This is a genomic window from Streptomyces hydrogenans (assembly GCF_014656075.1).
GTDB lineage: Bacteria > Actinomycetota > Actinomycetes > Streptomycetales > Streptomycetaceae > Streptomyces > Streptomyces hydrogenans.
The window spans coordinates 1-57,671 of sequence record NZ_BNBS01000047.1 but is presented as its reverse complement, the minus strand read 5'-3'; the positions used below and the strand labels follow the sequence as shown (position 1 = coordinate 57,671).

General features: G+C 73.9%; 44 protein-coding genes (1 of these 44 running past the window's edge). 25 read left to right on the top strand and 19 right to left on the bottom strand.

Annotated features, from left to right (window positions below; translation table 11 throughout):
• Together IE321_RS20820 and IE321_RS20815 are read right to left on the bottom strand one after the other, a co-directional pair.
• On the bottom strand, nucleotides 1-1,648 hold the beginning of the coding sequence (locus tag IE321_RS20820; RefSeq protein ID WP_190224074.1) for an ATP-binding protein. The gene continues 1,835 nt to the left of window position 1, outside the view; 1,648 of the gene's 3,483 nt are visible here — the first part of the coding sequence; the start codon lies at nucleotides 1,646-1,648; the stop codon falls past the left edge of the window.
• 53 nt (nucleotides 1,649-1,701) lie between these two features.
• Entirely contained in the window at nucleotides 1,702-2,175 is a 474-nt protein-coding gene (locus tag IE321_RS20815; RefSeq protein ID WP_190224073.1) for a PH domain-containing protein, read from the bottom strand.
• Nucleotides 2,176-2,354: 179 nt separating this feature from the next.
• On the opposite strand from IE321_RS20815, the gene IE321_RS20810 reads away from it, so the two are divergent.
• Nucleotides 2,355-3,272: a pirin family protein gene (locus IE321_RS20810; protein WP_190224072.1), complete on the top strand. Its 918-nt coding sequence runs from the start codon at nucleotides 2,355-2,357 to the stop codon at nucleotides 3,270-3,272.
• Nucleotides 3,273-3,364: 92 nt separating this feature from the next.
• Here IE321_RS20810 and IE321_RS20805 read toward each other — a convergent pair whose 3' ends face one another.
• Complete coding sequence (locus IE321_RS20805; protein WP_190224071.1) at nucleotides 3,365-6,799, bottom strand: S8 family peptidase; 3,435 nt, start codon at nucleotides 6,797-6,799, stop codon at nucleotides 3,365-3,367.
• 468 nt (nucleotides 6,800-7,267) lie between these two features.
• On the opposite strand from IE321_RS20805, the gene IE321_RS20800 reads away from it, so the two are divergent.
• Nucleotides 7,268-9,508, top strand: a complete 2,241-nt coding sequence (locus IE321_RS20800; protein WP_190224070.1) for a glycoside hydrolase family 9 protein — start codon at nucleotides 7,268-7,270, stop codon at nucleotides 9,506-9,508.
• Nucleotides 9,509-9,527: 19 nt separating this feature from the next.
• Here the strand turns inward: IE321_RS20800 and IE321_RS20795 are convergent, their stop codons facing one another.
• Nucleotides 9,528-10,520 (bottom strand): helix-turn-helix domain-containing protein, encoded by a 993-nt coding sequence (locus IE321_RS20795; RefSeq protein ID WP_043227921.1) that lies wholly within the window; start codon nucleotides 10,518-10,520, stop codon nucleotides 9,528-9,530.
• Between the two features lie 71 nt (nucleotides 10,521-10,591).
• Here IE321_RS20795 and IE321_RS20790 point away from each other — a divergent pair, with 71 nt between their 5' ends.
• Together IE321_RS20790 and IE321_RS20785 are read left to right on the top strand one after the other, a co-directional pair.
• Nucleotides 10,592-11,935 carry an MFS transporter gene (locus IE321_RS20790; protein WP_190224069.1) on the top strand — a complete coding sequence of 448 codons (1,344 nt, stop codon included), beginning with the start codon at nucleotides 10,592-10,594 and terminating at the stop codon, nucleotides 11,933-11,935.
• Between the two features lie 63 nt (nucleotides 11,936-11,998).
• The gene (locus IE321_RS20785; RefSeq protein ID WP_190224068.1) at nucleotides 11,999-12,346 is read left to right on the top strand and encodes a GNAT family N-acetyltransferase; all 348 of its coding nucleotides are present in this window, start codon (nucleotides 11,999-12,001) and stop codon (nucleotides 12,344-12,346) included.
• Here the strand turns inward: IE321_RS20785 and IE321_RS20780 are convergent.
• The 4 genes from IE321_RS20780 to IE321_RS20765 all read right to left on the bottom strand — a co-directional run bounded on the left by IE321_RS20780 (nucleotide 12,343) and on the right by IE321_RS20765 (nucleotide 16,309).
• Complete coding sequence (locus IE321_RS20780; protein WP_190224067.1) at nucleotides 12,343-13,254, bottom strand: M56 family metallopeptidase; 912 nt, start codon at nucleotides 13,252-13,254, stop codon at nucleotides 12,343-12,345. The genes IE321_RS20785 and IE321_RS20780 overlap by 4 nt on opposite strands.
• Nucleotides 13,251-13,619: a BlaI/MecI/CopY family transcriptional regulator gene (locus tag IE321_RS20775; protein WP_043227924.1), complete on the bottom strand. Its 369-nt coding sequence runs from the start codon at nucleotides 13,617-13,619 to the stop codon at nucleotides 13,251-13,253. The genes IE321_RS20780 and IE321_RS20775 overlap by 4 nt, the downstream gene beginning before the upstream one ends.
• Before the next feature lie 188 nt (nucleotides 13,620-13,807).
• A complete protein-coding gene (locus IE321_RS20770; protein ID WP_190224066.1) occupies nucleotides 13,808-14,686 on the bottom strand; it encodes a poly(ethylene terephthalate) hydrolase family protein in 879 nt (292 codons plus the stop codon).
• 144 nt (nucleotides 14,687-14,830) lie between these two features.
• Nucleotides 14,831-16,309 carry a cytosine permease gene (locus IE321_RS20765; protein WP_190224065.1) on the bottom strand — a complete coding sequence of 493 codons (1,479 nt, stop codon included), beginning with the start codon at nucleotides 16,307-16,309 and terminating at the stop codon, nucleotides 14,831-14,833.
• A 539-nt stretch (nucleotides 16,310-16,848) separates the two neighbouring features.
• Here IE321_RS20765 and IE321_RS20760 point away from each other — a divergent pair.
• The 7 genes from IE321_RS20760 (at nucleotide 16,849) to IE321_RS20730 (ending at nucleotide 23,808) form a co-directional block, all read left to right on the top strand.
• A complete protein-coding gene (locus IE321_RS20760; RefSeq protein WP_043227927.1) occupies nucleotides 16,849-18,258 on the top strand; it encodes a family 2B encapsulin nanocompartment shell protein in 1,410 nt (469 codons plus the stop codon).
• A gap of 55 nt (nucleotides 18,259-18,313) precedes the next feature.
• Entirely contained in the window at nucleotides 18,314-19,552 is a 1,239-nt protein-coding gene (locus IE321_RS20755) for a family 2 encapsulin nanocompartment cargo protein terpene cyclase (RefSeq protein ID WP_043227928.1), read from the top strand.
• A gap of 26 nt (nucleotides 19,553-19,578) precedes the next feature.
• Nucleotides 19,579-20,457, top strand: a complete 879-nt coding sequence (locus IE321_RS20750; RefSeq protein WP_043227929.1) for a geranyl diphosphate 2-C-methyltransferase — start codon at nucleotides 19,579-19,581, stop codon at nucleotides 20,455-20,457.
• A gap of 192 nt (nucleotides 20,458-20,649) precedes the next feature.
• On the top strand, nucleotides 20,650-21,378 hold the full coding sequence (locus IE321_RS20745) for an IclR family transcriptional regulator (RefSeq protein WP_190224064.1): 729 nt from the start codon (nucleotides 20,650-20,652) through the stop codon (nucleotides 21,376-21,378).
• A gap of 147 nt (nucleotides 21,379-21,525) precedes the next feature.
• On the top strand, nucleotides 21,526-21,996 hold the full coding sequence (locus IE321_RS20740; protein WP_043227932.1) for a hypothetical protein: 471 nt from the start codon (nucleotides 21,526-21,528) through the stop codon (nucleotides 21,994-21,996).
• A gap of 106 nt (nucleotides 21,997-22,102) precedes the next feature.
• The gene (locus IE321_RS20735) at nucleotides 22,103-22,756 is read left to right on the top strand and encodes an RNA polymerase sigma factor (RefSeq protein ID WP_190224063.1); all 654 of its coding nucleotides are present in this window, start codon (nucleotides 22,103-22,105) and stop codon (nucleotides 22,754-22,756) included.
• On the top strand, nucleotides 22,753-23,808 hold the full coding sequence (locus IE321_RS20730) for a CU044_5270 family protein (protein ID WP_190224062.1): 1,056 nt from the start codon (nucleotides 22,753-22,755) through the stop codon (nucleotides 23,806-23,808). Before IE321_RS20735 ends, IE321_RS20730 begins: the two co-directional genes overlap by 4 nt.
• A 61-nt stretch (nucleotides 23,809-23,869) precedes the next feature.
• Here IE321_RS20730 and IE321_RS20725 read toward each other — a convergent pair whose 3' ends face one another.
• The 4 genes from IE321_RS20725 to IE321_RS20710 all read right to left on the bottom strand — a co-directional run bounded on the left by IE321_RS20725 (nucleotide 23,870) and on the right by IE321_RS20710 (nucleotide 28,777).
• Nucleotides 23,870-25,312, bottom strand: a complete 1,443-nt coding sequence (locus IE321_RS20725; RefSeq protein ID WP_043227933.1) for a GH1 family beta-glucosidase — start codon at nucleotides 25,310-25,312, stop codon at nucleotides 23,870-23,872.
• 107 nt (nucleotides 25,313-25,419) lie between these two features.
• Complete coding sequence (locus IE321_RS20720; protein WP_190224061.1) at nucleotides 25,420-26,334, bottom strand: carbohydrate ABC transporter permease; 915 nt, start codon at nucleotides 26,332-26,334, stop codon at nucleotides 25,420-25,422.
• Between the two features lie 3 nt (nucleotides 26,335-26,337).
• Complete coding sequence (locus tag IE321_RS20715) at nucleotides 26,338-27,348, bottom strand: carbohydrate ABC transporter permease (protein ID WP_043227936.1); 1,011 nt, start codon at nucleotides 27,346-27,348, stop codon at nucleotides 26,338-26,340.
• A 91-nt stretch (nucleotides 27,349-27,439) separates the two neighbouring features.
• Nucleotides 27,440-28,777, bottom strand: coding sequence for an ABC transporter substrate-binding protein (locus tag IE321_RS20710; RefSeq protein ID WP_190224060.1), 1,338 nt, complete (start codon nucleotides 28,775-28,777; stop codon nucleotides 27,440-27,442).
• Nucleotides 28,778-29,198: 421 nt separating this feature from the next.
• Between IE321_RS20710 and IE321_RS20705 the strand changes: the two genes are divergently transcribed.
• Nucleotides 29,199-30,221 (top strand): LacI family DNA-binding transcriptional regulator, encoded by a 1,023-nt coding sequence (locus IE321_RS20705; RefSeq protein ID WP_190224076.1) that lies wholly within the window; start codon nucleotides 29,199-29,201, stop codon nucleotides 30,219-30,221.
• A 129-nt stretch (nucleotides 30,222-30,350) separates the two neighbouring features.
• On the opposite strand, the gene IE321_RS20700 is transcribed toward IE321_RS20705, so the two are convergent.
• Nucleotides 30,351-32,105 (bottom strand): glycoside hydrolase family 6 protein, encoded by a 1,755-nt coding sequence (locus IE321_RS20700; RefSeq protein ID WP_190224059.1) that lies wholly within the window; start codon nucleotides 32,103-32,105, stop codon nucleotides 30,351-30,353.
• Nucleotides 32,106-32,155: 50 nt separating this feature from the next.
• Complete coding sequence (locus IE321_RS20695; RefSeq protein WP_190224058.1) at nucleotides 32,156-33,721, bottom strand: cellulase family glycosylhydrolase; 1,566 nt, start codon at nucleotides 33,719-33,721, stop codon at nucleotides 32,156-32,158.
• A 313-nt stretch (nucleotides 33,722-34,034) separates the two neighbouring features.
• On the opposite strand from IE321_RS20695, the gene IE321_RS20690 reads away from it, so the two are divergent.
• Nucleotides 34,035-36,950 carry a glycoside hydrolase family 48 protein gene (locus IE321_RS20690; protein WP_190224057.1) on the top strand — a complete coding sequence of 972 codons (2,916 nt, stop codon included), beginning with the start codon at nucleotides 34,035-34,037 and terminating at the stop codon, nucleotides 36,948-36,950.
• 281 nt (nucleotides 36,951-37,231) lie between these two features.
• Here IE321_RS20690 and IE321_RS20685 read toward each other — a convergent pair whose 3' ends face one another.
• Nucleotides 37,232-38,038, bottom strand: a complete 807-nt coding sequence (locus IE321_RS20685) for an MBL fold metallo-hydrolase (RefSeq protein ID WP_190224056.1) — start codon at nucleotides 38,036-38,038, stop codon at nucleotides 37,232-37,234.
• A 178-nt stretch (nucleotides 38,039-38,216) separates the two neighbouring features.
• Here IE321_RS20685 and arfA point away from each other — a divergent pair, with 178 nt between their 5' ends.
• The 7 genes from arfA to IE321_RS20650 all read left to right on the top strand — a co-directional run bounded on the left by arfA (nucleotide 38,217) and on the right by IE321_RS20650 (nucleotide 47,702).
• A complete protein-coding gene (gene arfA, locus IE321_RS20680; RefSeq protein ID WP_190224055.1) occupies nucleotides 38,217-39,740 on the top strand; it encodes an arabinosylfuranosidase ArfA in 1,524 nt (507 codons plus the stop codon).
• Nucleotides 39,741-39,900: 160 nt separating this feature from the next.
• Nucleotides 39,901-41,184 carry an ABC transporter substrate-binding protein gene (locus tag IE321_RS20675; RefSeq protein WP_190224054.1) on the top strand — a complete coding sequence of 428 codons (1,284 nt, stop codon included), beginning with the start codon at nucleotides 39,901-39,903 and terminating at the stop codon, nucleotides 41,182-41,184.
• Complete coding sequence (locus IE321_RS20670; RefSeq protein ID WP_190224053.1) at nucleotides 41,184-42,209, top strand: carbohydrate ABC transporter permease; 1,026 nt, start codon at nucleotides 41,184-41,186, stop codon at nucleotides 42,207-42,209. Before IE321_RS20675 ends, IE321_RS20670 begins: the two co-directional genes overlap by 1 nt.
• The gene (locus tag IE321_RS20665; protein ID WP_226652732.1) at nucleotides 42,206-43,063 is read left to right on the top strand and encodes a carbohydrate ABC transporter permease; all 858 of its coding nucleotides are present in this window, start codon (nucleotides 42,206-42,208) and stop codon (nucleotides 43,061-43,063) included. The genes IE321_RS20670 and IE321_RS20665 overlap by 4 nt, the downstream gene beginning before the upstream one ends.
• A complete protein-coding gene (locus tag IE321_RS20660; RefSeq protein WP_190224052.1) occupies nucleotides 43,060-43,644 on the top strand; it encodes a hypothetical protein in 585 nt (194 codons plus the stop codon). The genes IE321_RS20665 and IE321_RS20660 overlap by 4 nt, the downstream gene beginning before the upstream one ends.
• 243 nt (nucleotides 43,645-43,887) lie before the next feature.
• The gene (locus tag IE321_RS20655; RefSeq protein WP_190224051.1) at nucleotides 43,888-46,620 is read left to right on the top strand and encodes an exo-rhamnogalacturonan lyase family protein; all 2,733 of its coding nucleotides are present in this window, start codon (nucleotides 43,888-43,890) and stop codon (nucleotides 46,618-46,620) included.
• 35 nt (nucleotides 46,621-46,655) lie between these two features.
• Nucleotides 46,656-47,702: a rhamnogalacturonan acetylesterase gene (locus IE321_RS20650; protein ID WP_190224050.1), complete on the top strand. Its 1,047-nt coding sequence runs from the start codon at nucleotides 46,656-46,658 to the stop codon at nucleotides 47,700-47,702.
• A 7-nt stretch (nucleotides 47,703-47,709) separates the two neighbouring features.
• Here the strand turns inward: IE321_RS20650 and IE321_RS20645 are convergent, their stop codons facing one another.
• Nucleotides 47,710-48,582 carry an ABC transporter permease gene (locus tag IE321_RS20645; protein WP_190224049.1) on the bottom strand — a complete coding sequence of 291 codons (873 nt, stop codon included), beginning with the start codon at nucleotides 48,580-48,582 and terminating at the stop codon, nucleotides 47,710-47,712.
• Nucleotides 48,579-49,556 (bottom strand): ATP-binding cassette domain-containing protein, encoded by a 978-nt coding sequence (locus IE321_RS20640; protein WP_190224048.1) that lies wholly within the window; start codon nucleotides 49,554-49,556, stop codon nucleotides 48,579-48,581. Before IE321_RS20640 ends, IE321_RS20645 begins: the two co-directional genes overlap by 4 nt.
• A 132-nt stretch (nucleotides 49,557-49,688) precedes the next feature.
• On the opposite strand from IE321_RS20640, the gene IE321_RS20635 reads away from it, so the two are divergent.
• Together IE321_RS20635 and IE321_RS20630 are read left to right on the top strand one after the other, a co-directional pair.
• On the top strand, nucleotides 49,689-50,882 hold the full coding sequence (locus IE321_RS20635; RefSeq protein ID WP_190224047.1) for a sensor histidine kinase: 1,194 nt from the start codon (nucleotides 49,689-49,691) through the stop codon (nucleotides 50,880-50,882).
• A complete protein-coding gene (locus IE321_RS20630; RefSeq protein ID WP_190224046.1) occupies nucleotides 50,879-51,550 on the top strand; it encodes a response regulator in 672 nt (223 codons plus the stop codon). The genes IE321_RS20635 and IE321_RS20630 overlap by 4 nt, the downstream gene beginning before the upstream one ends.
• Nucleotides 51,551-51,590: 40 nt before the next feature.
• Here IE321_RS20630 and IE321_RS20625 read toward each other — a convergent pair whose 3' ends face one another.
• The gene (locus IE321_RS20625) at nucleotides 51,591-54,476 is read right to left on the bottom strand and encodes a glycoside hydrolase family 2 TIM barrel-domain containing protein (RefSeq protein ID WP_190224045.1); all 2,886 of its coding nucleotides are present in this window, start codon (nucleotides 54,474-54,476) and stop codon (nucleotides 51,591-51,593) included.
• A 330-nt stretch (nucleotides 54,477-54,806) separates the two neighbouring features.
• Between IE321_RS20625 and IE321_RS20620 the strand changes: the two genes are divergently transcribed.
• The 3 genes from IE321_RS20620 to IE321_RS20610 are packed head-to-tail and all read left to right on the top strand — an operon-like array spanning nucleotide 54,807 to nucleotide 57,017.
• Nucleotides 54,807-55,841: a LacI family DNA-binding transcriptional regulator gene (locus tag IE321_RS20620; protein WP_190224044.1), complete on the top strand. Its 1,035-nt coding sequence runs from the start codon at nucleotides 54,807-54,809 to the stop codon at nucleotides 55,839-55,841.
• Complete coding sequence (locus IE321_RS20615) at nucleotides 55,828-56,370, top strand: SigE family RNA polymerase sigma factor (RefSeq protein ID WP_190224043.1); 543 nt, start codon at nucleotides 55,828-55,830, stop codon at nucleotides 56,368-56,370. Before IE321_RS20620 ends, IE321_RS20615 begins: the two co-directional genes overlap by 14 nt.
• Nucleotides 56,370-57,017, top strand: a complete 648-nt coding sequence (locus tag IE321_RS20610) for a hypothetical protein (protein WP_190224042.1) — start codon at nucleotides 56,370-56,372, stop codon at nucleotides 57,015-57,017. Before IE321_RS20615 ends, IE321_RS20610 begins: the two co-directional genes overlap by 1 nt.
• 167 nt (nucleotides 57,018-57,184) lie before the next feature.
• Here IE321_RS20610 and IE321_RS20605 read toward each other — a convergent pair.
• The coding region (locus tag IE321_RS20605) for a YsnF/AvaK domain-containing protein (protein WP_190224041.1) at nucleotides 57,185-57,671 on the bottom strand (487 nt) is incomplete at its 5' end.

The following is a 57,671-nucleotide window of genomic DNA, read 5'->3' as shown; positions in this document are numbered from 1 at the left end:
GCGGGTTGCCGAGCGACAGGCTCCACACGGCCTCCAGCCGCTCCGCCCCGGCGGGGCGGCGGCCGAGACCGGCCAGCGTGGCGCGGACCAGGGCGTCGGAGTCCTCCCGGGCCAGGCGGGGCACCGCGATCCGGCGGGCCAGACCGGCGTCCACCAGGTCGTCGAGCCGTGTGGCGTGGTCCCCGGGGAAGGGCTCGTCGTCGCGGCAGGTCACCAGGAAGCGCCAGGGCGGCCGGTCGGACCCGGCGGCCCGTCGGGCGAGCCGCGCCAGCAGGTGGAAGGTCCCCGGGTCGGCGGCGTGCAGGTCGTCCAGGACGATCACCACGCCACCGGCGCCGTCGTCCCGCCCGAGCGCGCCCAGCAGCCGCTCCACGCCCTGGAAGAGCCGCAGCCGCTCGGCGTACGCGCCCTCGGCGCCGAGCGCCCCGAGCGGTCCCGCCGGTCGCGCGGCGGGCGGCGGCGCGACGGACGGCAGGCGCAACGCCGAGAGCAGCGGCGCCAGTTCGGGGCAGGTGGCCGCCCAGTGTGCCCGCTCGACGGCCGGCCGGCCGGAGAGCCAGTCGTCCAGCGCCTCCACGAACGGTCCGTACGGCGTCGGCCCCTCCGCGTCGTGCGTGGCCCCCCAGAGCACGACCGCGCCCCGCTCGGCCAGCCGCCGGGCCGCGTGCCCCACGAGCCGCGTCTTGCCGAGCCCGGCCTCGCCGCCGACCAGGACCACCGGGTGCTCCCCCTCGCCGGTCAGCTCCGTGAGCAACGCGTCCCGCCCGTACAGGGGTTCGCGGGCGGCGGCGAGCGCGGCCGCCGGCAGGAGGGGGGCCGCCGCCCGCGCCCGGGCGGCCTCAGGGCCTGGCGGTCCGACCGCGAGCCCCCGGAGCCGTTCGGTCTCCGCCGAGGGCGCGATGCCGAGCTCCTCGGCGAGGGCGTCCCTGCACAGCTCGTACTGCCGCACCACCTGCGCGCGCAGCCCCTGTCCCAGGCACGCCGACATCAGCAGCTGGTGGGCCCGCTCCTCCGCCGGCGAGACGGCGAGCGCCAGCCGCGCGGTGTCGGCCGCCGTGCCGTACTCCTCGCGTCCCAGGCGCAGTCCGGCCAGGTCGAGCAGGAGCCGCAGCCGCAGTCCCGCGAGCCGGTCCCGCCGTGGCGCCGCCCATTCGGTGTACCGGTCCTCGGGGAGGAACTCGCCCGCGTGTGAGGTGAGCGCGGCCTCCAGGGCCTCCTCGGACCCGTCCGCCAGCGCCGCCAGCGACCGTGCCTCGGTCTCGTCGGCGTCCACCGCCACCCGCTCGGGATGGAGGGCGAGCAGCGCCCCCTCGGACAGCAGGTACGAGGAGGCGGCGCGCGGCGCGAGCTCCGGCTCCAGCGCGCGCCGGGCCGCGTGCAGCGCCACCCGCAGGTTGTTGGTGGCGGCGCCGGGGGCCGCGTCGGGCCAGCAGACCTCCTGGATCTGCTCCCGGTGCAGCCGGTGCCCGGGGGCGACGGCGAGCAGTCTCACCAGGATCTGCGCGCCCGGCCGCGACCAGCGGCGGGGCAGCGGCGGCCCGCCGTCCCGCTCGGCCCGGAAGCCCCCGAACAGGCGCAGCCGGACCAGCGGTGCCGTGGTCCGGCCCCCGCCGGGGACATCGTTGTCTTCTGGTGCCGCGCTGCTCATCGGGGCGCCACTCTAGCCGGAGCCCCGCCGGGCGCCGTCGCCGGTGGCGCGCGTCAGCGACCGCGCGTGCCGTGCCGTCCGGTGCCCTCGCGTCCGGTCGCCTCCCGCCGGGTCTCCTCGATCCCCGCGACCTCGCGCCGGAAGGCGTCCACGTAGGGCGCGGAGGCGCGGTGGGGCAGGCTGGGGAAGGGGACCCAGCGGGGGCGGCCGGTGGCACGGTGGAGCCGGACGCGGTGGGCGGACTGCGAGCGGGCGTACTTCACCTCGGTCGTGACTTCGGTGATGTCGGCCCAGCGGTAGTACCGGCGGCCCAGGGGTCGCCAGGAGCGGATGCCGTCCTCGTCGATCACGGTGCGGGCGAACGCCTCGTTGAGGAGGAAGGGTGCGATCGCCAGCCAGGCGATGCCGAGCGCGTCGGGGAAGCCGGCGTAGTGACCGGTGAGGGTGCGGACGAGCGAGACGGCGCCCCAGCAGGTGACCGCGGCGGTGAAGACGAGCGTCTTCCGCAGCTCTTCGTTCCGGTACACCCGTGACGCCCGCACTTCTCCACTCCTGTCCCTTTGTGTCGTGAATAGCCGATTCTAGAAGGGGTGGCGCGGGAGGCTCCGGCCGGGGTGGCGGCGGTCCGGTGGATCATGGACTTGCGGCGGCGCGGGGCGTCGCCCACAATGGTTGAATCTGAAACTAAAACGAGGAGGGGTCGGAGATGGGCGACACGAAGGTCGAGATCCTCACGCCCCGGGACGTGCCCCTGGGCGGCCCGCGCGCCATGACCGTACGCCGCACGCTGCCGCAGCGGGCCCGCACCCTGATCGGCGCCTGGTGCTTCGCCGACCACTACGGCCCCGACCCGGTCGCCGCGTCCGGCGGCATGGACGTCGCCCCCCACCCGCACATCGGGCTCCAGACCGTGAGCTGGCTCTTCAGCGGGGAGATCGAGCACCGCGACAGCCTCGGCAGCCACGCCGCCGTCCGCCCCGGCGAGATCAACCTCATGACCGGCGGCCACGGCATCGCCCACTCCGAGGTCTCCACCCCCGACACCGCCGTGCTGCACGGCGTCCAGCTCTGGGTCGCCCTCCCCGACGCCCACCGCGACACCCCGCGCGCCTTCGCCCACCACGCGCCCCGCCCGGTCCGCGTCGACGGCGCCGAACTCCGCGTCTTCCTCGGCACCCTGGCCGGCGACACCTCCCCGGTGGAGACCTTCACGCCCCTCCTCGGCGCCGAACTCCTCCTCGACCCCGGCGCCACCGTGACCCTCGCCGTCGACCCGGAGTTCGAGCACGGCCTCCTCGTCGACGAGGGCGACCTCACCCTCGACGGCACCGCGCTCCGGCCCGCCGAACTCGGCTACACCGCCCCGGGCCGCGCCGCCCTCACCCTCGTCAACACCTCCTCCGCCCGCGCCCGCGCCGTCCTCCTCGGCGGCCCGCCCTTCGGGGAGGAGATCGTCATGTGGTGGAACTTCATCGCCCGCACCGACGCCGAGATCCGGCAGGCGCGGGAGGACTGGGCGCGCGGCTCCGACCGCTTCGGCGAGGTCACGGGCTACCCCGGCGACCGCCTCCCGGCCCCCGAACTCCCCACCACCCCGCTCCGGCCCCGCCGGAACGCGCGCTGAGCACGCCCCCTCGCCCGCCGGACGCGCCGAACCGGCGCCACCACCCCACATGGTGACGCCGGCTCGGGCGACGCGCGTTCAGCGGGAGGGCGTCACCTCCCGGTCCAGGCGTTGCGGATCGACAGCGTCGACGCGTTGCCCTGGCGGTCCGTGACCTCGGCGGCGAGCGAGATCCCGGCGCCCTTCGCCGGGTTCCGCACGGTCACCCGGCCGCCGACGACCGGCACGGCCTGCCAGCTCTTGCCCTCGTCGTAACTGACCTTGACCGTCAGCGACTTGAGATTACGGCCGGCCGCCGCCCCCTGCACCGTCACCGGCACCGAGACCCACGCGCGCTCCGGGGTGCTCGTGGCCAGGTCGACCGGCGCCGCGAAGCGGACCGTGGACACCGGCAGCGCCGTGGTGGCCGCGACCTCCTTCGAGCGGAACGTGAAGGAGGTGTCGATCCGGGTGGACGCCCCGGCGACGGCCGCGGGCCGCTCCGCCGAGGTCACCAGGCGGTACTCGGCGTCGCCGCCGCTCACCGCGAAGGGCTGCGAACCGCTCAGCGGGTCGTCGTTCGCCGCGACCCGCACGCCGTCGCGGTACAGCGTCGTCGTCGCCGAGGAGTACAGCGAGGTGCCCACGTGGCCCGCGCCGTCGGCGAGCAGCGGCACGGCGCCGACGAGCTGCTGCTCGCCCGTCGCCGGGTCCGGCGCGGTGCGGAAGACGCCCATGCCCTCGCCCAGGAGCGGGCCGAACACGCCGGCGTTGAACCGCTCGCCGTACGTCCGTCCCGCCTCGTACCGCTTCGGCCGGAGCATCTCCAGGCTGCCCTCGAAGGCCGGGTAGCCCCACTCGTCGAGCGCGCCGAGCTGGTTGAAGCGGGTCAGCCACGAGACGCCGTCGGCCGTCGACACGTGGAAGGTGCGGGTGCCCGGCGTGGCCTGCGGCGCCGAGAAGCCGTTGCCCTCCGGGGCCCCCGGCAGGTGCGCGTAGGGGGAGGCGAGCGCGGTCTTGCCGGCGGCGGAGGCGCCGAGGCCGACCTTCAGGGTGGCCAGCTCGTCGGCCTCCACGTGCCGGGTGTAGCCGGTCGCGACCCGGTCCACCGGCCCGCCGAAGGCCACCGAGTACTGGCTGTTCGCGGCGTCGTCGAGGAAGTGGGCGTCCCACGTCTGCAGCATCGAGCCGTCGGTCACGGCCGGTCCCTGGTGGGCGGTGCGGAAGCCGGTGAGGCCCCGCAGCACCCAGCCGTTGCCGACCCGCCCGATCTCGGTGTCGACCTCGTAGTACGTGCCCGCGTAGTCCGCCCGGTCGATCCCCGGCACGGTCAGCTCCACGGGCCGCGTGGTGCGCGCGTCGACGGTGACGGTCGTGTCGGCGGAGACGTCCAGCTTCGGCTGGGCGATCCAGTCGGTGCCCTTCGTGTAGTCCGAGGGGTCCTCGTAGACGGCCGTGTTGAGCGTGTACGAGCCCTTGGGCACCCGGAGCGTGTGGCTGCCCGGCTCGTTGTCGACGCGCGCCTGGTGGCCGGCGGCCGGTCCGGCCACGCCGGTCAGCGTGTTGGCGAAGTTGACGGCGTCGTTCCCGTCGCGGCCCAGGGTCCTGACCGTGAGGTCGTACGACTCCGCCTCCCGCACGGCCACGGCGGCGGCGCGGACCGCGCCGCCCGCGCCGGTGGCGGTGACGTAGCCGGAGTAGGTGCCGTCGGCCTCGCCGATCCTGGTGTCGGCGACGAGGTCGACCGAGGCCGTCCCGCCCGCGGGCACCGTCACGCGCGGGGTGCCGAGCGCGAAGAAGCCCGCCGGGGCCGGCTTGCCCGCCGGGTCGAGACCCGCCACCGACAGGTCGAGGGTGACGTCGGCCGTGCCGAGGTTGCGGTAGACGAGCTGCCGCGTGACCGGCTCGTCGTCGGCGTGCGGCCAGAGCGCCGTGCCGAAGTTCAGCGACCCGGACTCGGCGACGACGGTCTGCTCCAGCGCCCGGTCGACCTGGATCCGGCCCGTGCCCTGCTGGAAGGCGGTGAGGCCGTCGCCGCCCTTCGTCGACCCGGTCAGCGCGCCCTTGAGTTCGGCCGCCTTCCACAGCGGGTGCCGCTGCTTGAGGATCGCGGCCGCGCCCGCCACGTGCGGGGTGGCCATGGAGGTGCCGTCCAGCTGGAGGTAGCCGGGTGCCGGGTGCGGGGTGCCGGGGCGGGTGTCGATCGCGCTGCCGGCGGCGGCCGCCGCCGTGACGGCGACACCGGGGGCGGTCACGTCCGGCTTGACGCCTCCGTCGCCGACCCGCGGGCCGGTGCTGGAGAAGGGCGCGAGCCGGTCCTCGTGGTCGACGGCGCCGACGGTGAGCGCGGCGTCCGCGCTGCCGGGCGAGCCGACCGTGGAGGGGCCCGCCTCGCCCTCGTTGCCCGCGGCGACGGCGAAGAGGACCCCCTTCTCGGCGGAGATCCGGTCGATCGCCGCCTCCAGCGGGTCGACGCCGGGGCTGTCGGCGCTGCCCAGGCTGAGGTTGACGACGTCGGCGCCCTCGGCGGCCGCCCACTCCATGCCCGCGAGGACGGCGGAGTCGTCTCCGTAGCCGTCGTCGTCGAGGACCTTCCCGCTGATCACCTTGGCGCCGGGCGCGACCCCCTTGTACCGGCCGCCCGACCGGGCGCCGGTGCCGGCGGCGATGGACGCGACGTGGGTGCCGTGGCCGACGCGGTCCACCGCGTCGGGGGAGGAGGAGAAGTTCTTCTCCCCGACGACCTGGGTCCTGAGGTCCTCGTGGGTCGCGTCGACGCCGGTGTCGAGGACGGCGATCTTCACGCCCGTGCCGTCGTAGCCGGCCTGCCACGCCTTGTCGGCGCCGATCTGCGGGACGCCGCGGTCCAGGCGCGCCGCGCGCACCCCGTCCAGCCACACCTTCCCGATGCCGGTGGCGGCGGTCCGCGCGCCGTCCCGCCGCCGGTCGGTGAGCGCCTCCCAGACCCGGGCCAGGTCGTCCGGGGAGGCGAGGAGCGCGTCGGCGCCGAGTACGGGGAAGCTCCGCAGCACCTCGGTGTCGCCGGCCGTCCGGACCCGGGTCCGCGCGGCGGCGGCCCCGCCCTCGTACTGCACGATCAGCCGGAGCCCGGCGCGGTGGGCGGCTCGCAGCCTCGGGTCGGTGAGGACGCCGAGGTCGAAGAGCCGCTGGTCCAGGCGGCCTTCGGTGATCAGGCGCTGGGCGTCGCCGGGGACGACCAGGGTGCTGTCGCCGGTGCGGCGCACCTCGACGGGTATGTGCTCGCGGCCCGCGGCGGCCTCGAAGCGGACCATGCGGCCCGCGCCGTCCACCACCACGTGGTCGCCGGTGACGAGCGGGATCCGCGCGTCGCCGCCGGTGCGCCGGATGCCGGGCCCGGTCGCCTTCGGGTTCTTCGAACTCCGCTGGTTCTTCGCTTCGTCGTGGTTCTTCGCCGGGTCGGCGGCGTGCGGGACGTCCGCCGTGATCGCCGTGGCCGGGCCGGTCATGCCCGCCACCAGGGCCACCGATGTGGCCGCCGCGATCGTCAGGGCGCGTGCTCTCTGCACGTGTGCGCGCAAGTCTCCCCCAGGAGCTTGGGATGAGGTCGAGTGGTCGAATCCGGCCAGCGGCGCGAGAGGCGCCCGCTGTCGGTCAGCGCAGTATGTGAGGTCACCGGGGTGTGATCAACGGCGGTCCGGCGGCGCGGGGCGTGAGCGCATGGTTTCCGGCCATGCCGCGCGGCGCGAGTGCGATGGGGTGACGACGGGGATGTGACGGGTCCGTGACACCCGTGCGATGCCTGTGCGACAGCGGCGTCCGGTGGGGCGGCGGAAGCCCAGGCGGCGCACGCCTTTCGCCGGCCGGCCGCCCCGCGACCGGAGCCGCTCTCTCCGATTGGCTGTAACCGGGCCTCGAAGGTCCGGTCCTGTCCGCGCCGTTGACGGCCCCGCGCCCCGCCCACAAGGATGTCCACCGCCCGCCTTGGGAGCGCTCCCATCGCGATGTGTCCCACCGACCCCCTGAGGAGCCCGGACGTGAACCGACGCAGAACCACCCTGCTGTCCCTGACCGCCCTGCTGGCGGCGGGGCTGACCGCGGTGCCCGCCGGGCCGGCCGGCGCGGACGAGGTGGAACAGGTGCGGAACGGCGGCTTCGACGCCGGTACCGAGTCCTGGTGGACGAGCGGCGTCACCGCCGGGACCGACGGCGGCGGGCTCTGCGCCGACGTGCCCGGAGGCACCGCGAACCGCTGGGACGCCGCGATCGGCCAGAACGACCTGACGCTGGCCCAGGGCGAGTCGTACCGCGTCTCCTTCCGCGCCACCGGCACCCCCGCGGGCCACTCCGTCCGCGCCGTCGTCGGCCTCCAGGTCGCGCCGTACGACGCGTACCACGAGGTCGTGCCGCAGCTCAGCGTCTCCGGCGACACCTACACGTACACCTTCGCCTCCCCGGTCGACACCACCCAGGGCCAGGTCGCCTTCCAGCTCGGCGGCGCCGCCGACCCCTGGCGGTTCTGCCTCGACGACGTGTCCCTGCTGGGCGGAGTCGAGCCGGAGAAGTACGAACCCGACACCGGGCCCCGCGTCCGCGTCAACCAGGTCGCCTACCTGCCCCGCGGCCCCAAGAACGCCACCCTCGTCACCGAGGCCGTCACCCCGCTGCCCTGGCAGCTCAAGGACGCGGCCGGCACCGTCGTCGCCCGCGGCCGGACCGTCCCGCGCGGCGTCGACCCCTCCTCCGGGCAGAACGTCCACACGATCGACTTCGGCGCGCACCGCAGGCCCGGCACCGGCCTCACCCTCGTCGCCGACGGCCAGACCAGCCGTCCCTTCGACATCGGCACCGCCGCGTACGAGCGACTGCGCCTGGACGCGGCGAAGTTCTACTACACCCAGCGCAGCGGCACCCCCATCCGCGACGACCTCCGCCCCGGCTACGGCCGCGCCGCCGGCCACGTCGGCGTCGCCCCCAACCAGGGCGACACCCGGGTGCCGTGCCAACCGGGCGTCTGCGACTACGCCCTGGACGTCTCCGGCGGCTGGTACGACGCCGGCGACCACGGCAAGTACGTCGTCAACGGCGGCATCTCCGTCTGGCAGCTCCTCAGCACCTACGAACGCGCCCGGCACGCCCGCACCGGTCGCCCCGAGGCCCTCGGCGACGGCACCCTGGCCCTCCCGGAGAGCGGCAACGGCGTCCCCGACATCCTCGACGAGGCCCGCTGGGAGCTGGACTTCCTCCTCAGGATGCAGGTCCCGGACGGCGAACCCCTCGCCGGCATGGCCCACCACAAGATCCACGACGAGCAGTGGACCGGCCTGCCCCTGCTGCCCGCCGACGACCCCCAGAAGCGCGAACTCCACCCGCCGACCACCGCCGCCACCCTCAACCTCGCCGCGACCGCCGCCCAGGCGGCCCGCCTCTACGAGGAGTACGACCCCGCCTTCGCCGCCACCGCGCTCACCGCCGCCCGCAAGGCGTGGGCCGCCGCCCTCGCCCACCCCGACGTCCTCGCCTCGGAGAGCGACGGCGTCGGCGGCGGCACCTACGCCGACCGGAACGTCGCCGACGAGTTCTACTGGGCCGCCGCCGAGCTCTACCTCACCACCGGCGCGCAGGAGTTCGAGGAATTCGTCCTCACCTCGCCGCTGCACACCGCCGACCCCTTCGGAGCCATCGGCTTCGACTGGGCGAGCACGGCCGTCCCCGCCCGCCTCGACCTCGCCACCGTCCCCAGCCGCCTCCCCGGCCGCGACCGGGTCCGCCGCTCGGTCCGCGCCGGCGCCGACCGCTACCTCGCCACCCTGAAGGCCCACCCCTACGGCATCCCGTACGCCCCCGAGGGCCAGAAGTACGACTGGGGCTCCACCCACCAGATCCTCAACAACGCCGTCGTCCTGGCGACCGCGTACGACCTCACCGGCAGCGCCGCGTACCGCGACGGAGCCCTCCAGACCATGGACTACGTCCTCGGCCGCAACGCCCTGAACCTCTCCTACGTCACCGGCTACGGCGAGGTCGCCGCCCACAACCAGCACAGCCGCTGGTACGCCCGCCAGCTCGACCCCCGGCTGCCCGCGCCGCCCGCCGGCTCGCTCTCCGGCGGCCCCAACTCCAGCATCCAGGACCCGCTCGCCCAGGCCAGACTCCAGGGCTGCACCGGCCAGTTCTGCTACATCGACGACATCCAGTCCTGGTCCACCAACGAACTCACCGTCAACTGGAACGCCGCTCTGACCTGGATGGCGTCCTTCGTCGCCGACCAGCGCTGAGCCCGGCCCCGCCGGCCCCCTACCCGGCCGCCCGCCGCGCGCGGAAGGCGCGCCGGTAGGCGGCCGGCGTGGTCCGCAGGGCCTCGTGGAAGCGGCGCCGGAGGTTGACCGCCGAGGAGAGGCCGACGCGGTGGGCGATGGTCTCCACCGGCAGGTCCGTCTCCTCCAGCAGGGCCCGGGTCGCCGCGATCCGCCGATCGAGCAGCCAGCGCCCCGGACTGATGCCCAGCTGCTCGGTGAACCGCCGGGTCAGCGTCCGCGCCGACACCCCCGAGCGGGCCGCCATGTCGCCGACGCCGACCGGCTCGTGGAGCCGCTCGCCCAGCCACTCCAGGAGAGGCGCCAGCGAATCGGTGACCGGCGCGGCCGCGGGCAGCTCGGCGTACTGGAGCTGGCAGCCCTCCCGGTGCGGCGGCATCACCATCCGCCGGGCGATCCGCGTCGCGTACGCGGAGCCCTGGTCGGCGCTCACCAGGTGCAGACAGAGGTCCACCCCGGCCGCCGCGCCCGCGCTGGTCGCCACGTCGCCGTGGTCCACGTACAGCACCGCCGGATCGACCCGGACCCGGGGGAAACGGGACGCCAGCTCGGCGGAGCGCGCCCAGTGCGTGGCGGCCCGCCGGCCGTCGAGGAGTCCCGCCGCGGCGAGCACGAAGGCGCCCGCGCAGAGGCCCACGACCCGCGCCCCCCGGGCGTGCGCCCGGCGCACCGCCTCGACCACGTCCGGCGGCACCTCGGCCCCGGGCGGCCCCGTCCAGCCGGGCACCAGCACGGTGTCCGCGCGCTCCAGCGCGTCGAGGCCCGGGCCGACGAGCATGTCGTAGCCGGCGTCGGTGCGGACCGGCCCGGGTTCCTCGGCGCAGACCTCGAAGGCGTACCGGACCGGGACCGCCGGACCGTGGTCCCCGAACACCTCGCTCGCGCAGGCCAGCGTGAAGACCGGCTGCGGCGGCCGCACGAGGGCCACGACCCGGTGCGGCGCGGGGGAGTGCGGCGGCGGACGGAGCGTCATGGCGCGAAAGTACCCCATCGTGTCGGTCCGGACACTGGGGCGGCCGAAAGGTCCGGTCCAGCATCGGTGGGGTGAACACCGACCCGTCGCCCACGCGACCGACGACCGATCCCTCCCGCCCGCCGGCGGACGGGCGCGAGCGGTCCGAGCGCGCCCCCGCCGTCCCCCGGAAGGGCCCGTCCCCGCTGTGGGACCGCCGCTTCGCCCTCTACTTCACCGCCCGTTCGGTGTCGCTGTTCGGCGACGCGATGATGCCCGTGGCCGCCGCGCTCGCCGTCGGCGCGCTGTACGGGGTCTCCGGGGTCGGGCTCGTCCTCGGCGTCTGGACCGGGACGTTCGTCCTCCTGGTCCTCTTCGGCGGCGTCCTCGCCGACCGCTTCGGCGCCCGCCGGATGATGGTCGGCGCGGACCTCGTGCGGGTGGCCACCCAGGGCGTGCTGGCGGTGGCGTTCTTCGCCGGACGGCCCCCGTTCTGGCTCCTCGTGACGATGGCGGCGCTGGCCGGCGCGGCGGTCGCGATGTTCCTCCCCGGCGTGAACGGCATGGTCCCGCTCGTCGCCCGCGACCCGCAGCGGGCCAACGCCACCCTCAAGGTCGCCGACGCGCTCGCCCACCTCCTCGGCCCCGCGGTGGCCGGCCTGCTCATCGTGGTGGCGAACGCCGGCACGGTCTACGCCCTCGACGCCGCCACCTTCCTCCTGAGCGCCCTCTGCCTCGCCCTCCTCCGCCTGCCCCGCCGGGCGCCCGACCCGGCGCCGCGCACCGCCGGATCGCTCCGCCGCGATCTGCGCCAGGGCTGGCGGGAGTTCCGTGCCCGGACCTGGATGTGGTCGGTGATCCTCATCTGGATCGGGTACGGCGTCCTGGTCTTCGGCCCCCTCGTCCCCCTCGCCTCGGCGCTGATCGGCGCCCGCCTCGGCCCCGACGCCTACGGCCTCGCCGTCTCCGCGCTCGGCGCGGGCACGGTCCTCGGCGGCCTCGTCGCCCTCCGGCTCCGCCCCGCCCGCCCCCTGGCCGCCGGCGCCACGGCGCTCACCCTCTACACCGCCCTGCCGCTGAGCGTGGCCCTCGACGCCGATCTGCCGGTCCTCCTCGCGGCCCACGCCACGGCCGGCGGCGCCCTCGCCTTCTGGTCCGTCATGTGGGCCACCACCGTCCAGACCCACACACCGCCCGGCGTCCTCAACCGCGTCACCGCCTACGAACTGGCGGGCTCGGTCTCCGGCATCGCCCTGGGGCAGGTCCTGGCCGGCCCCGCGACCGCGCTGACCGCCCCCGGCCACTTCCTCCTCCTCTCCGCCCTGACCTGCCTCGTCGCCACGGCGGCGCTCCTCGCCGTCCCCGCGATCCGCACCCTTCCCCGCACGGCCCCGGCACCCGAAACCCCCCTCCCACCTGCGGATACCGCCGAGTAGGGTGGGGCGGGCCGGACGCCCACAGTCCGGCGAGCCGTGCCCGAGCGAGCGTGAGAGGCCCCCATGAGCGAGCAGACCGCCGTCCCCGTCCCCGTCGTCCGCCGCGTCGACGAGCGGCACCGGTACGAGATCCTCGTCGACGGAGCGCGGGCCGGGCTGACCGCCTACCGCGACCGCGACGACCGGCGGGTGTTCTTCCACACCGAGATCGACGACGCCTACGCGGGCCAGGGCCTCGCCGGCGTCCTCGTGGAGCACGCCCTGACGGACGTCCGGGCCTCGGGGATGCGGATCGTGCCCGTCTGCCCCTACGTCGCCAAGTTCCTCAAGAAGCACGAGGAGTTCGCGGACATCACCGACCCGGTGACCCCCGAGGTCCTCCAGTGGCTGGACGCCGCCCTCGGTCGCTAGACCCCCGGCGGGCAGGCCACGAGCAGCGGGAGGAAGGGCGCGGAGGCGGCCGCCGAGGCGAGGGCCGAGCGCAGCGCGGGGTGCGGGGCCCGGCGGGGGCCGAGGATGCGCTTCATCCGGAGCACCGCCGGGGACGGCCCGGCCGCGCCGAAGGCGCCCCGCGGCGTCCGGCCCCCGGCCAGCTCGTACATGGCGGTGGCGAGCACCGCGTCCGGGTGGCGGCGCAGCGCCCGGTCGTCGGCGCTCATCTCCAGGAGCAGGGCGACCTGGTCGCGGACGTGCCGGGCGAGCGGCAGCCGGCGGAACAGCGCGCCGAAGCCCTCGGCCGCGGCGAGCGGCAGGTGGTGGCGGCCGGCGACGTGGGCCCGCTCGTGCTCGACGACCGCGTCGAGCTGACGGGCGCTCAGCAGCCGGACGGCGGCGTCGCTGACGACGATCCGGGCGCGCAGCCCCGGCAGGCAGTACGCGCCGGGCGTGGCGTGCGGGAGGACGGTGACCCGCAGCCGGGGGCAGCGGACGCCCACCTTGTCGAGCCGGTCGCGGTGGCGGGCGCGCCGCAGCCCGGCCCGGAGCAGCCGGTGGGCGACGGCCCCCGCCCAGGCGCCGAGCACGACGGCCGGCAGGGCGACGGCCGGGGCGTCGGTGGTGCCGGGGTCCGGGACGGCCGGACCGGAGCCGACCCCGCAGGAGTGCAGCAGGCCCACGAGCCCCGCGTGCAGGTGCTCGGCGGGGGAGGCGAGCTGTGCGGCGGCGAGCGCCACCGCCAGGACGAAGGTGACGGTGAGGGCGAGCCAGACGGTCACCCCGAGCGCGGGCGCCCGGTGCGGCCAGGCGCTGCGCAGCAGGACCCGCGGGGCGGTGACGCCCACCAGGGCCGCGTAACCGAGCAGCGCGGGGGCGGCGTTCACCCGTCGGTCCGGCGCTCGGCCTCGTGGAGCGCGGTGCGCAGCGCGTCGAGTTCGTCGGCGTCGAGGTTCTCCACGAAGCGGGCGAGCGCGGCCGTGCGGTCCTCGCTGGCGCCGAGGCCGTCCTCCATGAGCGCGGCGGCGTACGCCTCGCGGGTGGCGGCGGCGCGGTAGAGCCAGATCCGTCCCTCGCGGGTGCGGGTCAGGTGCCCCTTGTGGAAGAGGATGCCGGTGACCGTGGTCACCGTGGTGTAGGCGACGGAGCGGTGGCGGTTGATGTCGTCGACGACCTCGCGGACGGTGGCGGGGCGTCCCCACCGCCAGAAGCGGTCCATGATCTCCGCTTCCAGCTCCCCGAGCCGACGCATGCGTCCCCGTCCTCTCCGCCGATCCCGGTCCCGCGCGGGGTCCGGGCCCTGATCCCGCGACCGGCCTCATCGTAGTCGGGCCGGTCGCGGCGGCCGGGCCACCCCGTGGGGGCGGCCCGGCGTCAGGCGCGGCCGAGGTGGTCGCAGCCGGTGTCCTCGACGGTCTCCGCGACCGTCGGGATCCCGGCTCAGACCCCGCCGGGTCCCGGGATCGCCAGCGCGCGGGCGTTCCGCTCCCACCCGGACCACAGGTCGCCGTCCCCGCAGTAGACGCAGTCGGGGCCGAAGAAGAAGCCGCGCGCGTTCTCGTCGCCCATGAGCCAGAACCGCAGCCACGCCGTGGTCGGGGCGCGGAAGTCCCCGCCGTCCCCGATGGACGACAGGTGGCCGGCGCCCCGCACCTCGCCGTACACGGCGGGCAGGTGGCTCGAATCGCGGTACAGCGCCTTCACCAGCGCCGGCCACACCGTCAGGTCGCGCTGTCCGGCCAGGTAGAACATCGGCACGTCGGTGAGGTCGGGGTCGGTCAGCGGGCCCGGCTGGATCGGCACGGCCGTGTCCACGCGCGCGTCGATCGCCGCGTTCACCGCCGCCGCCCCGCCCTGCGAGTGCCCGGCCGAGCCGATGTGCTCCAGGTCGACCCTGCCGAAGTACTCGCTGCCCGGATCGGCGTTCCGCCGCTCCAGCACGTCGATGCCCGCGCGCATGCTGATCGCGAAGTTCGACGTGGGCGTGTTGGCCGCGGCGACGATGATGCCGTGGCTCGCCCAGTGCCGCAGCAGCGAGCTGTAGATCCCGGGCACGGCCCCCGTGCCGTTCCCCCAGATCACCACCGGGTGCCGCTCGCCCGACGCCCCCATCGAGCGCGGGTGGTAGAAGGTGTGCACCGCCTCGATGTCGACGTCCACCTCGTACGGTCCGGGCGCGCCCCACGCGGTGCCCACCGACGGGATGCCGCCGGTCGTCGCCGTCGCGGCGGGGTCCGCCGTCGCGGCCGGTGCCGTGGCGAACGCCAGCAGCGCGGCGAGCAGCAGACCGACCGACAGGCGGCTCTTTCTCCCTGGCATGGGAACTCCTCCGTGAGTCCGGACGGTCGCGCGTCCTCGCGACCGTGGCCAGGGACATGGTGGAGCGGCCCGGCCCGCGTGTCTGTGCCCGAGGGCCCAGTCCTGCGCGGGCCGGTCTGTGCAACTGCCCAGTCCGGCGCCGGATCAGTCACCCTCCGGGGCGGCGGCCCGCGCCCGCAGGGTCAGCACCGTGTACAGCCCGCCCGCCGCCACCAGCCCCACCAGCCACCCGAAGTCGTCGAGCGCCGAGAGGAAGGGGAGCGCCGGGCCGTTCGCCCCCAGGCCGCTGTTCTCCCCGGACGAGCCGCCCACCGCCAGCACCCCGCCCACCAGGAAGGACACGACGGCCCGCCAGTTCCAGCCGCCCGCGTACCAGTACGGCCCGCCGCGCCGGTACAGGTCCGCCGGCCGCAGCCGGGTCCGGCGGACGATCCAGTACTCCGCGACGAGGATCCCGGACACCGTGCCGAAGAAGCCCTCGGCCAGGTCCGCCCAGACCAGCGCCTGGTAGTCACTGCTGCTCCGCGACCACCACACCACCGCCGAACCCGCCAGGGCGGCGATCACCGCGGCGCCCCGGAAGCCGATCCGGGACGGCGCGGTGCTCGACAGGTCGTACGCGGCCGACACCAGGTTCATGCCGAGGTTGCCGCACAGCGTGGCGACGATCAGCATCACGGCGGCGACCAGGGCGCCGCCGGGCATCCCGTCCAGGGCGTGCTGGGTGAGCGAACCGGCGTACCCGTCCGCCGAGTACCCGGACCCGGACATCAGCGCCATCGTGTACAGCGACATCCCCGTCATCACCACCGGGAGCAGCACCCCGACGCCCAGCCGGACCCCCGACCGCCGCCCCTCCTCCCCGCCCCGGCCGGACCCGCCCAGGTGCACCAGGTCGGGCACGGTCAGACCGACGGCCGCGAACAGGGCCGTCGCGGAGGCCAGCGCCGGGGCGGCCTCCAGCCAGAAGTCCGCTCCCCAGCCGACCGGCCGGGCCGGCTCGGGCAGCATCGGCCCCCGGGCGTGCGTGAACACCCAGAGGAACGCCACCACCAGGCCCGCGATCAGCACCGGCGCGGCCAGGTCGGCGAACCGGCGCAGCCCGCGCGGCCCCTTGGTGATGATCCACAGCTGGAGTCCCAGGAACACCAGGTACGCGGGGCTGAGGAAGTCGGAGCCGCCGAGCGTCCCCAGCTCCAGGTCCCCGGTCAGCAGCGTGATCCCCTGGACCCCGAGATCGGCCTGGAAGCCGAACCACACGCACGCCGACGCGAACCGCAGCAGGGCGGGCAGCGCCGCCCCCCGGATGCCGAAGGCGCTGCGCGCGAAGACCGCGAACGGCACTCCGTACCGGTCCCCGGCGTGCTCGACCAGGAACGACGGCAGCAGGACGAGGACCTGCGCGACACCGCAGACCAACAGCGTCTGCGGCCAGCTGAACCGGTCCGCCCCCGGCATGCCGGAGAGCATCAGGGCGGCCAGCGTCCAGGACACGCACACCCAGACGGCCGCGAAGTCCCACCAGCGCCAGCGGAACTCACCCGTCTCGGCGGGCAGCAGGTCCGCGTTCGCGTACCTCCGGTCCGGCGCCCCGTCCGCGTACGGATCCGAGACCGCGCTCACCGCGCCCCCCGCTCCCGGGCATGCCGCTTCCCCACGAGTCCCCCGTTCCCCCGCCTCCCCGACGGGCCCCCTTGCGGCCATCGTCCCATGAACTCCCGCATGAAGAACGGAAGTTGCGTGGAGCGAGGCAGGTGACGGGGAGTGTCCGGGAGGCCGGGGGACCGGGTTGACGCCCCGCGTTGACTTGTGTGACGACAGGGGCGGGTTGTCAAGGCGGGGCCACCGTGGTCGACGTGACCGGAATGCGTGCCGTCCGATCGTGGCCCCGGACCGACCCGAGGCCCCCACCGGCCCGCATGCCGTCACCCCTCCGCGGCGCGTGGCGGAAAGCCACCGGGAGCGCGGGTAAACCAGGCCCGAAACAAGATCACTGCATCGAGGGAATGCCCCTCGGCTCTCCGGGCGGGGTGTGCTGACGGACCGTTACTGTTCCCCGGGTCTGGACGGATGGCCAGACCACCTCCCTCCATTCCTCCTCTTCGACCGGTCCGGCATGCCGCCGTGCCCGGTCACCCCCTCGCTAAGGAGCACCCGGTCCGATGACCGTCGACACCAGCCCGGAAGCCCAGGCGGCGCCCCCGCAGCAGTCCCTCAGCACCCACGCCGCGCGGAACCTCGCCTCGACCACCAAGTCCGCCCCGCAGATGCAGGAGATCACCTCCCGCTGGCTGCTGCGGACGCTCCCCTGGGTCGAGACCAAGGGCGGCGCCTACCGGGTCAACCGCCGGCTCAGCTACACCGTCGGCGACGGACGGGTGGAGTTCGTCCAGGACGGCGCCACCGTCCGCGTGATCCCCCGCGAGCTCGGCGAACTCGCCCTGCTGCGCGGCTTCGACGACGTCGACGTGCTCACCGCCCTCGCCGACCGCTGCGTCCAGCGCGACTTCTCCGCCGGCGACATCATCGTCACCCGGGGCAACGCGGCCGGCGAGATCCACCTCCTCGCCCACGGCCGGATCAGCCAGACCTCCGAGGGCCCCTACGGCGACGACGTCGCCGTCGCCGTGCTCGGAGACGGCGACCGCTTCGGCGAGAACGCGCTGCTCGACGCCGACGCCACCTGGGACTACACGGCCACCGCCGAGACGGCGGGCACCCTGCTCACCCTCTCCCGCGCCGACTTCGCCTCCGTCATGGCGAACTCGCCGGCCCTCCAGGCCCACATCGAGGAGTTCTCCAGCCTCCCCGACCAGGCGCAGAACAAGCACGGCGAGGCCGAGATCGCCATGTCCGCCGGGCACGTCGGCGAGGCCGTCCTCCCCGGCGCCTTCGTGGACTACGAGCTCAAGCCGCGCGAGTACGAACTCTCCGTCGCGCAGACCGTCCTCAAGGTCCACACCCGCGTCGCCGACCTCTACAACGGCCCGCACAACCAGACGGAGGAGCAGCTCCGCCTGACCATCGAGGCCCTGCGCGAGCGCCAGGAGCACGAGCTCATCAACAACCGCGAGTTCGGCCTCCTGCACAACGCCGACTTCAAGCAGCGCATCCAGACCCACTCGGGCCCGCCCACCCCGGACGACATGGACGAGCTGCTCTGCCGCCGCCGGGGCACCAAGCTCTTCCTCGCCCACCCGCGCACCATCGCCGCCATCGGGCGCGAGTTCAACGCCCGCGGCCTCTACCCGGACCACGTCGACCTCGGCGGCCAGTCCGTGCCGGCCTGGCGCGGCGTCCCGATCCTGCCCTGCAACAAGATCCCGATCACCAAGGAGCAGACCAGCTCCATCATCGCCATGCGCACCGGCGAGGAGAACCAGGGCGTCATCGGCCTCCGCCAGACCGGCCTCCCGGAGGAGTACGAGCCCGGCCTGTCCGTCCGCTTCATGGGCATCAGCGAGCAGGCGATCATGTCCTACCTCGTCACCACCTACTACTCCGCCGCCGTCCTCGTCCCCGACGCCCTCGGCGTGATGGAGAACGTGCAGATCGCCCGCCGCCGCGACTGACACCCCCGTCCGTCCCGGCCCCGGGACCGACACCCCACCCAGCAAGGAGCAACGGATGCCCGACCCCGGGCTCTCCCCCCTGCCGGCACACCTGCCCGCGGCGGCGGCCCGCCTCGGGGCCGACGTCCTCGCCCAGGTCCTCACCGGCCCCGCCGCCGAGGCTCCCGCGCCACCGGCCGCCCCCCGCTGGATCCCCGGCGGGCCCAGCGGCCTCGGCACGGCGAGCGTGTCCCTCGCCCGTCCGGCACCCCTCCCGGTGCCGGACACGGTGCCGGACCCCGCCGAGGCGGCGCCCGCCGCCCCCTCGGCGGCGGAGGGCCGGCCCATCCCCGGCCTCTACTTCCACCCCGTCCCGGACCCCGACCCGGTCCGGGTGGACGAGGTGAGCCGCCGGATCAAGGACTGGGCCGTCGACGAGGTCCAGCTCTTCCCGGACGAGTGGGAGGGACAGTTCGACGGCTTCTCCGTCGGGCGCTACATGGTGGCCTGCCACCCCGACGCCCCGACCGTCGACCACCTCATGCTCGCCACCCGGCTCATGGTCGCGGAGAACGCCGTCGACGACTGCTACTGCGAGGACCACGGCGGCTCGCCGATCGGCCTCGGCGGCCGCCTCCTCATGGCGCACACCGCGCTCGACCCCGTCCACACCACCCCGGAGTACGCCCCGGCGTGGGCGGACTCGCTCGGTTCGGACGCCCCGCGCCGCGCCTACCGCTCCGCCATGGACTACTTCGTCCGCGCGGCCTCGCCCTCCCAGGCCGACCGCTTCCGCCACGACATGGCCCGGCTCCACATGGGCTACCTCGCCGAGGCGGCCTGGGCCGAGACCGACCACGTGCCCGAGGTGTGGGAGTACCTGGCCATGCGCCAGTTCAACAACTTCCGCCCCTGCCCCACCATCACCGACTCCGTCGGCGGCTACGAACTGCCGGCGGACCTGCACGCCCGGCCGGAGATGCAGCGGGTCATCGCCCTCGCGGGCAACGCGACGACCATCGTCAACGACCTGTACTCCTACACCAAGGAGCTTTCCAGCCCCGGCGTCCACCTCAACCTGCCGGTGGTGCTCGCGGAGCGCGAGAAGCTCTCCGAGCGCGACGCCTACCTCAAGGCGATCGAGGTCCACAACGACCTCATGCGCGCCTTCGAGGCCGCCGCCGCCGACGTGGCCGCCACCTTCGCCGTCCCGACCGTGCTGCGCTTCCTCAAGGGAGTCGCCACCTGGGTCGACGGCAACCACTACTGGCACCAGACCAACACGTTCCGCTACAGCCTGCCCGACTTCTGGTAGGCCCGACTTCCGAAATGGATCTCTCTGTGACCACCGAGCTGACCTCCACCGAAGCCTCCGCGATCATCCCCGGCCCGGCCACGCCGTACCAGGGCGACATCGCCCGCTACTGGAACGCCGAGGCCCGGCCCGTGAACCTGCGCCTCGGTGATGTGGACGGCCTCTACCACCACCACTACGGCATCGGCGCCGTCGACCACGCCTCCCTCGGCACCCCCGAGGACAGCGAGTACGAGAAGAAGCTGATCGCCGAGCTGCACCGGCTGGAGTCCGCCCAGGCCGAGGTCCTCCTCGACCACCTCGGCACCGTCACCCCCGCCGACACCCTCGTCGACGCCGGCTGCGGCCGCGGCGGATCCAGCGTCATGGCCCACCAGCGCTTCGGCTGCCACGTCCGCGGCGTCACCCTCTCCTCCACCCAGGCCGAGTTCGGCAACCGCCGCGCCCGCGAGCTGGGCATCGCCGACCACGTCAGCGCCCAGGTCTGCAACATGCTCGACACCCCGTTCGAGAAGGGCAGCGTCACCGCCTCCTGGAACAACGAGTCCAGCATGTACGTCGACCTCGACGACCTGATGGCCGAGCACTCCCGCTTCCTCAAGGTCGGCGGCCGCTACGTCACCATCACCGGCTGCTGGAACCCGAAGTACGGCCAGCCCTCCAAGTGGGTCTCCCAGATCAACGCCCACTTCGAGTGCAACATCCACTCCCGCCGCGAGTACCTCAAGGCGATGGCCGACAACCGCCTGGTGCCCCAGGCCGTGATCGACCTGACCCCGGACACGCTGCCCTACTGGGAGCTGCGCGCCACCTCGTCGCTGGTCACCGGCATCGAGGAGGCGTTCATCGAGTCGTACAAGGACGGCTCCTTCCAGTACGTCCTGATCGCCGCCGACCGCGTCTGACCCCCGCGCCACCGGCCACCGGGCCGGGTCCGTCCACCGTGACGGACCCGGCCCCGTGCCGTTCCCTGCCACGACGCACCGGCGCCGAACCCTTCGGCGACACGTCCGGGTCTGCGGCATCGTGGACGGGAGCCCGGAGCCGAGCCGTCGGGGGACGGCGGCCGTCCGGAGCAGACAGGGGGAACACGACTCATGGACCACGGGACGAGTCCGAGACCCGGCACCGCGCGCGCGACCGCGGAACAGGACCGGCCGGGGCGCGGCCGGGGCGTGCTCGAAGGGGCCTTCGCCCTGCTCGACGCGCTGCACCGGTGCGGCGACGAGGCCGGCGTCACCGAACTGGCCCTCGCCTGCGGGGTGCCGAAGGGCAGCGCCCACCGGCTGCTCGACCAGCTGGTGGCCGTCGGCGCGGTCGAGCGGCGCGGCTCGCGCTACCGCGTCGGCCCGCAGCTCTACCGGCTCGGCCAGGCCTGGGAGCCGCACCCGGGACTGCGGCTCGCCGCCCGGCTGCCGGTGCAGCGGCTGCGGGCCGCGACCGGCGCCAGCGTCGTCCTCGCCGTCCTGAGCGAGGACCGGGCCATCGTCGTCTCCTCGGCGCCGGGCGAGCTGGAACCCCTGGTGCCGGTACGGAACGGCACCGCCTTCCGGCTCGACACCGCCGCCGGACACGCGCTGCGCGGACCCCTCAGGGGCGGGCCCGTCCTCGACCGCGAGGACGTGATGGACGGGGTGTGCTGCGCCGCCTTCCCCGTCCGCGGCCGAGACGGCCGGACCGTCGCCGCGCTCGCCGCCATGGTGCCGGCCGGACGGCGGCTCGACGCCCTCGCCGAGGCCGCCGCCGACGCGGGAGCCGCGCTCGGCCGCGCCCTGGCCCGGGGCGTACCGCACCGCGCCGTCCCGCCGGCCGCGCTCGCCCCCTGACCCCCTCGCCGCACTCCTCACGGGACCGGTTCCGTTGAGCGGAACGCGCGTAGAACGGGCCGGGGGAGGGGCGGCACAGTAAGGGACGTGCCGGGGGAACGGCACACCAGAGAAGAGCAGAACGAGAACCTTCGGGGGAGACACACCATGCGCAAGAACCGGGTCGCACGCATCGCCGCCACCGCCCTCCTCGGGCTCGGCACCCTCGGCGCCTTCGCCGGCACCGCCCACGCCGAGCCGATCGACTACGTGCGGATCGAACTCGTCGAGCTGCACTGCCAGAAGAACAGCGAGGGCGACCACGACGAGGCGTACCTCAAGATCACCGACGCCAACGGCAACGCCGTCAAGGTCTGGCCGGGCAACGGCATCAAGTACCAGACCATGGGCACCGGTTACGTCCGCTCCATGGCCGACGGCAACGGCAACGCCGCCCTCATCCTCGGCAAGGAGCAGGCCCGCACCCTGACCCTGTGGGACTACGACTCCACCAGCGGCGACGACAAGCTCGGCGCCACCCTCGTCACCGGCAGCGAGGTCGGCGCCGAGACCCAGTGGCGCAGCGTCGAGGGCTCCGGCGGCGTCTACGTCATCGGCTACCGGGTCATCGACATCTGATCCGTCGGGGAGAATCACCGAGGGCCGTGCCGGGCGACCGGCACGGCCCTCTTCGACGTGACCGGGGTCACGGGAACCCGCTCGCGGGGCCGGACAGACGAGAGACGTGAACAACGACCTGCGCGCCCGCATCCGGGACGGAGACCCTCCGGCCTTCGCCGCACTCTTCGACTCGTACGCCCGGAGCGTCTACAACCACGCCTTCCGGCTCACCGGCGACTGGTCCGTCGCCGAGGACGTCATGGCGGCCACCTTCATGGAGGCCTGGCGGCTCCGGGCGAAGGTGGACCCCGAAGGGGGCTCCCTACGGCCCTGGCTCCTCGGCATCGCCACCAACGTGGCCCGCAACCACTGCCGGAGCAACCGCCGCTACCGGGCCGCCGCCGCGGCCTACGCCGAAGCCGGCCCCGCCGAGGCGTCGGTGCCCGACCACGCCTCCGAGGTCGCGGGCCGGATCGACGACCGCCGCCGCATCGCGGCCACCCTGCGCGCGCTCGGCGCCCTGCGCCGCACCGAACGCGAGGTCCTCGTGCTCTGCCTCTGGGAGGGCCTCGCCTACACCGAGGCCGCCCAGGCGCTCGGCCTCCCCGTCGGCACCGTCCGCTCCCGGCTCTCCCGCGCCCGCGCCAAGCTGCGCACCGCGGCCGAGGGAGAACTCGCCCGGGAAATCCGGGAGATCCGGGAACCCGCTCCCCGCTCCCGACAGACAACAGGTGACCGCGTGAACGCGGTCCGGCCCGCACAGGAGGGAATCCGATGAACCCCGACCCGGACGAGACCCGAACGGCGAACCGGCGGGAGACCGGAGACCTCCCGGCGATCGAGGAGCACGACCTTCCTCCGGGCCGCCACCAGTTCCACAAGGAGCGCCTGATGAACCGGATCAGCGACGACCGCGTCGCCGCGGCCCGCCCCGCACACAACCCCTTCCTGCGGAAGGCGGTCCTCCTCCCGGCCGCGACCGCCCTCGCCGGCGCGCTCGCCGTCGGCGTCCTGCTCCTCACGCCCGGCGGCGGCGACCGCCCCGACGGCCGTGCCACCGGACCCGTCCTCACCACCCGGCTCGGCACCGTGGACGCGCAGGGCGCGCCCCGGTTCCTGGAGCGGATCTCGCTCGCCGCCGCCGAGGCGGACGCCCCGCACGGCCGGGCCGGCCAGTACGTCTACATCGAGACGCGCTCCGCGGGCGTGCACGTCAAGACCGTGAGCGGCGTGAGCGGCGTCGTGGGCGTGCCCCTGCACACCCGGCAGACCTGGAAGTCCCCCGACGGCCTCGACGGCTGGTTGATCGAGCCCGGGAACACCGGCCCCGAGGGCATCACCCTGGCGGGCCCCGACGAGACCGGAAACCCGCCGAAGCCGCACCTCGGCGCGCCCTCGTACGACTACCTCGCGGGTCTTCCCACCGACCCCGGCGCGCTGCTGCGGAAGATCTACGAGGAGACCGAGGGGCAGGGCAACGACAGGGACCAGCAGGCCTTCACCACCATCGGCGACCTGCTCGGCGAGAGCTGGCCGTCCCCGAAGCTGACGGCCGCGCTCTACCGGGCCGCGGCGCGGATCCCCGGCGTCGTCCTGGTCGACAGCGCCACCGACGCCGCCGGCCGCACGGGCGTCGCGGTCGCGAGGCTCGACGAGGCCGGCGGCACGCGCACCGAGTGGATCTTCGATCGGAAGACGTCCGCCTTCCTGGGGTCGCGCACGGTCCAGGTGGGCGCCGACCCGGAGGGCCTGATGGAGCCCGGCACCGTCCTCGGCACCCACGCCGTCATGGCCCGGGCCTTCGTGGACGGGATCAGGCAGACCCCGTAGCCGGAGGACCGGACCGGACGCGGCGGGGGCCGCGGGGCCGAAGCCCCGCGGCCCCCGCCGGTCAGACCGCGTCGGGCGCGTGCAGTTCGCCCGACCGGGCCACCCGGGAGTACCAGCGGGCGCTGGTCTTCGGGGTGCGCTCCAGGGTGTCGTAGTCCACCCGGACCATCCCGAACCGCTTCGCGTAGCCGTACGCCCACTCGAAGTTGTCCAGCAGCGACCACAGGAAGTAGCCCTGGACGTCGACGCCGTCGGCCATCGCCCGGTGCACCGCCTCCAGGTGCGCGTGGACGAAGGCGGTGCGCTCGGGGTCGTGCACCCCGCCGTCCTCGCCGACCACGTCCTCGTACGCGGCGCCGTTCTCGCTGATCACCAGCGGCAGGTCCGGGTACGCGTCGGCGGTCCGGCGCAGCAGGTCGTACATGCCGCTGGGGTCGACCGGCCAGCCCATCGCGGTCCGCTCGCCCGGCGCCCGGTGGAAGGCGACCGAGTCGGCGCCCGGCCACGGGGAGTGGGCGCTGTCGCCGTGCCCGTCGTCCTGCGGCTTCTCCTCGCCCGCGGCGACGTGCGCCACCAGGGTGGGGGCGTAGTAGTTGATGGCGAGGAAGTCGAGCGGCTGGTTCGCCGTCGCCGTGTCGCCCTCGTGGACGAAGGACCAGTCGGTGAGGTGCCGGGTGTCGGCGATCAGGTCCTCGGGGTAGGCGCCCTCCAGCATCGGGCCGAGCCAGACCCGGTTGCCGACGGCGTCGATGCGGCGGGCCGCCTCCACGTCCTCGGCGGAGGTGCTGCGCGGGCGCACCTCGTGCAGGTTCAGCGAGACCGAGATCTGCCGGTCCGCCGGCAGCGCGGCGCGCAGCGCCTGGACGGCGAGCCCGTGGCCGAGGTTCAGGTGGTGGGCGGCGCGCAGCGAGGCGACCGGGTCGGTGCGGCCGGGAGCGTGCACACCGGAGCCGTAGCCGAGGAAGGCGCTGCACCAGGGCTCGTTGAGCGTGGTCCACCGCTTGACGCGGTCGCCGACCGCGTCGGCGACGATCCCGGCGTACTCGGCGAAGCGCTCGGCCGTGGCGCGCTCGGGCCAGCCGCCCGCGTCCTCCAGCTCCTGCGGGAGGTCCCAGTGGTAGAGGGTGAGGGCCGGCTCGATGCCGGCGGCCAGCAGCTCGTCCACGAGCGACCGGTAGAAGTCCAGGCCCTTCTGGACGGCGGGACCCCGGCCGGTGGGCTGCACCCGGGACCAGGAGACGGAGAACCGGTAGGCGTTCAGGCCCAGTTCGGACATGAGCGCGACGTCCTCGCGGAACCGGTGGTAGTGGTCGACGGCCACGTCGCCGGTGTGGCCCTCGAAGACCTTGCCGGGGGTGTGCGAGAAGGTGTCCCAGATGGACGGGGTGCGACCGTCCTCACGGGCCGCTCCCTCGATCTGGTAGGCGGCGGTGGCCGCGCCCCAGAGGAAGTCGGAGGGGAACTGGCGGACGGCGGTGAGCGGCCGGGTCTCGGACGCGGTCATAGGAGGGAGCTCCCAACGCGGGGTACGGGGCGGTCCGTTCGGGTCCGGCGACTGCGGCGGACCCGTACGGCCGACGGGAATTGCGGTACGGAGAGGGGTGGGGCGGGTCAGCTCTTGACCGCGCCGGCGGTGATGCCGCCCACGATGTGCTTGCCCAGGAAGGCGAAGACCAGCAGCAGCGGCACGGTCGATATCAGCGCGCCGGTCAGGACGATCGCGTGGTCGACGGTGTGGTTGCCCGCGCCGAGTCCGGCGAGGGCGACCTGGAGGGTCGGGTTGCCGTCCGGGGTGAGCGCGATGAAGGGCCAGAAGAAGTCGTTCCACGCCTGTACGAAGACGAGCATGCCGAGCACGGCCATGGCCGGGCGGGCCACCGGGAAGACCACGTGCCAGATGATCCGCAGGCTGTGCGCGCCGTCCATCCGGGCCGCCTCGACGAGCTCGACGGGCAGCGCCTCGACGAGGAACTGGCGCATGAAGAAGACGCCGAAGGCCGCGACGAGCGAGGGCAGGACGACCGACTGGAGCTGGTCGAACCAGTTGAGGTCGGTGATGATCTGGTAGAGCGGGATGACGCTGAGCTGCGGCGGGATCGTCATGGTGGCGACGACCAGGGAGAGCAGCATGCCACGGCCCTTGAAGGGCAGTTTGGCGAAGGCGAAGCCGGCCAGCGTGGAGAAGAGGACGGTGGAGGCGGCCACCAGGCTCGCCACGACCGTGGTGTTGATCAGGGCCTCGCCCATGTCGACCTGTTCCCAGGCGAAGCTGAGGTTGTCGAGCAGGCGGGAGCCGGGCAGCAGCGGGGCCGGTGCCTGGACGACGCGGTCGCCGGTGTGCGAGGCGGCGACCACGTTCCAGTACAGCGGGAAGAGCGAGATCACCGTCGCGACGATCAGCAGGACGTAGGTGAGCGGTCCGGCGTGGTGCTGCCGGCCCGCCGTCTGGCGGAAGCGGCGGCGGCCCGGGCGGGCGCCCGGCGTCTTGGGCTCGACGGACGGGGAGGTGTCGAGGGTGCGGGCCATGGGTCAGTCCCCCAGCTTCTTGCGGTTGCGGCGGGAGACGAGCGCCTGGATGCCGCCGATGAGCAGCAGGAGCGCCAGCATGACCCAGGCGATCGCGGAGGCGGAGCCCAGCGCGCCGGTGATCCAGCCCTTTTCGTACATGAGCAGGCTCAGGGTCTGGAACTGGTGGCCGCTGCCGCCGCTGATGCCGACGCTGCCGCCGAAGAGCATCGGCTCGCCGAAGAGCTGGGTGGCGCCGATGGTGGAGACGATGATCGTGAAGAAGATCGTCGGCCGGATGGAGGGGATGGTGACGCTGATGAACTGGCGCCAGCGGGACGCGCCGTCCAGCGAGGCGGCCTCGTAGAGGTCCTGCGGCACGGCCTGCATGGCGGCCAGGTAGATCAGCGCGTTGTAGCCGGTCCAGCGCCAGGTGACGATGACGGAGATCGCGATCTGCGCCGGCCACTTGGAGTTCTTCCAGTCGATCGGCCCGATCCCGACCCAGTCCAGGACGCCGTTGATCATCCCGTAGTCGGTGTTGAAGAGCTGGGCGAAGACCAGGGTCGCCGCCGCGATCGAGGTGGCGTACGGGGCGAGGATGGCGACCCGGAAGAAGCCGCGGCCGCGGAGCTTGTAGTTCAGCAGGTGGGCGAGGCCGAGGGCCATCAGCAGCTGCGGGACGGTGGAGATGACACCGATGGTGAAGGTGTTGAGCAGCGCGTTCCAGAAGAACTCGCTGGTGGCGAGGTCGGTGTAGTTCTCCAGTCCCTTCCACTCGGGGGTGCCGCCGAGCTCGACCCGGTTGAGCGACAGCCAGCCCGTGTAGATCAGCGGGAAGAGGCCGAAGGCGGCGAAGGTGAGGAAGAAGGGCGTGATGAAGACGTACGGGATCGCCTTGACGTCCCAGCGGTAGAGGGTGCTGCGCCAGCCGCCCGGGCCGGAGCGGCGGCGCCGGCCGCGCGAGGCGGGCGGGGAGGGCGGGGCGGGGGGCGGCGGGGTGCCGCCCCGCTCCGCCCGTACGGAGGTGGCCACGGGTGGCGTCCTTCCAGGTCGATGCGTGCGGTGATGCGGACGGCGCCGGCCCGCCGCCGGCAGGTGGCGGCGGGCCGGCGCGCGGTCCCCGCTACTGCTGGATCTTGTCGTCGACCAGCTTCTTGACGTTCTCCCAGGCCTTGCCCGGGTCGGTGCCGCGCTGCTCGATGTCGAGGATGCCGTTGTCGGTGAGGAAGGTCTTCACCTGGCCGTCGTAGCGGCTGATGACGGCGGGGGTGATGCCGGCCGCCGCCGAGGAGAAGATCTTGCCGACCGGGGTGTCGCCGAAGTACGGCAGCTTGGCGTCCTGCACCGCCGAGGAGAGCAGGGTGTCCTTGGAGGACGGGATGTTGCCGTTCACCGCGAAGACCTTGGCGTGCTGCTCGGGGGCGGTCAGCCAGGCCGCGAGCTCGGCGGCCTCCTTGGTGTGCTTGCCCGCCTTGGGCACGGCGAGGAAGGCGCCGCCCCAGTTGCCGGCGACCGGCGGTGCGGCGATGTCCCACTTGCCCTGGTTGGCGGGACCGGCCTGGTCCTTGATGATGCCGGTCATCCAGCTCGGGCAGGCGACGGTGGCGAACTTGGAGTTCTTGAAGGCGGCGTTCCAGGTGCCCGCCTCGTCGAACTGGCGCAGCTTGGCGGTGAGTCCGCCCTGGGCGGCCTTGACGCCGAGCTCCCAGGCCTTCTTCACGCCGGGGCTGTTCTCCCAGTCGAGCTTGCCGCTGGAGTCGGCGTACTGGACGGGGTCGCTGGAGAGGACGGCGTTGAAGAGGCCGCTGGCGGAGTCGTGGAAGGAGGTGCCGGCGGGGGCGTTCTTCTTGTACGTCTCGCCGACGGTGAGGAACTTCGCCCAGTCGCCGTTCCACAGCTTGCCGACCTCGTCGCGGTCGGTGGGCAGCTTGGCCTTGGCGAAGAGGTCCTTGTTGTAGCAGACGGCCATCGGGCCGATGTCGGTGCCGAGGCCGATGACCTTGCCGTCGGCGGTGGTGGCCTGCTTCACCTTCCAGTCGAGGAACTTGGAGGTGTCGGCGCCGCCCTCCTTGACGACGTCCAGCCACTTGGCGGCCATGGTGGGGCCGGTGGCCTCGGCGATGTAGCCGACCTCGATCGCCTGGATGTCGGCGGTGCCGCTGTTCTGGGAGAGGCGCAGCTTCAGCGTGTCCCAGTACTTCTGACCGTCGGAGACGTTCGACTCCTCGATCTTGATGTTCGGGTGGAGCCGCTCGTACTCGGCGTACAGCTTCGCGCCGGTCTTGTTGTCGTAGCCGAAGGACCCGAAGGTGCCGACGCGCAGGGTGATCTTCCCGCCGTCCTTCCCGGCCTCGTCGTCCTTGTCGCTTCCGCAACCGGTGAGCAGGACCGTGCCGGTCACCACTGCGGCGACCGCCGCGGCGGCCGTGCGGCGTCCGCGTCTGCTGCTGGAAGTGCGCATTCCACTCTCCTCGTCCAAGGTGGTGCTCGTTGTGCGCCAAGAGGTCCGGCCGGCTGCTCGCGGCTCGGCGGGCCCTGCCGGGACCTGATGCAGGCTGTGCCGCCCCCTGATGGGAGCGCTCCCACGTCGTTGCCGGAAGGTTGCCGCCGGGGGGGTGGGGGTGTCAAGACATGAACGCGGTTTCGTTACCGGAAGGTGTTCGGCGGGTTTCCCCGTACCGGAACGTGGTCCTTCACGTCATCTCCTGAACGCACGCGTGGCGCGGCGGGAGTGCCGTGCTCTAGGGTGGGAGCGCTCCCATCCCGGTGTGGCCCCCCGCGGGCCCCTTTCCACCGGCACGGCCCGCACCGCCTGTCGGAGGGCCCGCCCCACCGAGGCCCTGGTGAGCGGCACGAGGTCCGACGAGGGGAGCACGGCGACGGTGAACGGACGGCAGAACAGCAGACCCACCCTGGAGCAGGTCGCGGCCCGCGCCGGGGTCGGCCGGGGCACCGTCTCGCGGGTCATCAACGGCTCCCCGCGCGTCAGCGAGCAGACCCGAGCCGCCGTGGCCCGGGCCGTCGCCGAGCTGGGCTACGTCCCCAACCAGGCCGCCCGCGCGCTCGCCGGCAGCCGCACGGACGCCGTCGCCCTCGTCATCCCCGAGGCCGAGGCCCGGCTCTTCGCCGAGCCCTACTTCCTCGACCTGATCCGCGGCGTCAGCGCCGAGCTCGCCGAGGCGGACAAACAGCTCCTGCTCACCCTGGTCCGCAGCGAGCAGGAGCGGCAGCGCTTCGAGCAGTACCTCGCCGCCCAGCGCGTCGACGGCGTCCTCCTCGCCTCCGTCCACGGCGACGACCCGCTGCCCGACCGCATCCGCGAACTCGGCATCCCGGTCGTCATGAACGGCCGCCGCTCCGAGGCCGAACCCGTCCCGTACGTCGACTCCGACAACATCGGCGCCGGCCGGGCCGCCGTCGCCCACCTGGTGGGCCGCGGCAGGCAGCGCATCGCCACCGTCACGGGACCCCTGGACATGTACGTGGCCCGGGCCCGCCTCGGCGGCTACCGGGCCGGACTGGCGGAGGCGGGCCACGCCCCCGACGAGGGCCTGGTCGCCGCCGGCGACTTCACCGAGGACGGCGGCCGCGCGGCCATGCGCAGCCTCCTGGAACGCCGCCCCGGCCTGGACGCCGTCTTCGCCGCCTCCGACGTGATGGCCGCCGGCGCCCGCGCCGCGCTGCGCGAGGCGGGCCGCCGCGTCCCCGAGGACGTCGCCCTGGTCGGCGTCGACGACTCCCCGGTCGCCCGCCTCATGGACCCCCCGCTCACCAGCGTCCGCCAGCCCATCGAGGAGATGGGCCGCACCATGGCCCGCATGCTCCTCGGCGACGCCGGGGTCACCCCGGAGGACACCCCGAAGCGCGTCCTGCCGACGGAGCTGGTGGTGCGGGGGTCCTGCTGAACGACGGCACGGCTGAGGCCGGACGGGGTCTTCCGGGCCCGTCCGGCCTTGGTCGTGCCGGGGTGGTTCGTCCGCGGGGGTGCCGCGCCCGTTCCCGCCGGGCCGGGTGCGGCACCCCCCTCGGAGGCGTTACAGCGCCGGGTGGGCGTTCTTCATGAGCTCCTGGAACTGGGCCGAGAACCACTGGCCCGAGATCGGGGCGTCGGGGAGGGAGCCCGACATGCTGTTGCCGTTACGGGCGTTGCCCGTGTAGGTGGGGTCGCACATGCGGTCGAAGCCCTTGCCCTCGTTGTTCGGGATCTCCTTCGAGGCGCCGTCGGACTCGCCCGGGGGCTTCATCCAGACGTACGCGTCGATGCCGGCCGCGGGGGCCGCCTGGGGACGCTCGCCGAGGCCGGCGCCGGACTGGTTGCACCAGTTGCCGAGGTGGATGCGGCGGTCGTAGCGGCCGCCGTTCACGTAGGTGTCGACGCTGGTCAGCGCGCCCGGGCCGGTGGGCCGGGCGGTGCCGCCCCAGCCGTTGCGGGAGGTGTCGATCAGCATGCCGAGCTTGCTGTCGAAGCCGAGGGCGACGAGCTTGTCGCGCATCGCCTGGGCGTAGGAGAGCTCGTCGGCGTACTGGTTCCAGTCGACCCACTTCGACGTGCGGACGGAGGTGCCGTTCACACTGTCGCTGATCTTGAAGTTCTCCTCCTTCAGCGCGCTGTAGTTGGCGGTGTTCACGATGAAGCCGTGGACGTTGGAGACCGTGGAGCCCTCGGCGGTCGCGGCCTGCTTGAACAGTTCGGCGGAGGGGCCGAAGTTGGAGTCCCAGCCCAGCCAGCCGTGGTGGCCCGCGTCGACGTAGTTGTAGACGTTGGCGATCGAGCCGAGCTTGTTGAGCGCGTAGCCGACGCCCTTGATGTAGTTGCCGTTCTCCTTCATCACGTTGCAGTTGGCCGTCTCGGTGGGACGCCCGGCCACGTTGGTGACGAGGTTCGGCAGCGAGTCGATCTCGACCGTGGTGACGATCCGCAGGCTCGCGTACTTCGGGTCGGCGAGGATCGCCGCGATCGGGTCGATGTACTGCGACTTGTACTTGTCGATCTCCGTCGGGCCCAGCTCGCCGTTGGAGGCGAGCGCGGCACAGTCGCGGCCGGGCAGGTTGTAGATGACCAGCTGGACGACGAGCTCGCCGCTGCCCTTCTGGACCAGGGCCTCGTCGAGGTGGGCGCGCAGCCCCATGCCGCCGTTGACGCCGGCGATGGCGGCGGTGCGGTCCAGCCAGACGCCGGTCGGCTGGTTGGAGATCCGGCTGCCGCCCGGCTCGGCCGCGGCCTTCGCGGACCACTCGGGGTTGACGTACACCTTGGCGCCCGCGTACGGGTTGTCCGCCTTCTGGCCGGGCGGCGGGGTGGTCGGCGGCGTCGTGGGCGGGGTGGTCGGGGGAGTGGTGGGCGGGGTGGTCGGCGGGTCCGTCGGCTGCGTGGTGGTGTTGCAGGTGACGCCGTTCAGCTTGAAGGTGGCGGGCACCGCGTTGGTGCCGCTGTACGAGCCGTTGAAGCCGAAGGAGGTCGAACCGCCGGTGGCCAGCGTGCCGTTGTAGGACAGGCTCTTGGCGGTGACGGCGGCGCCGGACTGGGTGATCGTCGCGTTCCAGCCCTGGGTGACCTGCTGGTTGCCGGCGTAGCTCCACTCCAGCGTCCACGCGGTGGTCGGGTCGCCGGTGTTGGTGACGACGACGTTGGCGCCGAAGCCGGTGTTCCACTGGTTGGTGATGCTGTAGTCGACCTTGCAGCCCGGGGTGGCTGCGCCGGCGGTGGCGCCGAAGACCGTGGCGGTCGCTCCGGTCGCGGTGATGAGGCCGAGGGCCGCCAGAAGGGCGGTACGGCTGGTGCGGCTCATGGGGGTGGGGGTTCCTTTCGGGTGGTGATGCTGGTGGTTTCCGCGGCGGGTCACGGGTTGACGGCGCGCAGGTGGTCGCGCAGTCCGATGCCGAACGCGGTGGGGGTGCCGTCGTACGAACTGATCAGCGCGGGACCGGAGTTGCAGTTCCAGGTGTTCCAGGTCCAGCCCAGGTACGAGAGCCCGCGGTCGTCGAACCACTTCATGACGCGGTCGACGAACGCGTGTCCGCAGGTGTTCTCGCCGATCTCGCCGGCCAGCAGGGGGACCTGCGCGGCGACGGGGGCGAGGGTGTCGTTCCAGCACGTCTCGGTGGAGCAGGTGTTGAAGTTGTAGACGTGCCAGGCGGCGCCGAGATTCTGCGCCGGGTCGGTGGGGCGGTACGTCAGCCACTGGCTGAGGTCGTTGGAGTACGCGAGGCCCGGGACGAGGACGAGGTTCTTCGCCCCCGTGGCGCGGACCGCGTCCAGCAGGTCCTGCATGCCGGCGACCTCGTAGCCGATGCCGGGGCAGGTGCCGCCGTCGCGCCAGCAGGTCCATGCCTGGGTCGCGGTGGAGGTCGCCCGGTCCGGATAGGGCTCGTTGAAGAGGTCGAAGACGACGCGCTTGTCGTTCTTGAAGGTGTTCGCCACCGAGGTCCAGAACGCCGGGGTGTACTGGGCGTTCGGCATCGGCTTCTGGCAGGTGGCGTGCGTGTCGGCGCAGCCCGAGGAGTTGCCGGTGTACTGCCCGTGGGTCCAGTGCAGCTCGACGACCGGGGTCATGCCGTGGGCCAGGACCTTGGTCACCAGGTCCTTGACGGCGCTGACGTAGTTGTCGCCGCGGTACTCGGGCTTGACGTTGTCCAGGCCGAGCCAGCACTCCTCGTTGAGGGGGATGCGGACGGTGTTGGCCTTCCAGTCGGCGATGGCCTGGACGGAGGCGTCGTCGGCCGGGCCGTCCCAGATGCCGTAGCCCTGGACGCACATGAACTCGCCGCCGGAGCGGTTGACGCCGAGGAGCCGGCGGACCGCGCCGTTCTGGTCGGTGAACTTGTTGCCGGAGACGGTGAGTTGGGGCGCGCCGTTGACCGGGGTCGGCGGCGGCGAGGTGGGCGGGGTGGTCGGGGGAGTGGTGGGAGGCGTGGTCGGGGGATCGGTGGGCGGGGTCGTGGGCGGATCGGTCGGGGGAGTGCTGGTGGGCGGGGTGGTCGGCCCGTCCACGGTGCACGGCACGCCGCCGAGCGTGAAGGCGGTGGGGGCCGTGTTGGTCCCCGTCCACGAGGCGATGAAGCCCGTGGTCGCCTTCGCGCCGACGCCGAGCTGGGCGTTCCAGCTCTCGTTGGTCACGGTGACGGCGGCGCCGGACTGGGTCCACTTGCCGCCCCAGCCCTGGCTGACCTGCTGGCCGGCCGGGAAGGAGAAGCCGAGGCTCCAGCCGTTCAGCGCGGTGCCGTTGTTGGTGACGGTGAGGGCACCCTGGAAGCCTCCGGTCCACTGGTTGGTGACCGAGTACTCCACGGTGCAGACGGGTGCGGCCGCGGCTCCTGAGGCCGTACCCACGACGGCGAGCGCGGTGCTCGCCATCATGACGGCTGCTCCTGCGAGCAGCGCGGTGGGACGTGGGGGTCGTCGCATGAGCGAGTCCTCGCAGCGAGGGCACGCCCCCTACGGCGTGCCACTGGATGGAATCGCTCCCACTGGTCGGGGCAGACCGTAGCGGCAACAGCGGCCAAGCAAAAGAGGAGTTGAGGAAATTGCTCGTCGTTTGCCTTCGACTCTTCACGCATCTTGACGTGGTTGCGTCACGCTTGCACAGTGGGAGCGCTCCCACTGGTTCACGGCTTGTTCACGCACCGCCTGTACGGCCCGCTCCGCGCACCTCGTGGCGTTCCGTACGGTCCCCTCTTCGCACCACCCGACCTCCCGAGCCGCGAGGAGATCCACCCGCATGCCACGCCTGAGACCACGCCGCCCACGCCGGCACCTCACCGCCCTGACCGCCGCGCTCTCGCTCCCCCTCGGCCTGCTGGCCGCCGGTGCCGGAGCCGGCACCGCGCAGGCCGCCGCCGTGCAGTGCAGCGTCGACTACAAGACCAACGACTGGGGTTCGGGCTTCACCGCCGAGCTCACCCTGACCAACCGGGGCACCGCCGCTCTGAACGGCTGGACCCTCACGTACTCCTACGCCGGTGACCAGAAGCTCACCAACGGCTGGAACGGCGTCTGGTCCCAGTCCGGGAAGAACGTGACGGTCACCAACGCCGGCTGGAACGGCACCGTCGCCGCCGGCGCGGCCGTCACGGCCGGCGGCCAGTTCACCTACAGCGGCGCCAACGCCGCCCCCACGAACTTCGCCGTCAACGGCACCTCGTGCACCGGCGCCCACCAGCCGCCGGTCGCCGTCCTCACCAGCCCCGCCGCCGGCGCGGTCTACGCCGCGGGCGACGCCGTCCCGCTCGCCGCCACCGCCGCCGCGGCCGACGGCGCCACCGTCGACAAGGTCGAGTTCTACAGCGATACGACCCTGCTCGGCACCGACACCACCGCGCCCTTCACACACAGCGCCGCAGGTCTCGCCGCGGGCGCACACTCGCTCTACGCGAAGGCGTACGACAGCCAGGGCGCCTCCGCCGAGTCCGCCCCGGTCGGCATCACGGTGGCCGCGGGCCCCGCGCTCGTCGCCACGCCCGGACAGCTCGCCGTCCGCCAGGGCGGCACCGGCACCTTCGACCTCAAGCTGTCGACGGCCCCGGCGTCGAACGTCACGGTCACCGTGGCCCGTACCTCCGGCAACACCGGTCTGACCGCGTCCCCCGCCTCGCTCACCTTTACCCCGGCGAACTGGAACACCGCCCAGAAGGTGACCGTCACCGCGGCGGCCACCGGCACCGGCGTCGCCGTCTTCACCGCGACCGCCCCCGGCCACGCCAAGGCGGAGATCCAGGCCACCCAGCTCGCCGCGGACTCCACCTACGACGCCCGCTTCCTCGACCTGTACGGGAAGATCACCAACCCGGCCAACGGCTACTTCTCGCCCGAGGGCATCCCGTACCACTCCGTCGAGACCCTGATCGTCGAGGCCCCCGACCACGGGCACGAGACGACCTCGGAGGCGTACAGCTACCTGATCTGGCTCCAGGCCATGTACGGCAAGATCAGCGGCGACTGGACCAAGTTCAACGGCGCGTGGGACACCATGGAGAAGTTCATGATCCCCACCCACGCGGACCAGCCGACGAACTCCACCTACAACGCGTCCAAGCCGGCCACCTACGCCCCCGAGTGGGACCTCCCCTCGCAGTACCCGGCGAAGCTGGACTCCGGCGTCACCTCCGGCTCCGACCCGATCGCGGCCGAGCTGAAGAGCGCGTACGGCACCGACGACATCTACGGCATGCACTGGATCCAGGACGTCGACAACGTCTACGGCTTCGGCAACGAGCCGGGCAAGTGCTCCGCGGGACCGACGGCGACCGGCCCCTCCTACATCAACACCTTCCAGCGCGGCCCGCAGGAGTCCGTCTGGGAGACCGTCACCCACCCGACCTGCGACAACTTCTCCTACGGCGGCAAGAACGGCTACCTCGACCTCTTCACCGGGGACTCGTCCTACGCCAAGCAGTGGAAGTACACCAACGCCCCCGACGCGGACGCCCGCGCCGTCCAGGCCGCCTACTGGGCCGACCTCTGGGCCAAGGAGCAGGGCAAGGGCTCCCAGGTCTCGGCGACCGTCGGCAAGGCCGCCAAGATGGGCGACTACCTGCGGTACGCGATGTTCGACAAGTACTTCAAGAAGGTCGGGAACTGCGTCGGCCCGACCGCCTGCCCGGCCGGCACCGGCAAGGACAGCTCCCACTACCTGATGTCCTGGTACTACGCCTGGGGCGGCGCCGTCGACACCTCGGCCGGCTGGTCCTGGCGGATCGGCTCCAGCCACGCCCACGGCGGCTACCAGAACCCGCTCGCCGCCTACGCGCTCAGCGAGTACGCCCCGCTCAAGCCCAAGTCGGCCACCGGCCAGGCGGACTGGGCCACCAGCCTCGACCGGCAGCTGGAGTTCTACCGCTGGCTCCAGTCCAGCGAGGGCGCCATCGCGGGCGGTGCCACCAACAGCTGGCAGGGCCGCTACGCCACCCCGCCGGCCGGCACCCCCACCTTCCACGGCATGTACTACGACGAGAAGCCCGTCTACCACGACCCGGCGTCGAACCAGTGGTTCGGCTTCCAGGCGTGGTCGATGGAGCGGGTCGCGGAGTACTACCAGCAGACCGGTGACACCGCGGCGAAGACCGTCCTCGACAAGTGGGTCTCCTGGGCGCTGTCCAAGACCACGATCAACCCCGACGGCACCTTCCGCATCCCGTCCACCCTCCAGTGGTCCGGCGCGCCCGACACCTGGAACGCGGCGAACCCCGGCGCCAACACGGGCCTGCACGTCACCGTCGCCGACTACACCAACGACGTCGGCGTGGCCGCCGCCTACGCCAAGACCCTGACCTACTACGCGGCCAAGTCCGGCCACGCGGAGGCCAAGCGGGTCGCCAAGGCCCTGCTCGACGGCATGTGGGACCACCACCAGGACCCGCTGGGCATCGCCGTGGAGGAGACCCGCGCCGACTACAACCGCTTCGACGACCCGGTGTACGTGCCGAGCGGCTGGACCGGCGTGATGCCGAACGGCGACGCGGTGAACAACACCTCCACCTTCGCCTCGATCCGCTCCTTCTACCAGGACGACCCGGCCTGGCCGAAGATCGAGGCCTACCTGGCGGGCGGCGCCGCCCCCGTCTTCACCTACCACCGGTTCTGGGCCCAGGCGGACATCGCCCTGGCCATGGGCTCGTACGCGGAGCTGCTCGAATAACAGCCCGCCCCGCGAGAGCGTGCTGCGCGTACGACATCGAGGCCGGGCGGACCCCGAAAGGGGCCCGCCCGGCCTTCGTGCGTTTCCGGACCGCCCCGCCGGCACGGGCGGACGACGGACGGCCGGGTCGGCGCGGGGTGACGGACGGTCGGGTCGGTGCGAGGCGACGGACGGCCGGGCCAACGCGAGGTGAGGAGCGGCCGGGTCGGTGCGAGCGACGGACGGCCGGGCCAACGCGAGGTGAGGAGCGGCCGGGTCGGTGCGAGCGACGGACGGCCGGGTCAGCGCGAGGTGACGAACGGTTCGGTCAGGTGCGGTGTCGCGAGGTGGAGGGTGTCGGCGTCCCCGGTGCGCAGCAGCCGCTCGCGCGAGGCCCGGGCCCGCTCGGGGTCCATCTCGTGGGCGTAGGCGAGCGCGGGGTGGAGCAGCTGGATCGCGTGCACGAGCAGGTCGCCGGTGACGGCGAGGCGTTCGCGCCCGGACGTGACGAGCACGCTCTGGTGGCCGGGCGTGTGACCGGGCGTGGCGAGGACGCGCTCGCCGCCGCGCAGCGCGGTCGCGCCGTCGAGCAGCCGCAGCTGGTCGGTCTTCCGCAGCGGGTCGACGAGCCGGGACCGCAGCAGGGGGTTGATCGCGTCGAGCGCGTCGAGCTCGGCGCGCTGGAGCAGGTACTCGGCGTTCGGGAAGTACGGCCGTGCCGCGTCCGTGCCGACGACGGCCCAGCCGACGTGGTCGGTGTGCAGGTGGGTGAGCACCACGGTGTCGACGTCGGACGGGTCGATCCCGGCGGCGGCCAGGGAGTCGGGCAGCACCCCGGGCACGGGCGCCCACGCCGCCGCCGGGCTGTCGGCCGGGCCGATCCCCGCGTCGACGAGCGTCACGCCGCGCTCGCCGAGGATCGCGAACGCGCGGAAGCGGAGCCACCAGCGGCCGTCGGCGTCGAGCGCGCCGGGATCGAAGCGGTCGGCCGCCGCCCACTGCTCGTCGGTGGCGTCGGGGAACGCCTCCGACCTGGGGGAGAAGAAGGGGCCGGCGCCGTCGGCGAGCGCGAGGACGGTGTACGGACCGAGCTTGAGGGAAGGGAGCATCCGTCCGATGGTGCCACCGCCGGGCGGCCCGCCGCCAGACGGTTCCCCGCTCCCGTCCCGTCGCCCGGGCGGCCCGCTCCGGAGGTCCATTGACGCGCGCGGGCTCCCCTCCTACGTTCTCGTTCGGACATACGACCGTTGGTCGATATTTCGAACGCCTTGAACGAGAGGGAATCGCGTGTCCCATCCCGAACGCACCACCCGCACCGCTCGTTTCACCCTCGACCCCGACTTCACCGTCGGCCGCGTCGATCCGCGCCTGTACGGCTCCTTCGTCGAGCACCTCGGGCGCTGCGTCTACACCGGCATCCACGAGCCGGGACACCCCGCCGCCGACGAGGACGGACTGCGCACCGACGTCCTGGAGCTGGTCCGCGAGCTGGGCGTCACCGTCGTGCGCTACCCGGGCGGCAACTTCGTCTCCGGCTACCGCTGGGAGGACGGCGTCGGTCCGGTCGAGGAGCGGCCGCGGCGGCTCGACGTCGCCTGGCGCTCCACCGAGTCGAACCGTTTCGGCCTCGGCGAGTTCATGACCTTCCTGCGCAAGCTCGGTCCCCGGGCGGAGCCGATGATGGCGGTCAACCTCGGCACCCGCGGCATCGCGGAGGCCATGGACCTCGTCGAGTACGCCAACCACCCCGCGGGCACCGCGCTGTCGGACCGCCGGATCGCGCACGGCGACAAGGACCCCTTCGGCATCCGCCTGTGGTGCCTCGGCAACGAGATGGACGGCACCTGGCAGACGGGCCAGAAGACCGCGGAGGAGTACGGCCGGCTCGCCGCCCAGACCGCCCGGGCCCTGCGCCAGATCGACCCGGACCTCGAACTCGTCGCCTGCGGCAGCTCCGCCCGCGACCTGCCGACCTTCGCCTCCTGGGAGGCGACCGTGCTGGCGGAGACGTACGAGGTGGTCGACCACGTCTCGCTGCACGCCTACTACGAGGAGACGGACGGCGACCGGGACTCCTTCCTGGCCTCCGCCGTCCACATGGAGGCGTTCATCGAGGAGGTGGTCGCCACCTGCGACCACGTCGGCGCCCGGCTCAAGTCGCCGAAGCGGCTGACGCTCTCGTTCGACGAGTGGAACGTCTGGTACCAGCGCCGCCCCAACCCGCACCCCTTCGAGGACTGGCAGGAGGCGCCCCGGCTCCTGGAGGACGTCTACACCGTCACCGACGCGGTCGTCTTCGGCTCGTTGCTCATCACGCTGCTGCGGCACGCCGACCGGATCGCGGTGGCCTGCCTCGCCCAGCTGGTGAACGTGATCGCGCCGATCATGACCGAGCCCGGCGGCCCGGCCTGGCGGCAGACCACCTTCTTCCCCTTCGCGCAGGCGGCGCGGCACGGGCAGGGGACCGTCCTCGACGTGCGCCCGGTCTCGCCCGCGTACCGGACGGAGAAGTACGGCGAGGTGCCGCTGCTGCACGCCACCGCCGTACGGGACGAGGACGGCGGCGTGACGGTCTTCGCGGTCAACCGCGACCGGCACCGGGCGCTGCCGCTCGACGTGACCCTGCGCGGCTTCGGCCTGACGGAGGTGGTGGAGCACAGCGCGCTCTCCGACGCGGATCCGGAGGCGTGCAACACCCTGGCCGATCCCGGCCGGGTGGTGCCCCACGCGGTGGCCGGCACGGAGCTGGCGGACGGCGTGCTGAGGGCCGTCCTGGAGCCGATGTCGTGGAACGTCGTCCGGCTCGCCTGACCCCCTCTATTTGAATCCTTTCATCGTGGCGGCGCCCGCCCTGGATTCGAAGCGCTTCGAAAGATCCTGTCCGAAGCGTTGACGTGGCTGACGGGCAACCCTACGGTGACCCAGCAAGCGCTTTCCTGAAACGTTCTAATCACGCGCGGGAGGACGAACTGTGCGTACTCATGGCACTGTCGACCGTCGGAGTCTGCTGAAGATCACGGGTGGCTCGGTGGCGGCACTCGGCCTGACCGCGGCGGGCTGCGGAAGCGGCTCCGGGGGCGGCGACGGCACCGTCACCATCCGGTACACCTGGTGGGGGTCCGACGACCGCGCCAAGCGGATCAACCAGTCGATCGCCCTCTTCGAGAAGAAGTTCCCGAAGATCAAGGTCAAGACCGACTTCCAGCCGTACGCCGACTTCTGGAAGAAGTTCAACACCCAGGCGTCCGGCGGCAACACCCCGGACGTCTTCCAGAACGCCATCGGCTTCCTGCGCAAGTACGACGCCAAGAACGTCCTCCTCGACCTGCGCGAGCAGGTCGAGGCCGGGAACCTCCGCATGGAGGGCTTCCGGGCCGGACTGGAGAAGTTCGGCGAGGTCGACGGCAAGCTGCTCGGCGTCCCCGTCGGCTCCAACTCGATGGCCCTCGTCGTCGACCGGACCGTCTTCGAGAAGGCCAAGGTCACCCCGAAGCCCGGCTGGACCTGGGACGAGTACCACGACGCCCTGGCGAAGATCCGGGAGACCGCCGGCCGGGCCGGCGACGCGGGCCCCTACGGGATCATGTACCTGTACGACATGTACCTGCGCCAGCAGGGCAAGGCCTTCTTCACCGCCTCCGGACTCGGCTTCACCGAGGCCGATCTGACGGACTGGTGGAACAAGGCGGCCGAGCGGCTGAGGTCCGGCGTCTACGCCGACCCGAAGAAGACCATCCAGGCCAAGCCGAAGTCCGCCGTCACCGCCGAACTCGCCGGCTGCGAGTTCACCTGGGACAACTTCGCCGTCCGCTACACCGCCGAGGGCAAGAGCCGGTACGGCCTCGCACCCATCCCGACCACGGACGGCAAGCGCACCGGCCAGTACCTCGGTTCGCTCATGCTCAGCGCCTCCCGGCGCACCAAGCACCCGAAGGAGGTCGCCCAGTTCATCGACTTCATGGTCCACGACCCCGAGGTCGGGAAGATCATGGGCTACGACCGCGGCGTCCCCGCCACCGAGGCGCAGAACGCCGCCTACGCGCCCACCGACGAGGTCGGCCGGCAGATCGCCGCCTACGAGAAGCAGCTCGTCGAGACCCGCGTCCTGGAGCCGATCACCCCGCACCCGGCCGGCGCCGACGTCTGCGAGGCGGCCTTCCTGCGCCTCTCCGAGGAGATGTCCCTGGGCACCCGGACCGTCGCCGACGCGGTGAAGCAGTACTTCACCGAGGCGAAGACGGCCCTCTCCTCCTGATGGACGCCGCCGTGACCACCGTACCGACCCCCGCCGCCCGGGACGCGGCCCCGCCGGGGAAGGGGGCCGCGCCCGCGGTGCCCGCCCCCGGCGGCGGGCGCCCCCGCCGTACGGCGGGCCGCGCCGCCCGGTCCCGCGCCGCCCGCGAGAACCTCGCCGGCTACCTCTTCATGTCCCCCTGGCTCACCGGCTTCCTGCTGCTCACCGCGGGCCCGATGGCCGTCTCGCTCTACTTCGCCTTCACCGACTACAACCTCTTCGACGCCCCCCGCTGGATCGGGCTGGACAACTTCACCGAGATGTTCGGCGACCCCCGCTGGCGCACCTCCGTCGAGGTCACCGGCTGGTACGTGGTCCTCGGCACCCCGCTGAAGCTGGCCGCCGCCCTCGGCGTCGCCGTCCTCCTCAACCAGAGCCGGCGCGGACAGGGCTTCTACCGGGCCGCCTTCTACGCCCCCTCGCTCATCGGCGCCAGCGTCTCCATCGCCATCGTCTGGCGCGCCCTCTTCGCCGACGGCGCCCCGGTCGACCGGGCCCAGCAGCTGATCGGCCTCGACCCGGGCGGCTGGATCGGCGACCCCGACAAGATCATCTACGCCCTGGTGGCGCTCACCGTCTGGCAGTTCGGCGCACCCATGGTCATCTTCCTCGCCGGGCTCAAGCAGGTGCCCCGCGAGCTGTACGAGGCGGCGCAGATGGACGGCGCGGGACCGTGGCGCCGGTTCTGGAACATCACCCTGCCGATGATCTCCCCGGTGCTCTTCTTCAACGTGCTCCTGGAGACCATCCACTCCTTCCAGATCTTCGGCTCCGCCTACATCATCGGCAGCCAGGGCAACGCCTGCGGCCCGGCCGACGGCACGCTCGTCTACACCTGCTACCTCTACGTCCAGGGCTTCGAGAACAGCCGGATGGGCCTCGCCTCCGCGATGGCCTGGATGCTGCTGCTCGCCGTCGGCCTGGTCACGGCGGTCCTGTTCTGGTCCCAGCGGCGCTGGGTGCACTACGAGGAGGGAGGCCGATGAGCCTCGTCCGCACCGGGACGCGGGGCCTGCGCGCCGGCTCCCTCGCCTGGCACCTCGGCTCCCTCGCCGTCCTCGCCGTGGTGCTCTACCCGGTGATCTGGGTGATCGGCGGCTCGTTCAAGCCGAACGACGAGATCGTCGGCAGTCTGAACGTCCTCCCGACGGACCCCATCACCGACAACTACCGGCGGCTCGCCGACGGCATCGCCGACATCCCCGTCTCCACCTTCTTCGGCAACTCGCTCTTCCTGGCGCTCGCCTCGGTCGTCGGCGTGCTGGCCTCCAGCTCGCTCGCCGCCTACGCCTTCGCCAAGATCGGCTTCGCGGGCCGCAACCTGCTCTTCACGCTGATGATCGGCACCCTGCTCCTGCCCTACCACGTGCTGCTCATCCCGCAGTACGTGCTCTTCCAGAAGCTCGAACTGGTCAACACCTACACGCCGTTGCTGCTCGGCAAGTACCTCGCCACGGACGCGTTCTTCGTCTTCCTGATGGTCCAGTTCATGCGGGCCCTGCCCCGGGAACTGGACGAGGCGGCCCGGCTGGACGGCTGCGGACACCTGCGCGTCTACTGGTCGATCGTGCTGCCGCTGTGCCGGCCCGCGCTCATCACCAGCGCCATCTTCACCTTCATCAACGCGTGGAACGACTTCATGGGCCCGCTGATCTACCTCAACGAACCCGAGAAGTACACCGTCTCCCTCGGCCTCAAGATGTTCGTCGACCAGGACGGCGTCGCCAACTACGGCGGCATGATCGCGATGTCGCTCGTGGCGCTGCTGCCCGTGGTCGCCTTCTTCCTCGCCTTCCAGCGGTACCTCATCGACGGCATGGCCACTTCGGGGCTCAAGTGAGGCGCGACCGCTTCCTCGCCCGGTTCGGCGTCTTCGCCGAGTGCCTGCTGACGGGGGTGTGGATCGCCGTCGCCGCGCTCCCGCTCGTCACCCTGCCGGCGGCGCTCGCCGCCGGCGCGGGGCACCTGCGGCGCACCGTCGAGGGCGAGGGGACCGGGCTGCGGTCCTTCGCCGCCGCCCTGCGCGCCGCGCTGCGGGGCGGCGGGCGGGCGGCGGGCCTCGTCTACTGGGCAGCCCTCGCCCTCGTCGGCGCGGACCTCGCGTTCGTACGGGCGCTGCCGGTGCCCGGCGGCCGGGCGGCCGGGGCCCTCGCGCTCCTCGTGGCGCTCTGGGCGACCGTCACCCTGCTGCGGGCGGCCACCGCCTGGCGGCCCGGTGCCTCCTGGCGGGCGCTCCTCCCGGACGCCGGACGCCGCGCGCTGCGGGACCCGGCCGGCTCCCTGCTCGTCGTCTGCGGCCTGGCGGTGGTCGCCGCCTCGGCCTGGTTCTCCGCCCCCCTGGCCCTCCCCGCCCTGGGCCTCCTGCCGGCCGCCACCCTGGCGGCCGAACACCGAGCGTCCACCGCCCTCGCGGACGCCTGACCACCGCACGCCCCCGCGGCCGGGGCCGTACGCCTCCGGCCGCGGGGGACGCGACCCCGACGGGCCCGCCGCTCCGGCCGCCCGCGGGCCCGGCTCGTACCGCCTGACGGGCCCGTGCCCGGCTCGTACGGCCCGGCCCGTGCGCGTCGGCGGGCGCCCGCTTGGCCCGCGCCCCGCCGCGTACCACCGCGCCCCTCCCCCTCCCGCAGGCATGTCTCCGGCATGCCCTCGAAAGGAGTTCCCGTGTCCTCGATACCCCGTCGTTCCCTCCTCAAGGCGGCCGCCGTCGCCGGCGCCGCCGCCCAGTTCAGCTGGGTGCTCGGCCGGAACGAGGCGCAGGCCGCGCCCGCCGCCGAGGTGCCCGCGGAGGAGCGACCCGCGAGCGTCTCCTGGCTGGAGCCGGGCGGCCTCGGCGCCGCCGGAGGGTCGACCTTCGGCGTCGCCTGGCCCAAGGGCGTCCACCCGGGCGACCGCGAGTTCGCCCTCACCACCGCCGACGGCGCCCCCGTCCCCGTACAGACCTGGACCACCGCCCGGTGGCCCGACGGCTCCCTCAAGTGGACCGCCCACGCCGTCGGCCCCGAGGCGGCCGGGGCCGAGCGCTACTCCCTCGCCCCCGGCACCCCCGCCGCCGGCGCGAAGACCGTCACGGTCACCGAGTCCGGCCGCCGGATCACCGTCGACACCGGCGTCGTCAAGGCCGTCCTGTGGAAGGACGGCGGGAAGCTCGTCGAATCCCTGACCCGTGACGGCGTGAAGATCGCCACCGACGGACGCCTCGTGCTGCTGCGCCAGGGCGACCTCGACGACGGCGACCAGGGCAACGCCAAGTGGGAGCGGTTCGACGGCGAGATCTCCGGCGCCGTCGTCGAACAGGCGGGCCCCGTAAGGGCCGTGGTCCGCGTCGACGGCAAGCACCGCAAGGGGAGCCGCAGCTGGCTGCCCTTCTCGGTCCGGCTCTACTTCCACGCCGGCTCCGAGGCCCTTCGGATGATCCACACGATCACCTTCGACGGCGACCAGGACAAGGACTTCATCCGCGGCCTCGGCGTCCGCTTCACCGTCCCGATGCGCGACGCCCCCTACGACCGGCACGTCCGCCTCGCCGGCCAGGACCAGGGCTTCCTCACCGAGGCCGTCCAGGGCGTCACCGGCCTGCGCCGCGACCCCGGCGCCGCCGTCCGCGCCGCCCAGGTCAAGGGCGAGAGGCTGCCCGACCCGGCCACCTGGGACCAGCGCGTCACCACCCGGCTGCAGTACATCCCGACGTGGGGCGACTACACCCTCTCCCAGCTCACCGCCGACGGCTTCGGCATCCGCAAGCGGACCAAGCCGGGACACGGCTGGATCCCCGCCGGCGGCGGCCGCCGCGCCGGCGGCTTCGGCTACGTCGGCGGCGCGAGCGGCGGACTCTCCTTCGGCCTCCGGGACTTCTGGCAGAAGCACCCCGCCCAGCTCGACGTCCGCAGCGCCGCCGGCGACGAGGCCGAGGTCACCCTCTGGCTCTGGTCGCCCGAGGCCCAGCCCATGGACCTGCGCTTCTACCACGACGGCATGGGCCAGGACACCTTCCCCGAGCAGCTCGAAGGGCTCAACATCACCTACGAGGACCACGAGCCCGGCTTCGGCACCCCCTACGGCATCGCCCGCACCAGCGAGCTGATGTTCTGGGCCAACGCCGCCACCCCGACCGCCGCCGCCCTCGTCGCCCAGGCCGCCGCCGTCCGCGTCCCGCCGCAGCTCGCCGCGAGCCCCGAGGACCTCGTCCGCGCCCGGGTGTTCGGCGGACTGTTCTCGCCCGTCGACCGCTCCACCCCCGCGAAGGCGAAGATCGAGGACCGCCTCGACTACCTCTTCTCCTACTACAAGGACCAGGCCGAGCAGCGCCGCTGGTACGGCTTCTGGGACTACGGCGACATCATGCACACCTACGACGAGGACCGGCACCAGTGGCGGTACGACGTCGGCGGCTACGCCTGGGACAACTCGGAGCTCTCGCCCGACCTGTGGCTCTGGTACGCCTACCTGCGCTCCGGCCGCGCCGACGTCTTCCGCTTCGCCGAGGCCATGACCCGCCACACCGGCGAGGTCGACGTGTACCACCTCGGGCAATGGGCCGGCCTCGGCACCCGCCACGGCGTCCAGCACTTCGCCGACAGCGCGAAGCAGCAGCGGATCTCCACCGCCGTCTACCGCCGGCCCTACTACTTCCTCACCGCCGACGAACGCGTCGGCGACCTCATGCACGACCTGGTCGACTCCGACGAGACCTTCCTCGTCCTCGACCCCATCCGCAAGATCCGCACCGAGCCCTACACCCCCGACCGCCACGCCCTCTCCATAGGCTTCGGCACCGACTGGAGCGGCCTCGCCGCCGCCTGGCTCACCGAGTGGGAGCGCGGCGGACCCAAGGCCGCCAAGGCCGAGGCGCGCCTGCGCTCCACCATGGAGACCATCGCCGCCCAGCCCAACGGCTTCGTCCAGGGCACCGGCCTCTACGACCTCGACACCGGCCGCTTCGCCGTCGCCGAACAGCCCGTCGTCGGCGTCTCCCACCTCTCCGCCATGTTCGGCCTGGTCGAGATGTGCGCCGAGCTCATCGACCTCGTCGACCTGCCGGCCTTCAAGAACGCCTGGCTCGACTACTGCCGCTACTTCAACGCCTCCAAGACCGAGCAGGCCGCCCGCTACGGACAGAACTTCGGCACCCTCCTCCTCTTCCAGGGCCACTCCCGCCAGGACGCCTACGCCGCCGCCCAGCTGAACGACGCCAAGCTCGCCCAGCGGGCCTGGGCCAAGTTCGACAAGAGCGACGGCTACACCTCCGCCATGGTCTGGGACAAGACGCCCGTGCAGGGCCCCGCCGCCCTCGAACCCGGCTACGAACACCTCTGGATCAGCACCAACACCACCGCCCTCTACGGCCTCGCCGCCATCCAGAACCTCGCCCTCGTCGGCGACCACCTCCCCGCGTGACGGACCGGAGAAGCCCGATGAACCGGAGAAGCCCGATGAAGAGGACACCCGTCCTGGCGGCGAGCCTGCTCGCGCTGCTCGCCGCCACCGCACCCGCCCAGGCCGGCGAGAACCCCTACGGCCAGGGCCTCGACCACTGCGCCGCCACCGGGACCGGCGCCCTCGCCTGCCACTTCGACCTCGCCCCCGGCACGTACGACGTCACCGTCACCCTCGGCGGCGACACCGCCGGCGCCACCGGGATCAGCGGGGAGACCCGGCGCGCCCTGCTCGCCGAGACCCCGACCGCGGCCGGCGAGCGGATCCGCCGCTCCTTCACCGTCGACGTCCGCGACCCGGAGGGGGAACCCACCGGGCCCGCCGGCACCCCCGGCCTCGACCTGCTCCTCGACGGCTCCGCCCCGCGCGTCGACTCCCTCCGCGTCACCCCCGCCCCCCACGCGACCCGCCTCTTCCTGATCGGCGACTCCACCGTCTGCGACCAGCCCGGCGACCCGTACACCGGCTGGGGCCAGCGCCTCCCCGTCCACCTGAAGCGGGGCGTCGCCGTCGCCAACCACGCCGACTCCGGCGAGAGCACCGTCACCTACCTCGCGAACCCGGCGCTCTTCGACACCGTCGAGGCCGCGATCCGGCCCGGCGACCCCGTCCTGATCCAGCTCGCCCACAACGACAAGCAGACGGACGCCGCCACCTACCGCGCCCACCTCACCACCCTGGTCGAGCGGGTACGGGCCCGGGGCGGCGCACCCGTCCTCGTCACCCCCGTGGTGCGCCGCTGGTTCAACGCCGACGGCACCCTCGACAACGGCGTCGCCCTGCTCGTCAACGGTCTCGGCGTCGACCACCCGGCCGAGATCCGCGCCCTCGCCGCCTCCCTCGGCACCCCGCTGATCGACCTCACCGCCCTCACCAAGGCCCGGGTCGAAGAGCTCGGACCCGAGGCGTCCAAGGCGCTCTACCTGACGACCGAGAAGCGGGACAACACCCACACCTCGGTCCGCGGCGCAACCGAGTACGCGGCCCTCGTCGCCGCCGAGTTGAAGGCCCAGGGCCTGCTGCCCGAGCGGGCGCTCCGCTAGGGCGGGCTCAGACGTCGCGGTGGCGGACCGCCGCCACCGCGACGGCGAGCCCCGCCGCCGCCCAGGCGCAGAGGACGGCCCAGGCCTCCGTCGCCGTCGCCGGGTACTTCTCCGGCACCGGCAGCGCCGGGTCGCGGACGAGCGTCACCCAGGCGTCCAGGGGCAGCAGATGGCCCGTCTCCCGCACCCAGCGGTACGTGTCCCCCTGGAACAGCGCGGGCACCAGCAGGAGCACGCCGATCACCGTGACGGCGGCCCCGGCCGCGTGGCGCACCAGCGCCCCGGCCGCCAGGCCCGCAAGGCCGCACACCGGCGCGAGCAGCGCGGACGCGACCACGGCCCGTGCCGCGCCCGGATCCGACAGCGACAGACCCCCGTGGTCCCGCAGCAGCGCCTGCGTCGCCCCGAAGGACGTGAGGGTCACGCAGGCGCCGAAGACGAGCAGCACCGCCGTCACCACGAACGCCTTCGCGGCGACGACCGACCGCCGGTCCGGTACGGCCGCGAACGTGGTCCGTGCCAGGCCCGTCGCGTACTCGCCGGAGAGCGCGGCCGCGCCGAGGCAGGCGGCGAGCACCATCAGCAACTGCCAGGCGGGGTCGACGAAAGCGGTCCCCAGCGCGTCGAACGCGAAGGGCGCGGCCTCGCGGGCGGGGTCGGCCCCCGCCCCCGGCGGCGGGAGAGGTCCGTGGTCGAGCCGGTCCGCGTTCGACCGGGCCGCGTTGACGCAGATCCCGGTCACCACGAGTCCGCCCACGCCGAGGGCGTACGGGGTCGAGCGCAGCGACCACAGTTTGGTCCACTCCGAGCGGATCAGGTGCCGGAACCGCGTCGGCCCCGCCGGCGGGGCGAGGTGGCGGACGGATGCGGGGGCGTTCATCGGGTGGACTCCTCACGGCCGGACACGGGCAGGGGCGCGACGGGGTGTCCGGGACCCGGCCCGGGGGGCTGAGGGACGCCGAATTCGACCTGCTCGGCGGTCAGTTCCAGGAACACCTGCTCCAGCGAGGCCGTCCGGGCGGACAGCGCGTGCAGCCGCACCCCGTGCGCGTGCGCCAGGTCGCCGACGCGCTCGGCGCTCACGCCGGTCACCGTCCAGCCGCCGTCGCCGGACTCGCGGAGCGCCGCCCCGGGCTCGGCCCGCAGCGCGTCGGCGAGGGCCGGCGGGTCCGGGGTGCGGACCACGACGGTCGTGCCCCCGCCCCGGGCGGCGAAGACCGAGAGCGGCTCCGCGGCGACGACCCGGCCCCGGCCCACCACGAGCAGGTCGTCGGCGGTGTGCTCCATCTCGCCCATGAGGTGGCTGGAGACCAGGACCGCCCGGCCCTCCGCGGCCAGCGACCGGAACAGGCCCCGCACCCAGCGGACGCCCTCCGGGTCGAGGCCGTTGAGCGGTTCGTCGAAGAGGAGGACCGGCGGGTCGCCGAGGAGAGCGGCGGCGATCCCGAGCCGCTGCTTCATGCCCAGGGAGAAGCCGCCGATCCGCCGGCCGGCCGCCGCGGCCAGCCCGACCGTGCCGAGGACCTCCTCGACCCGGCGGACCGGCAGGCCGTTGCCGTGGGCCAGCGCGGACAGGTGGGCGCGGGCGCTACGGCCCCCGTGCACCTCGTGGGCGTCGAGGAGGGCTCCGACGTGCCGGAGTCCGCGCGGCCGGTCACGGAACGGCCGGCCGTCGACCGTGACCGTGCCGGAGGTCGGCGCCGTGAGGCCGAGGATCATGCGCAGGGTGGTGGACTTGCCCGCCCCGTTGGGGCCGAGGAAGCCGGTCACCCGGCCCGGCCGGACGGTGAAGGACAGCCGGTCGACCGCCGTGACGGCGCCGTAGCGTCTGGTGAGTGCGTTCGCTTCGATCACGCCGTCCACGCTGCCGCCGGACGCCCCCTCCCGGCATCGGCCGACGGGCGTGCCCCGGGGGCCGCCCTGTGGCCCGCGGGCGTAAGCCGCCGGGCCGATGCGCCGCCCGGCTGCACTTCCTAGGATTCCCGCATGACCGTTCCCCCGGCCGTGACCCGTGCGCTCACCTGGGCGGCCGCCCTCGCCTACCTCGCGGTGCCGACCGCCGTGGTCCTGCACACCGCGGAGCCCACCGGGGCACGTCTCGTGCTGCCCGTGCTGTCGGCGGCGCTGGTCGTCCCGCTCTTCCCGCGCCGCCCGGGGGCCGCGCTCGCCGTGCTCCTGGCCGGATCGGCCTCGGCGGCGGTCGTGGCCTCCTCGCGGATCGCCTCCCTGTATCCGCCCGGCAGGGGCGTCGGCTGGCAGCTCGGTCAGGCGCAGGCGCTCCTCGCCGGCCTCGCCGTGGCGTACGTGGCCGCCACCCGCCGCGCCCGCGCCGCCGCCGCGGCCACCGACGCGACCCTCGCCGTGCAGGCGTTCTCCCTGGGGCTCGCGCGCACGGGCGCGGACGTGTACGTCTCCGAACTCGTCGTGCTCGTGCTCACCGACGCGTTGGCCTGGACCGCCGGCCACCTGCTGCGCGAGCGGCGCCGCCACGCCCGGGAGCTGCGGTCACGGGAGGCGGCCGAGGCCGTCACGACGGAGCGGCTGCGCATCGCCCGGGAACTGCACGACATGGTGGCGCACAGCATCGGCGTCATCACCATCCAGGCCGGGGTGGGCCGCCGGGTCGCCGGCTCCCGGCCCGAGGAGGCCCACCGGGCGCTCGCCGCGATCGAGAGCACCGGGAAGGACACCCTGGCCGGGCTGCGCCGGATGCTGGTCGCCCTCCGCGCGGACGACCCCGAGGCCGCGCCGCGCGCACCCGCGCCCGGTCTCGCGGACCTCGACCGGCTCGTGGCGGCGACCGCCCGCGCGGGCGTGCGCGTCGGCCTGGAGCGGCGCGGGACGCCCCGCGGGCTCCCGCCGGACGTCGAACTCGCCGCGTACCGGATCGTGCAGGAAGGAATCACCAACGTGGTGCGGCACGCGCGCACCGACGCCTGCCGGGTCGTCGTCGACCTGAGCGGCGGCGCGGTCGGCGTCGAGGTCACGGACGACGGCCCCCGCCTCCCGGACCGGGCCGGCGGCCGCGGGGACGGCTCGCGGGGATCCGGCGCAGGCTACGGCATCACCGGCATGCGCGAGCGGGTCGCCCTGCTGCACGGCGAGTTCACGGCCGGACCGCGACCGGGCGGCGGCTTCCGCGTCGCGGCCCGCCTGCCCGCCCCGGAGGAGTCCCGGTGACGGCCGCCCCCATTCGCCTCCTCCTCGTCGACGACCAGCCCCTCATCCGGGCGGGCCTGCGGCTGCTGGCGGCCGAGACGCCCGACCTCGACGTGGTCGGCGAGGCCGCCGACGGCGCCGAGGCGGTCGTCCTGGCCGAGCGGACCCGTCCCGACGTGGTGCTGATGGACGTACGGATGCCGGTCATGGACGGCATCGAGGCGACCCGGCTCGTCGCCGAAGGCCCCAGCGGCGCCCGGGTGCTGGTCCTGACCACCTTCGACGACGACGAGAACGTGTACGGGGCGCTGCGCGCCGGCGCCTGCGGCTTCCTCGTCAAGGACATGGACCTCGACGACATCCTCGGCGCCGTCCGGGTGGTCGCGGGCGGGGACGCGCTGATCGCCCCGGCGGTGACCACCCGCCTGATCGCCGCCTTCGCCCGGCCGCCCGCTCCCGTCGCTCCCGCTGCCCGGCCCCTCCCCGCGACCGTCACGGACCGCGAGCGGGAGGTCCTCACCCTCGTGGGGCGGGGCCTGTCCAACCAGGAGATCGCGGGCGAGCTCTTCATCAGCCCGGCCACCGCCAAGGCCCATGTGGCCCGGCTGCTCACCCGGCTCGCCGCCCGCGACCGCATCCACCTGGTGATCCTGGCGTACGAGTTCGGACTGGTGGCCCCGGGCCTGTGAGCCGCGGACGGCCGATCGGCCCGCGGGGCCGCTGCCTGCGTCACCCTCGCCCGAGCGGGGCGAACGACAGGGCGAAGGACGCCGGGGACGCGTCCAGGCGGTGCTCCGGGAGCACGCCCGGGCCGCAGGACTGGGAGCCGATGCCGTGCAGGGCGTGGTCCAGGTTCAGCCACAGCGTGTCGCCCGGCACCAGGTCCGGGCGGTGCGCGGCGGCGTCCAGCTCCGCGTGGGTCCAGCGGCGGGCCGTGAACCAGAAGGACGGCTCGCCCGCCACGCGCAGCCCCGCGCCGGCCCCGTCCGAGAGCTCCAGCCACCGGGTGTCGATCCGGGCGCCGTTCTCCTGCGGGCGCACGTACGGCGTCTGGAGGCCGGCCACCGTCGACTCCCAGCGGCCGAGGCGGGCCGCCGCCCGGGTGTCCGGGTAGGCCTCCCCGGGGCCGCCGCCGTACCAGACCGCCCGGTCGAGCGCGGCCGGCAGGCCGAGCCGCACCCCGAGCCGGGGCAGCGGCACCGGCCACGTGCCCTCCGGCACCACGTCCACGTCCAGCCGCGCCGCCGCGCCGCCCCCGGACCAGCGGTACGTCACGGCCAGCCCGAAGTCGCGGCCCGCGGGCGCCAACCGGCTCCGGACCGTCACCCCCTCGCCGTCCGGCGCCACCCCGTCCGTGCGGTGCCGCATCCGGTGCAGGCCCAGCTGTCGCCAGAGCGGCCCCCACCGCACGTCGGGCTGCCAGGGCGCGCCCTCGTCGTTGTCCGTCGGCGCCCGCCACACGTCCAGCCCGAACCCGGACACCGCCAGACCGCCCAGCGAGACGAGCGCGCCCGAGCGCGCGTCGAGCACCGCCGGGCCGAGGACGATCCGCCCGTCCTCCACGGCCGGCCGGCGGGCCGGGGACGGCTGGGCGAGGGGGCGCCGCCCGGTCACGGGCCACTGTCCCCAGGCCATCTCGTGGCCGGACTCCGCCCATGGCGTCGCGGCGGCCAGCAGCGCCCGCACCGTCCACAGCGTCTCCGCGTCCGCCGCGTGCGCGGGCGGCTCCGGCAGGGCCGCCTCGGTCCGCTCCCCGGCGGCCGTCGGAGGCACCGTCAGCGGCCCTTCGGCCACCACCTCGCCGTCCGCGAGGAACTCCCACCGGAAGGCGTAGGCGGACAGGTCGGCCACGTCGTGGAGGTTGCGGACCGCGACCGTGCCCGGCCGCTCGCCCGGCGCGATCCGCACCGGCTCGATCACCTTCTTGTACGCGAGGAGGCCCGGCGAGGGCGTCCGGTCCGGGAAGAGCAGCCCGTCGCAGACGAAGTTGCCGTCGTGCAGCTCCTCCCCGAAGTCGCCGCCGTAGCCGAAGCCGTGCACCGGATGGACCAGGCCGTGGTCGATCCACTCCCACACGAACCCGCCCTGGCAGCGCTCGTACGTCTCGAAGAGGCGCTGGTACTCGTCGAGTCCGCCGGGGCCGTTGCCCATCGCGTGCGCGTACTCGCAGAGGACGAGGGGCAGGGCGCGCCGGGCCGCCGGGCCCCCGTCCTCGCGCCGGCCGATCTCCGCCACCTCGGCGTGCGGCGGGTACATCCGGGAGTACACGTCCACGTCGGCGCAGGACCGGTCGCCCTCGTAGTGCACCGGCCGCGACGGGTCCCGGTCGTGGATCCAGCGGGCCATCGCGGTCAGCCCGGCCCCGGTGCCGCACTCGTTGCCCAGCGACCACAGCACCACCGACGGATGGTTCTTGTCCCGCTCGACCAGCCGGGCCGCCCGGTCGAGCAGCGCGGGCGTCCACCGCTCGTCGTCCACCGGATTGCCCCGCCAGCCCAGCTCCTCGAAGCCGTGGGTCTCCAGGTCGCCCTCGTCGATCACCCACAGGCCGTAGGTGTCGCACAGGTCGAGGAAGGCCGGGTGCGGCGGGTAGTGCGAGGTCCGGACGGCGTTGACGTGGTGCCGCTTCATCAGCTCGACGTCCGCGCGCATCGTCTCCGGGTCCAGGGTCCGCCCGGTCTCCGGGTGGAACTCGTGCCGGTTGACGCCCCGGAAGAGGATCCGCCGCCCGTTGGCCTTGAGGACGCCGTCCTCCACGTACACCGAGCGGAAGCCGATCCGCAGTCCGATCCGCTCCCCGCCGGCCGTCAGCTCGCCGTCGTACAGCCGGGGCACCTCGGCGCTCCACGGCTCCACCGGCATCCTGACGGACTCCCCGGCGGCCAGGTCGAGCCCCAGCTCCGGCACCCGGACCCGGGCGGGCACGTCGCAGTCCACCCGCAGCTCGCCGGTGCCGGTGGCGTGGTCGTACGAGGCGTGCACGAAGTGGTCGCCGACGGCGCCCTCCGGGCGGTGCAGCAGCGTCACCTCCCGGAAGACGCCGGGCAGCCACCACTGGTCCTGGTCCTCCAGGTACGACCCCGAGGACCACTGGTGGACGCGGACCGCGAGGACGTTGTCCCGCTCCCGCAGCAGCTCCCCGACGGCGAACTCGTGGGCGAGCCGGGAGCCCTTGAACCAGCCCAGCTCGGTGCCGTTCAGCCACACCTGGGCACAGGACTCGACCCCGTCGAAGCGGAGCACCGCCCCGCCCTCCGCCGGCCAGTCGTCCGGCAGGTCGAACCGGCGCAGGTGGTCCCCGGTCGGGTTCTCGTCCGGCACGTGCGGCGGGTCGACCGGGAAGGGGTAGACGACATTGGTGTACGCGGGCCCGCCGAACTCCCCGTCCTTCCCCTGGAGGACCCAGTGCCCCGGCACGGTGACGGTCCGCCAGCCGCCCGCGTCGAATCCGGGCTCGGTGAACGCGGTGTCCGCCGCGTCGGCGGCGGGGGAGAGGCGGAACGCCCAGTCGCCGCCGAGCGGCAGCCGCGCCGCGTCGGATGCGGCGGTCCAGGCGCGTGGCGGCAGGGTGCCGTGCTCGGGGGCGAAGGACGTGTACCAGGGCAGACCGGTCATGGTGCTCCCAACGGAAGGGCGGCGAAAAGGGACGGGCGAAGAGACGGGGGAAGGGGAGGGGAGGAAGCGGCAGGGGAGGGACACCTGCCGGAAAGCGCTTGCGCGACCGGTTCCATCCCACCCCGTCGCACGCCCCCGCACAACCCCGCGCGGCACCCCGGCCCTTGGACTCTTCGCACCCCGCCTGGACAGTCCGACGAGCGGACGCCTAGGGTCGGGGGTCCCTGTCGTCGACGGGCACCCCACCACCCCGGAGGACCCTCCGCCGCGTCCGGAGGACCCTCCGCCCCACCCCGGCGCACCCGCCCGGAACAGCCGAGGAGCGCGCACGTGGTCACCCTCGCCGACGTCGCCCGTCACGCCGGTGTGTCGGCCAGCACCGTCAGCTACGTCCTGAGCGGCAAGCGGTCCATCTCCGCCGCCACCCGCGAGCGCATCCAGGACTCCATCGACGCGCTCGGCTACCGCCCGCACGCCGGGGCCCGCGCCCTGGCCGGCGGCCGGACCAGCATCCTCGCGCTGATGATGCCGCTGCGCACCGGCCTGTACGTGCCGGTGATGATGGAGATCGCCATGGCCGTCACCACCACGGCCCGCACCCACGGCCACGACGTCCTGCTGCTCACCGGCGAGGAGGGCCCCGAGGCCGTCCGCAGGGTCGAGGGCAGCGCCATCGCCGACGGCATGATCGTCATGGACGTCGAACTCGACGACCCCCGCCTGCCCCTCCTCCGGGAGGCCGAGCGGCCCTCCGTCCTCATCGGCCTGCCCGCCGACCCCGCCGGACTCGACTGCGTGGACCTCGACTTCGCCGCCGCCGGCGCCCGCTGCGTGGACCACCTCGCCGGCCTCGGCCACCGCCGCCTCGCCGTCCTCGGCGAACCCCCCGCCGTCTACGCCCGGGGCACCGGCTACGCCGAGCGCACCCTCGCGGGCGTCCGCGCCGCCGCCGAGGCGCACGGCGTCGAGCTGCTCCACCGGCCCGTCGACGGCACCTACGCGGCCGTCTCCGCAGCCGTCACCCGGATCTTCGAGGAGCGCCCCGGCACCACCGCCCTCCTCGTGCAGAACGAGGCCGCCGTCGAGCCGCTCCTGGCGGTCCTGCGGCACCAGGGCCGCGCCGTCCCCGAGGACGTCTCCGTCGTCGCGGTCTGCCCCGACCAGGTGGCCGCGCACGCCTCCGTACCGCTCACCGCCGTCACCGTGCCCGCCCAGGACCTGGGGCGGATCGCCGTCGAACGGCTCGTCGCCCGGCTCGGCGGCGCCGCCGTCCCCGGCACCGAACTCCTTCCCCCGCGCCTCACCGTCCGCGCGAGCACCGGCCCGGCGCCCGCCGCACCCGGGGACGGCCGTGGCCGGGACTGACACCGGCGAGGAGCCGGACGCCGCGGCCGAGTTCCGCGCCTTCTTCGACCGCCACTACGCCGAACTCGCCCGCCTCGCGCACCTCCTGACCGGCGAGACCGACGCCGCCGACGACCTCGCCGCCGACGCCATGCTGGCGCTCTGGCACCGCTGGGACCGGGTCCGCGCCGCCGACCACCCCGCCGCCTACGCCCGGGGCGTCGTCGCCAACCTCGTCCGCAGCCGCATCCGCGGCACCGTCCGCGAGCGCCGCCGGATCGCCGCCTTCTGGGACCGCCGCCCGGAGCACACCGAGGACCCGGACGTCCCCGCCGTCGTCGACGTGCGGACCGCGCTGCGCGCCCTGCCGTTCCGCAAGCGGGCCTGTGTCGTCCTCCGGCACGCCTTCGACCTCTCGGAGCGGGACACCGCCCTGGCCCTGGGCGTCTCGGTCGGCACGGTCAAGAGCCAGACCGCCAAGGGCATGGCGGAGCTGCAGAAGCTGCTCGGCGGACGGGCCGCCACCGAACTCGCCTCGGGGAGGCGCTGATGGACGAGACACGGCTGCGCGGCGAGCTGCGCGAGGCGGCGGCCGCGCACCGCCCCGACCGGGCCCGGATCCTGGCCCGCGTCGAACGCGGCATGGCCGCGCCGCCGCCCCGGCGGGAGCGGAGCCGGGGCTTCGGCGCGGGGCGCCGCTGGCCGGTCGCGGTGACCGTCGCCGCCGGGCTCGTGGGCGTCGTCGCCCTCGGTGGCCTCGCCGTGACCGCCCTCCAGGACCGGCCCGCGCCGCCGCCGGTCGCCGTCGCGCCCGACCCGCCGGCCCGCGCGGCCGGCAGCGTCGACCCCGGCAGCAACCGCTGGTGGGCGCAGAGCGACCTGGCGGTCACCTCGGACGTCGAGGTCACCGCCCTCACCGTCGAGCTGCGCGTCGCCCTCACCGGAGGGGTCGTCAGCACGGGTCGGTGGCAGACCCGTTCGGCCGACGACTTCACCGTCACGGTCGCGGAGGAGCGCGGCGCCCTCGTCTACCGCTGGACGCTGAAGGAGGGCCGCGCGGTCCCCGCCGGCCCGCACACCTTCGCCGCCCAGTACAACCACGCCGAAGGCACCCGCGACGCCTCCGCCGACACCTACACCGTCGTCCTCACCGCCCCCGACGGCGGCCGGACGACCCTCCGGGGCGGCTTCGGCTGAGACCGGACACCGCCCCGTACGACGTCCTCCGGCTGAACGTCGTCAGCGGCTCCACCGGCACCGGCTTCCTCGGCGCCGCCACCGCCCTCGACCGCCTGGACCCGCTCGTCCGGCACGACGGACGGAGGCCGGGCGGCGATGCCGCCCGGCCTCCGGGTGGTGGTGGGTCACCTGCCGAGCCCGTCGCCGGGGTCCCGGGCGACACCGGTGTCCTCGCCCTCGATCTCGATCCGCTCCTTGCGGACCTGACCGGTGACGGTCTCCTCCTCGGTGACCTCGTCGGTCTCCAGGCGGACCCGCTCGACGGGGACGGCCCGGGTCTCGACGACCGGACGCTCCTCGTGCAGGGTCACCTCGTGCTCGGCCTCGGAGATCTCGGGTCCGGACAGGGCCTCGTCGCGGTTGGCGTCCGTGATCGGCTCGCGCACCACGCGGACCTCCTCGTGGCGCACCGGCACGGTCTGCTGGACCTCCTCGGTGACGACGTACTTGCGCAGCCGGACGTGTCCTGTCTCGACCTCCTCGGTGCCGACGTGCATCCGCTCCTCGGAACGGGTCATCGCGTCGCCGAGCGGAGCCGCCGTGTCGTCCGTGCCGGGCATGCCCGCGGTACCGGCCGTGCCCGCCGTGCCGGCGGCGCCGGCGAGGACGGCG

Coding starts and splice junctions, on each gene's coding strand:
- IE321_RS20810 (WP_190224072.1), top strand. CDS start 2,355: ATGGGCGACACGAAGGTCGAGATCCTCACGCCCCGGGACGTGCCCCTG.
- IE321_RS20795 (WP_043227921.1), bottom strand. CDS start 10,520: ATGACGCTCCGTCCGCCGCCGCACTCCCCCGCGCCGCACCGGGTCGTG.
- IE321_RS20785 (WP_190224068.1), top strand. CDS start 11,999: ATGAGCGAGCAGACCGCCGTCCCCGTCCCCGTCGTCCGCCGCGTCGAC.
- IE321_RS20775 (WP_043227924.1), bottom strand. CDS start 13,619: ATGCGTCGGCTCGGGGAGCTGGAAGCGGAGATCATGGACCGCTTCTGG.
- IE321_RS20770 (WP_190224066.1), bottom strand. CDS start 14,686: ATGCCAGGGAGAAAGAGCCGCCTGTCGGTCGGTCTGCTGCTCGCCGCG.
- IE321_RS20760 (WP_043227927.1), top strand. CDS start 16,849: ATGACCGTCGACACCAGCCCGGAAGCCCAGGCGGCGCCCCCGCAGCAG.
- IE321_RS20755 (WP_043227928.1), top strand. CDS start 18,314: ATGCCCGACCCCGGGCTCTCCCCCCTGCCGGCACACCTGCCCGCGGCG.
- IE321_RS20745 (WP_190224064.1), top strand. CDS start 20,650: ATGGACCACGGGACGAGTCCGAGACCCGGCACCGCGCGCGCGACCGCG.
- IE321_RS20740 (WP_043227932.1), top strand. CDS start 21,526: ATGCGCAAGAACCGGGTCGCACGCATCGCCGCCACCGCCCTCCTCGGG.
- IE321_RS20730 (WP_190224062.1), top strand. CDS start 22,753: ATGAACCCCGACCCGGACGAGACCCGAACGGCGAACCGGCGGGAGACC.
- IE321_RS20725 (WP_043227933.1), bottom strand. CDS start 25,312: ATGACCGCGTCCGAGACCCGGCCGCTCACCGCCGTCCGCCAGTTCCCC.
- IE321_RS20720 (WP_190224061.1), bottom strand. CDS start 26,334: ATGGCCCGCACCCTCGACACCTCCCCGTCCGTCGAGCCCAAGACGCCG.
- IE321_RS20710 (WP_190224060.1), bottom strand. CDS start 28,777: ATGCGCACTTCCAGCAGCAGACGCGGACGCCGCACGGCCGCCGCGGCG.
- IE321_RS20700 (WP_190224059.1), bottom strand. CDS start 32,105: ATGAGCCGCACCAGCCGTACCGCCCTTCTGGCGGCCCTCGGCCTCATC.
- IE321_RS20695 (WP_190224058.1), bottom strand. CDS start 33,721: ATGCGACGACCCCCACGTCCCACCGCGCTGCTCGCAGGAGCAGCCGTC.
- IE321_RS20690 (WP_190224057.1), top strand. CDS start 34,035: ATGCCACGCCTGAGACCACGCCGCCCACGCCGGCACCTCACCGCCCTG.
- IE321_RS20685 (WP_190224056.1), bottom strand. CDS start 38,038: ATGCTCCCTTCCCTCAAGCTCGGTCCGTACACCGTCCTCGCGCTCGCC.
- IE321_RS20670 (WP_190224053.1), top strand. CDS start 41,184: ATGGACGCCGCCGTGACCACCGTACCGACCCCCGCCGCCCGGGACGCG.
- IE321_RS20665 (WP_226652732.1), top strand. CDS start 42,206: ATGAGCCTCGTCCGCACCGGGACGCGGGGCCTGCGCGCCGGCTCCCTC.
- IE321_RS20650 (WP_190224050.1), top strand. CDS start 46,656: ATGAAGAGGACACCCGTCCTGGCGGCGAGCCTGCTCGCGCTGCTCGCC.
- IE321_RS20645 (WP_190224049.1), bottom strand. CDS start 48,582: ATGAACGCCCCCGCATCCGTCCGCCACCTCGCCCCGCCGGCGGGGCCG.
- IE321_RS20635 (WP_190224047.1), top strand. CDS start 49,689: ATGACCGTTCCCCCGGCCGTGACCCGTGCGCTCACCTGGGCGGCCGCC.
- IE321_RS20625 (WP_190224045.1), bottom strand. CDS start 54,476: ATGACCGGTCTGCCCTGGTACACGTCCTTCGCCCCCGAGCACGGCACC.
- IE321_RS20610 (WP_190224042.1), top strand. CDS start 56,370: ATGGACGAGACACGGCTGCGCGGCGAGCTGCGCGAGGCGGCGGCCGCG.